The following is a 57,671-nucleotide window of genomic DNA, read 5'->3' on the forward strand; positions in this document are numbered from 1 at the left end:
GCGCGACCACGCCTGCGATAGCGTCATAATCGGCATCGGTGGCGGTATCGGGATCGGCGAGGATGTAGCGTGAATTGAAGATATTCAGGCTTTTATTTTCCATCGCACCGAAATTGAAATCATCGACCGCGACAATATTGAATTGGTCGAGGTCATATTCACGACCATAAACCTTTTCATCCCATGCCATGGCTATTTTTAAAGCCGCCATAGCGTGGTGGGTCTTGCTGACATCAGCAGGTCTGACCCAGATAGCCAGAGCAACCTTGCGGCCAGATTGGGTCGTGAATTCGTCACGATAAGCCGCCAGATTGCCGCCGACCAAAGCAAAGAGATAGCAAGGCTTCGGGAAAGGATCATTCCACATCGCGAAATGACGGCCATTTTCGCTTTTACCCGTCAGCGTCAGATTTCCGTTAGAAAGCAAAACTGGGAAAGCTTTCTCATCGGCTTCCATGCGGACGGTATAACGGCTTAAGATATCAGGGCGATCGGGGAAATAGGTAATCCGGCGGAAACCTTCGGCTTCGCATTGGGTGCAAAGCAGGCCAGAAGACGCATAAAGCCCCATAAGCTGGGAATTGCTCTCAGGGGAAATTTCGACCTCGGTTTCGACGAAATGGGAATCGCCTTCAAGAGCGATCTCTAGGCCTTCTTTTTCCCGTTTCACTATGGATATCGCATCTTTGCCATCAACCGAAAAAGCTAGAAGCGTTTGATTGTTACCATCCAGCTTTAACGGGAGGTTATGGTCACCGTTGCGCTTTACCTGAAGGCGTGCCTTTACCCGTGTTTTTTGGGGATCAAGTGAGAAATCAAGCGCGATAGTCGGCACCAGCCAATCAGGGGGTCTGTAGGCATGGCGTTGAATGACCACGGGCGTATCAGAGTGATTCTCTGACATATTTATCTCCTGACCTGAGTAGATAGATTTACAATAGTCGGTGCTGCGACTTTTATGGCTATTAGTCGATTTTCATTTTGACGGTAACTGATGGTGCTGATTTCTTTTGCGATTTCATCGCGAGCATCAAGCCCATAAAAACCATAACACTGCCTGCAATGGCTGAACCGCTCCAGATGTAATTTTCACAGACGGTCGAGATACTCATAGCGATAATAGGAATCAGCACATGAGCATAGGCGGCCATTTCGGGGCCGACGATCTGTAAAACGTAAAAATACATGATGAAGGCTAAAACAGAGCCGAAAAGACTGAGATATAAAAGGCTGCCGATATAGGCGCCGCCCCCGATAACGGGTGCGCCGTCCAGAAATAAAGCGACAAGGCCTATACCGATGCTGCCCCAGATCATTGACCATGCCAGAAAGACCGGCATCGGTTTTGATTTGCCCCGAGGGGTCGAGAGCAGAATTTCACCGAGCGAAGTGCTGAGCACGGCCAAAAGGGACATGACCAGTCCCAATTTCATTTCTGTACGATCGGGTAAATAGGCCAGTTGGCTTCGAAAGAGCAGGCCTAGACCGATACCGGCCAAGACCGCTCCCAGAATGAAATAGGGTGAGCTTTTTTTACCGAGAAAAACCCGTGCAAAAAAGCTGTTGGGGACAATGATAAGGGCAAAGACAACCGCGACCAGCCCCGAGGTGATATGCTTTTCTGCGGCATAGAGAAAACCGTAATCAACGGTAATCAATAACAACCCAACCGCCAAACAGAAGACTTGGTTGCTACGGTCAAGAGCCAGTTTATAGCCTTTGATCCGGCAAAAAAGCAGCATAAAGAGACCGGCGATAAAGAAGCGGTAACAGATTGACCAGTTTGCAGGAACAGAATGGATCTGATCCCGAATAACAATCCACGTTGTACTCCAGATCAAAATTACCAGCAAAAAAGGTATGAGAACCTTAGGGGAAGCCAGCTTTTCGTCTGGCTCTTCCCTTTCTGCTACGTCCATTCCGTCCCCTCTTCCGGATTATTATCCGAGTATCCTATAAAGCTTTTAAGGCTTTTTCTAATGCAACAATTTCATGCTCCGGTTGATCCCATGAAGCAACCAGACGGATTTTATCATGACCCCAATCATAAAAAACAAAACCCTGTTTCCGTAATTCGGCGCGTTCTTCTTTCGAGATGAAGAGGAACACTTCATTGGCCTTGATCGGATAGGCATGCCTTTTCGGCTCAACAGCATCAGCAATGCGTTTTGCCGTTTTGTTTGATGAGCGAGCAAGGTCAAGCCACAAATCATCTTTCAGCATGGCTTCGATCTGGGCAGAAACAAAGCGGCCTTTGGAAAGCAAATGGCCAGCCCGTTTACGGCGACGCTTGTTATCAACAGCGAGGTCACGGTTGAAGAAGACAATGGCTTCTGCGGCCATGGCACCATTTTTGGTGAAGCCAAAGCTCATCAGATCGACACCGGCTTTCCACGTTAATTCTGCGGGATCGCAGCCAAGAGCGGCAACCGCATTGGCAAAACGAGCGCCATCGAGATGGAAAGACCAACCTTTTTCACGGGCAACAGCCCCGATGGAAGCGGTTTCTTCCGGTGTATAAACCTGACCTAATTCGGTTGAATTGGTGATGGTCACCGCATGGGGTTGCACCATATGGACGCTGTCAGAAATCGCATCGGCTCTTGCCTTTAAAGCATCGGTCGTGATTTTTGCGCCTTCACCCGGAACGAGCAGCATTTTTGAGCCGCCCGTGTAAAATTCAGGTGCGCCCCCTTCGTCAGTTTGCACATGGGCATCCTGACTGCATAAAACACCACCGAAAGGTGGGCAGATAGCGGATAAGGACAGTGCATTCGAAGCCGTTCCGGTTACTGTCCAGTGCGCGGTTACTTCTGTTCCGAATAATTCGGAAAAAATATTGTCCAGCTTCAGACTCCATTTATCGGAATCGTAAGCCATATCGCTGTGATTGGCGGCTATAATAGCATCCATGACGGGGGCTGCCACTGTGGCGGCATTATCGGAAAAGAAACGGATACTCTGCATTATACTCACTATCCCCAAATTAAATATGTATGATATCTTATCACAAGATTTTGTTATAAAATAACATCATCACACCTTATAAGGAGGTGTATCTAATCCGGCTGCGCTTTTTGTAAAGATTTCGCAACCATTTTCCGTAATTCCGATGGAATGCTCGAACTGGGCAGAGAGCGACCGGTCGCGGGTGACAGACGTCCAACCATCGTCCAGAATTTTGACGTCAGGCTTACCGATATTGATCATCGGTTCAATGGTAAACAACATGCCCGGTTTTAATTCGGGGCCTTCACCCGGAACACCGACATGCACGACTTCGGGGCGATCGTGGAAAACCTTCCCCAGACCATGACCACAGAAGTCACGAACAACGCCATAGCGATGTTTGGCGGCCAATGTCTGAATGGCATAGCCGATATCGCCGATATGATTGCCTGGGCGTGCCTGTTCGATACCAACCATCAAGGCCTGATAGGTCACGTCGACCAGCTTTTTCGCTTTCAATGGAACATCACCGACCAAGAACATCCGGCTGGTATCGCCATGCCATCCGTCAACAATGACAGTGACATCAATATTGATGATATCGCCTGATTTAAGGGATTTGGGCCCCGGAATACCGTGGCAGATGACATGATTCGCGGAGATGCAAACCGATTTCGGATAACCGCGATAGTAACGGCAGGCAGAGACGCCGCCGCCCTGACGGATAAGATCATCGGCCAGAGTATCAAGCGCTTCGGTTGTTACACCCGGTTTGACATGCGGCACCAAGGCGTCAAGCACATCAGCGGCCAATCGACCCGCTTTACGCATTCCGGCGAAAGCTTTTTCATCGTAAAGTTTAATGGCATGCGTACGAATAGCCGCATCACCTTCTTTGACATGGATATATTCGGTCATAACTTCTGCTATAACCAATAAGCTTTCCCTTTGCGAGCCGCATTAACACATTAGGTTTTTCGCTTTTTCGGAGTCGAAATAGATGACCACGTTAGAGGAAAGAGAAAAGGACGGACTGAAAATTATGGCCAATAATCGTGTATGGACAGCCGCTTTACTCGTGATCGGTGACGAAATACTGTCAGGTCGCACCGAAGACCGGAATATCGCCCAGATTGCTTCATGGTTGAATATGCAAGGAATCAGGCTGACGGAAGTTCGGGTTGTCCCCGATGACAGTCAGGTGATAGGGGATGCGGTTCGAGCATTGAAAGACAATCATGACTATTTGTTCACCACCGGCGGCATTGGCCCGACGCATGATGATATTACCGTAGAGTCCATTAGTAACGCCTTAAACCTTCCCGTGGTCATTCATCCCGAAGCCGAAGAATGCCTAAAACAGTATTATGCCGATCGGGGTGGTGTGACCCCTGCCCGACTCCGTATGGCAAGAGCCCCCGAAGGCGCGAGTCTGATTAAAAATCCGGTTTCGGGTGCACCCGGCATTCGTATCGGCAATATTTTTATTATGGCCGGTGTTCCGAAAATTGTGACGGCGATGCTTGAGAGCTTGAACGGCACTTTATCGGGAGGAAAGCCGGTTTTATCCCGCACGGTTGGAACCTGGGATGGTGAAAGCCGCATCGCCAAAACTTTACAGCAAACCGAAAAAGATCATCCAGATTGCAAATTGGGTAGTTATCCTTTTTTCCGAAATGGTAGTGGCGGTGTCAATTTGGTTATCCGGTCGGTCGATCGCGAGGCTTTAAATCGTTGCGCCCAAGATTTGATAGGCCGTCTTTTGAAAGAAGATTTGTCGGCCATTGATGGCGCTATTTAGAAGAGGTTTTTCTATGGCTTTAAAAAGCCTTTTTCCCGAAATCATTTTATCCGACCATCACGGGATAAGCCGTCGTCGTCTAGGTAAAGCTATTCTGCAATTAGGGACGGCGACTCTGTTGTCGAATGGCTTGCTTCGGCAGGCGATGGCAGCAGAAGAGCCTGTGCCTGCCAAGAAACCGCCCTTCCCCGTTGATAAGGGCGACGATAATCCATTGTTGAATACCCAGCGAGTCAACTGGCGGGTGACAAATGGGGAATTGATGCATGGCTATATTGCGGTTCCGGCGGCGGCAAGGAATAAGCTACCGACGGTTCTGATTATCCATGACGAGCAAGGCCTTGATTTTGCAACGCGGGAATATACCCGTCAAATGGCGCTGAAAGGCTATATCGCTTTGGCACCCGACTTTCTGTCTGCATGGGGTGGAATGCCAGAAGATCTGGCTAAAACGAAGTCTATGTTGGCCGCTGTTGATTGGTCGTGGATCGTTAAAGATGCGGCGATGACGGTCGATTGGTTGAAGAACCAACGCTATTCTACCGGAAAAGTAGGTGTTATCGGCTTTGGATGGGGTGGTAAGCTGGCTCAATACACCGCAGCAAAGGCGCAGAATGCGCTGACAGCGGCGATTGCCTATTATAGTGACACGCCCCCTATTGCCGAGGCAGCCAATATCAAAGCGCCTTTACAGCTTCATTTCGGCACATCTGATTCTGGGGTTAATGCCTCTGCCTTGAACTGGATTTCAGCATTAAAAGCAGCATCGGTGCCGTTGGAATGCTATTTTTATCCGAATGTCGGGCATGGTTTTATGAATGAAAGCCAGCCAGCTTATAATGAAGCCGCAGCAAAAGAAGCGTGGCAGCGTAGTAACGAATTTTTGACCCGCAATCTGGCACCGAAAGAAAGCCTTGTGCGGAAAATTGATAAGGGTCAGCAAAAATTGACCAAGGAACAGACGGCAGGCACATCTGCGCCCATTTCTGGGAAAACGGGTAAGGCCGAAACGAAGAAGAAATAAGAAGGGCGCTAAAGCCTGCTAATCAGGATGCCGTTTTGGAATATCTTGAAAGGCAATAAAAAAGCCCGAAGAAGTTATCTTCGGGCTTTTCTTTTTAGGTTATGTCGAGAAATTAACGACGGTCACCCATAAAGTTCAACAGGAAGCTGAACATGTTGATGAAGTCGAGATAGAGGCTTAAAGCGCCCATCACGGCCATTTTACCAGCATATTCACCACCTGAAGTCATGAAATACATGCTTTTGATCTGCTGGGTATCGTAAGCGGTGAGACCAGCAAAGATCAGAACACCTAAAGCGCTGATACCGAATTGCAGCGATGAAGAATGGATGAACATGTTCAACAAAGAAGCTGCGATCAGGCCGAAAACAGCCATAATCAAAAACCGGCCAATGCTGGACAGGTCCCTCTTCGTCAGATAACCGAACACGCTTAATCCGGCAAAGGCCGCAGCCGTTGCGAAGAAAGTCTGGGCAATAGAAGTGCCAGTATAGACAAAGAAGATAACCGACATCGAAAGCCCCATGACACCGGCATAAGACCAGAAAAGCGCCCGAAGAGTCGAAAGGTTAAAGCGGTTTACCCCCGCGCTAAGCGCAAAGACAAAAGCCAGCGGTGCCAGCATCGCGACCCAACGCAGAGGTGAAAAAACGATGGCTTCGCCCAGCGCGGAATGTGCGACAAGATAGGCAACAATACCGGTGAGCAATACGCCGCCAGCCATGTAATTATAAACCGAAAGCATATAGGAGCGAAGACCGGCGTCCCGCTCCGAAGCTCCGTTACGGCCACGCGCAGCAGATTCCATCACGGTCGTCCGGGAATCATTCCAATTTGCCATAATAGATAATCTCCAATCAGGAAGATATTTGTTGTTATCTATATCAGTATGCGAACAGTTTGTTTCAAGCTGATGATAGACAGGTTTTTACAGAAAATAAGGTTTTTGGTCGTAAAAATGACGGCCATTTTTTCCTGTAAACGGAAATATATATCCAACAATTTATTACAACATATATGAACGATGTTATAATAAATTGTTAAATACATCAAATTTTATCACAGCCGATATAACGCAATGATTTCTTGGAGCGGAACCCCATTCATCGAGATTTTATCGGGTAAGATATTCGAGCGATGTTTTTTCAGGATCAAGGCCGATTTGAGCTGCCAAAGCCTGCACAACCAATTCATGGTCTTCTCTCTGATCTAGCCCTGAAACGGCAATATAACCAACAATGCCAGCTTTTTCCACTCTGATAGGAAAAGCGCCGCCATGGGTTGCATAATCTTTATCATCAAGACCGTAGCGGGAGAGAGAATTTTCGCCTTTTTTCTTGAGTTTTAAGCCGACGGCATAAGAGCTGGTAAAGTAATGAGCAACCGTAGCAGCCTTGCGACGAAGCCAGTTTTTATTGTCCGGCGAGCTATTGGGCATCGCACTGTAGAATAATGGCTGGTTGAAGCGGGCAACGGTAATCGCAATCGGATAGCTTTTATCCGCTGCAATATTTCTAATATAGGCGCCGAGCTTCCAAGCGATATCTTCATTGAATTCGGACAAAATAAGCCGTTTTTCCTGTTCTTTGACGGCAGCGATATCTTTATCGATTTTTTGCTGTTCAGTAGTCATGAGGGGCACCTTTTCCCTTTATTATAGAAAAGAGTTTAGTCCGATCATCGTTATAAAGACAGCCGATATCGATGTTTTGCGTCTTATCGAATGAAGAAAAAAACCGATGGCGTAAGCCTCAATTAGCACCCGCAAAAAAGACAAAAAAAAGGCCAGTCAAAATGACTGACCTTTTTTTGTTAAAGCCTAAAAGGCTGTGAAAATTACTGACCTGAACCTGGGCCGAAAGTGATTTCAACACGACGGTTCTGAGGTTCACGAACACCATCAGCGGTCTGAACCAGAAGATGCGTTTTACCGTAAGCTTCGGTAGCAAGCGCATCGTCAGGAACACCCTTGCCGACGAGATAAGCTTTAACAGAATCTGCACGGCGCTGTGACAGACCCATGTTATATTTAGCCGGACCTGCAGTATCGGTGTAACCCGCAACAACCACGCGAGCCTGCCCAGTCTGGGCATAGGACGACGCAACGTTGTCGAGAATAGATGCTGCTTCTGGCGTGATATTATACTTATCAAAGTCGAAGAACACCAAGAACGGACCCGGAATTGCCGGAGGCGGAGGCGTGACCGGTTCTTCTGGGGGCGGAGGTGCCGGAGGCGTCGGAGCCGGAGGTGCCGGCATTGGCGGCGGTGCGGGCTGAGCTGCCTTCGGTTCACCGAAGTTGAAGACCAGACCAGCCAAGACGCTATGCGAACGATAGCGACCGGACATGTTGCCCATGTCGGTGGTCCGGAAGTTCAAACCGTTCACATTGAAGAAACGGTATTTCAGTTCGAAGTCGATCATCTTGGTGACCGGCTTGCGGATACCAGCGATTACCTGCCATGCGAAATGGGCATCGTTATCGTTGGCAAAGCTGCTGCCGCCACCTAATGAGTAATGGTTAAGAGCGACGCGAGCGACACCGACACCGCCTCCGATAAAGCCGGAAACACCATCGTTTTTGCCGCCAAAGTCGAACATACCATTCAACATGAAGCTCAGGACATCAGTCGAACCGTGGCTTTTCGCCGTGGTGCCACCTGCCGTAAAGTTTCCATTATTGGAACTTTTATAGGCAGCTTCACCTTCAACACGGAACGGCCCGAAGTCATAACCAACATTGGCATCGACGTCATAGCCTGCTTTATTACCCATTCTTGCAGACTGAGCGTTCGGAAGTTTATAATGTATGTCTTCGACGAACAGCCCACCGCCGTCGACGCTGACATACCAAGCACCGTCGCGAGCGAGCGCCGGTGCAGCTATTGCGCTAGAGGCGAGCGCAGCCACAATGGCCAGCTTACGCATTGTCATCCCCTTTCAATCAAACCCTTACGGATTACTATGGTAACTAAACAAAGCAAGCGAGCGGTGCAAGCACACATATAGCTCAAAATGTTGCCAAAAAGCATCGCATATCAAACGAAAAGCGTGTTTTTGCTTAATTACACATAATCGAACCAGCGTTTTCTTTAAAAAATCTTAAAAGAAAATCTCAAGCTAGTTTATTTTGTCATAGTAGTAATAGTTAGAAACGCAAAAAAATAAAATAAAAAGCGACATCCTTTTATCGATTAGTGGATTTTGTCGATAATAGAGACTTTTATAACGCAGTTGATATATGAGACCTATGAGCGAATAGCTTTATTCGCCCGAAAGTCAGGCCACGTTTTTAAAAAAGAAGAACCCGTCAAAAGGCCTTGGCGGCGCTGTTTTGCTCAAGCTATTCAAGCATTTCGCTTTTTTCGACCCAGAGGGCTTCTTTTTTATTGAGTTCGTCTTCGATATCTGCCCGTGACTTCATTAACTGGGTTACGGTCAGCGATTTGTCCTTGGGAGAGGCTTGATTAGGATCAAATAAGGCTTGATCTATTTCACTTCTGCGAGCGGTGAGCTTGCTTATTTCGGTCTCAAGCTTTTTAATTTCATCCCGTAAGACTTTGTTTTGTTGACGCTTTTCGGCTCTTGCCCGTTTATCGGCTTTTTTATCCTGAGCCTTTACCGGAGTAGAGGAAGATTTGTCAGTCCGCCCCAGAATGAAATTGGTATAATCGTTGAGATCGCCTTCGAAGTCGGTGGCTTTCCCATTATCGACCAAGATAAGGCGGTCTGCCGTTAATTCGAGCATGTGGCGGTCATGCGAAACGATGATAACCGCGCCGCGATAATCAGCCAAGGCCTCGATCAAAGCTTGGCGGACATCGACATCAAGATGGTTGGTCGGTTCATCCAAGATCAGGAGATGCGGTGCATCACGGGTAATAAGCGCCAAAGCCAATCTTGCTCGTTCGCCCCCTGACATGCTGCCCACTTTTTGGGTTGCTTTTTCGCCAGAAAAACCAAATCGCCCAAGCTGTGACCGCACAGCGGTTGTCGAAGCACCCGGCATTAGCCTTGTCATATGGTCAAGCGGGCTATCGTCCACATCCAGTTCTTCCACCTGATATTGAGTGAAATAGCCGACTTTTATCTTGGAAGACGTGACCATTTGCCCGTCTAAGGTAGCAAGCTGTCCAACGATCAGCTTGGCCAAAGTGGTTTTACCGTTACCATTTCGTCCGATAAAGGCGATTCGGTCATCAGGATCTATACGCAGATTTAACTGGGTCAGAAGCGGGGTATCATTATAACCGACAGAGGCCTGATCCAAGGTGATCAACGGCGGTTTCAGATTGCCATCGGGACTCGGGAAAGCGAAACTGAGCGATGGATCTTCGACAGCGGCCGCAATCGGTTCCATTCTTTCAAGCGCTTTCATCCGGCTTTGTGCCTGACGAGCGGAATGGGCTTTCGTCCGCCAACGATTGACAAAGCTTTGCAGCTTTTCTCTTTCGGCTAGCTGCCGACTCCGCGCTGATTCGAGTTGCGACAGTCTTTCTGCCCGCTGTCTTTCGAAAGCATCATAGCCGCCCGGATATAAAGCGAGCGTGCCTTGCTGCAAATGGAGGATATGATCTGCGACTTTATTCAGAAAGTCACGTTCATGACTGATCAGAAGTAACGTGCCGCGATAACCACGCAGGAAGTTTTCAAGCCACAGCACGGCTTCCAAATCAAGATGGTTTGACGGTTCATCCAAAAGCAATAGGTCAGGTGCCGAGAATAACAGCGCGCCCAAGGCAACCCGCATCCGCCAACCACCAGAGAAAGAAGAGAGTGGTTTGTGCTGCATCTCTTCATCAAAGCCGAGCCCTGCCAAAATACGCGCTGCTCTTGCTGGGGCGGTATAGGCATCAATGGTATTCAGTCTTTCATGAATTTCAGCCAGCTTTTCGAGATCACTTTCGGTCTCGCTGGCATCCATCAGGCGAGAACGTTCCTCATCAGCTGCTAAAACGGTTTCATACGGGGTCGCTGAACCTTCTGGCGCTTCCTGAGCGATATAACCAATCCGCGTGCCGCGTGGCATCGACAATTCACCGCTATCGGCTTCAAGCAGACCCGCGACCACCTTCATCAGGGTAGACTTCCCTGCCCCATTGCGGCCGATAAGGCCAACATGGCTACCAGGCGGCAAGCTCGCGGTTGCCTGATCAAGGATGGTTTGGCCTCCAAGCCGGACAGTAATGGCCGAAAAACTAAGCATATTTCTCAATTCGGATGGTTGGTCGGGAACGGGAAAGAAGGTGATTCATAAAAATCACAGGCGAGGCATTCAACCCTTATTCTGAAAAAAGCCGTCAGCCTTCAAGTTGGCGCATCAGCAAACGGACATCCGAATCAACATCTTCATCGGTTATACGCAGCTTCTCTATCTGTCGAATGGCGTGAATAACCGTGGTATGATCGCGACCACCAAAACGCTGTCCGATTTCAGGTAAAGAGCGGGAAGTCAGCTGTTTGGAAAGATACATTGCGACTTGGCGCGGGCGGGCAATAACTCTGTCCCGTCTTTTGGAACTCATATCGGCTAATTTGAGACGATAATGATCGCAGACCCGTTTTTGAATATCTTCTACCGTGACTCGTTGTTGCGTTGTCCGAAGAAGATCAGCCAAAGTCTCCGTTACAAAATCCATATTGATGGGACGATTGGAAAGGGTCGCATAAGCAACGACCCGATTAAGTGCGCCTTCCAATTCCCGAACATTGGTGCAGATACGTTTTGCAAGGAAGAAAACGATTTCTTCAGGCATGGATACCTGAGGCATCGCTTCAAGTTTTTTGAGGATGATGTTTAAGCGAAGTTCAAAATCAGCCGGATTAACATCAGCGACCAAGCCCCATGATAAACGGGACAGGATGCGGCTTTCAATGCGTTCAAGATCTTGTGGGCTACGATCAGCAGAAATAACCAAACGACGCCCTGCGGTGATAACCTCGTTCATTGTGTGGAAGAATTCTTCCTGTGTAGAATCCTTTCCGGCAATAAACTGGACATCGTCGATCATTAGAAGATCGGCAGAACGCAAGCGGGCTTTAAAGCTATGGGTGTCTTTCGCCCGCATTGCTGCCACGAAGTCATACATGAATTTTTCAGCCGACATGTAAAGTGCCGTGCTGTTGGGATGCCGTTTTAGATATTCGATACCCACCGCATGCATGAGATGGGTTTTTCCAAGGCCGGTGCCGCCATAGAGAAAGAGCGGGTTGAAATCGAGTTTGCCGCCTTCTGCAAAGGTACAGGCAGCGCGATAAGCGAGATCATTGGCCTTACCGACAACAAAATTTTCAAAATTATAACGTTCTTCAAACTGGCTTTGATCGTCTTCAGCCGTTTTTTCTTCATTAGCGCTTTTTTTAGCGGTGGCAGGTAACGCTGATTTCTTTTTGGTGTTTTCTTTGGAGCGGTGCGCGGTTGATCCCCCAAAGGCAATTCAATTTCCGTCACATCAAGCAGCAGAGGCTGTGATTCAGGGTTACGGACGTTGACTTTTACCTCGGCGATGCCCGGCCAGACTGTTCGCCATGCCAGCAAAAGTTCGTCGGCCAGATGGGAAGATATCCAATTGGCCATAAATTCGCTGGGGCAAGCCAAGCGTATAATTCTGTTTTGGCTATCGAAATCGGCCAGCATCAGAGATTTGAGCCAGCTTTCAAAGGTACGGCTACCGCATTTTTTGCGTAATATCTGGCGCGCTTCGCTCCATGCAGCTGGCAGTAATGAAGCCCAGTCCTGTGTCGGGGGCTGAACATCTCCGCCTTCTTTTTGCACTGGATTCAGCACGCTATTTTACTACCCCGCTTTAGCTTTTCTGGTATCAATTGAGATTGTATTTTGTGGCAACCTTCACCTTTCAGGAAGGCAGGTTATGCCTTTCAGCCTTTTTGTCGCAGAGGCCTGACATATCTGATTCTTTGTATATTGAAGCCTTGATAACAGACTCAAATATGATCTGGTATGTTCTTGCTTTTTGGAAGAGCAATCCCGACCAATCAAGGGGTAAGCGACAAGAGTCTTAAAAATTTAAATCTTGACTCGATATATGCACATGAATCACTTCATAAGATACAATCACTTGAATAAACCATCACAAGATTCCGTAGGGCATCCTGTATTATAGCTGTGGTGCATAGGCCAGAGAAAACGACCAAGGCCATTGCATCAAGCGACGGTTCCAAATTGGGGCAATTTGCGCTTTCAAGAAAATTTATTTCTGGTCATCGCTATCTTCGCCAAAATGATCGGCCGAAATATATCAATAAAGCGGACACAGAAAAATATCTGTTTAGGACAAACAGACATATTCTTTACTTGATTAAGGCAAATCAAGCAGGGCTAAAATGAGCAGAAACGGAATTGAAGGGAATATGCCATCTTTCTAAATGAAAAGATCAACAGAGCGATGGCATCCCTTTCCCTGGCGTTTAGGCGAGCGCAGAAACGCTTTTTGCCAAACGAGAGAATTTCCGCGAAGCAGTGTTTTTATGCAAAACACCCTTAGAAACGCCACGGAATAATTCCGGCTGTGCGCTTGCTAAAGCGGTTTCGGCTTCGGTTTTGTCACCAGCAGCAATAGCAGATTCGACTTTTTTGATGAAAGTACGAATGCGGTTGATGCGGTTGCCGTTAATTTCAGCGCGACGGTCGTTACGACGGATGCGCTTTTTTGCCTGCGGCGTATTCGCCATGCTTGTCCTCGATGTAATCAGAAAAGAAATAGTAAAGGCACTGACTTCAATAATTCAGTCCTTACGAAGAAAAAGTCTTTATGGCTTTTCTTTTTATCGGTCAAGAGCCAGCCCATACGAAGGGGGAAAGCTGTAGAGTTTTGGGATAAAATTTAAACTAGTGAATGATGCGATTTTCAAAGAAATCATTTAGATGTTCTGAAAAAATAACAATAACCAATAGAAAAATCATACATTTTTTAAGAGAAACACAAAATACACCTATAAATAATAAGATATTTTTATATTATTATTTATTTTTATATTTTTAAAAATTATCAATATTTTTTATTATTTAAAATTATTTCAAAAAATTTAAAAAGTATTTTCGAAGTAAAGAAAATAGAACCTCTGGTATTTATGTTTCAGTTGATTGGCAAAATAAGGAAAATCAGACAGCAAGAAAGAAGATTATCAAACGACAACATAAAAATGAGTCGGCTGTTTTGGGATCAAATACATAGAAAAAGCCCGCCCGGTAAAACCGGACGGGCTTTTTGCCTCAAACTCTAAGTTTGTTAAAACTTAGCGCTTGCTAACAGGCTTGCGGCTGTTGGCAGTAGCGACGCGCTTACCCCATTTAACCAATTCTTCAGTGCAGTCTTCACGACCGATGAAGCATTCGATCAGGGTTGGGCCATCGGTGTTTGCCAGAGCAACCTTAATGGCTTCAGCAAGTTCACCACCGGTTTTGGCTTTCAGGCCTTTACCAGCACCGCTGTCATAACCACCGTTACCGTTGAACACTTCCATCAGACCGGCATAATCCCAGTTCTTGACGTTGTTGTACGGACCATCATGGATCATAACTTCAATGGTGTAACCATAGTTATTGATCAAGAAGATGATAACCGGCAGTTTCAGGCGAACCATCTGAGCGACTTCCTGAGCCGTCAGCTGGAAGGAACCATCACCAACCATGAGGATGTTGCGACGTTCCGGAGCACCAACGGCATAACCGAAGGCGGCAGGAACGGACCAACCAATGTGACCCCACTGCATTTCATATTCAACGCGAGCACCGTTCGGGAGCTTCATGCGCTGAGCATTGAACCAGGAGTCACCGGTTTCGGCGATAACCGTCGTGTTCGGGGTCAGAAGAGCTTCGACCTGACGGGCGATTTCTGCGTTGACCAACGGAGCCTTCGGATCAGCCGGAGCGGCTTTCTTCAGTGCACCTGCATTGAGGGATTTGAAGAAGTCCAAAGAAGCGGTTTTCTTGGAAACTTTCTGAGCCAGACGGGTCAGGTAGTCTTTCAGGTGAACGCTCGGGAAGCGCGTACCATTGACGACAACTGAACGTGGTTCGGCGAGAACCAGTTTCGCCTGATCAGGAAGGTCAGTCCAACCAGTGGTTGAATAGTCGTTGAAGATAGGAGCCAGAGCGATAACCGCATCGGCTTCTTTCATCGTCTTTTCAACACCCGGATAGCTGACTTCACCCCATGAGGTACCAATGTAATTGGCATTTTCTTCTGGGAAGAAACCTTTAGCAGCAGCCATAGTAGCAACTGCACCGCCCAAAGCGTCGGTGAACTTAACAGCAGCTTCTTCGGCACCAGCAGCACGCAGCTTGCTGCCGACGAGAACGGCTACTTTGTCACGGCTAGCGATGAATTTCAGGGTTTCGTCAACCGCTGCATTCAAAGAAGCTTCGTCGCTGGCTTCGTCATTGAACAATGCACTTGCCGGTCCAGGAGCGGCGCAGGGCATGGAAGCAATGTTGCAAGCGATTTCGAGGTAAACCGGCTTCTTCTCACGAAGAGCAGTTTTGATCACGTGATCGATTTTAGCCGGAGCTTCTTCCGGGGTGTAAATCGCTTCAGCTGCGGCCGTGATGTTCTTGGCCATTTCCAACTGATAGTGATAGTCGGTTTTACCAAGAGCATGATGCAGCACGTGGCCAGCAGCATGATCGTTGCTGTTCGGGGCACCTGAAATCAGGATGACCGGAAGGTTTTCAGCATAGGCGCCACCGATAGCATCAAATGCAGAAAGTGCACCAACGCTGTAGGTAACGATAGCAGCAGCTGCGCCTTTAGCGCGAGCATAACCTTCTGCACTGAAACCGCAGTTCAGTTCGTTACAGCAATAAACCTGCTCCATGTTTTTGTTCAAAAGCAGGTTGTCAAGAAGGACGAGGTTGTAGTCGCCCGCGACTGCGAAGTGATGCTTGAGACCAATCTGGACAAGCCGCTCCGCTAAATAGGTACCGACAGTATAACTCATTGCTTACTCCATATATTCAAAACACTATGTCTGAATCAGGATGACCCAGAAACCTCTAAAGTGTCGTTCCGGATTTAGCTATAGGCATTTTTAAAAATGCCCAAATTTTGTTCATGATGAACCTCTTGCGCAAAAGCGCAAAGAGTTTTTACAATTTTCAGAGAAAAAAGATCAGAACAAAACCTGCGAATGCGCCATGAAAGACTATAGCAGGAAAAGCTAAACGCCGATTTCTGGATTAAGTGATTATAGTGCATAACCAACCTCCAAGAATGGCAAGGGGGAACGGGACACCTTTAATTTAAAGGTTAACCGGGGATCAAAACCAGATGTGGAAACGTAGCCGAGACCTAAAGCAGCCAAAGACGTCTTTTTTAAAATTTTTGTGGCTGCCATAATAAACTGCCTAATTAATTCTAAGCAAGACAGGGCAGGATAACTCCAAAGCTGCCCGACCCGAGCGACCGGCTTTATCAATGAGCTGTTACAGATATTATACCGCAACACTGACAAAGCCTTTCCCTCCGTCTGAGCCATCAAAGCGGAAACGTTTCCGTAACCGGTCTGCACTCTCGTGATATTTTATTGTCGCCAAGTCAACCCAAAGTTGTGCATAAACAAAATTTGTTAAGCGGGTTTTATCCGTCAAAGGAGATCGAAAATCGGATAAAATATTGTATTCAAAGCGTTTATAAAGACAGAGAAGTCTAGGTCAAAACCGTTGTTTTCAGTATTTATTTTTCTTTTGGGAAAGAAGATTAAAGGGATGGTTTTTCGAGGAAAATTGAGCCCCCTGCCCCGATTAAAAGCTGACTCAATTTTTTTCGATTAAAGTTAATATTTTTTCGCGACCCAAAATATATCAACATCCGATATCGTGTTACATAATGTTGCAGAGAGTTTGGATAGAAAAGAAAAAAGGAACCGTGTGACTTTATGACAATCCAGTCGCCGTCTATTTTAAAACAAAATTTTATTGACCGTTATGCTGGGCGGAATGTGCCTCGCTATACGTCTTATCCGACGGCGGCTGATTTTCATAATAACCTGACTTCGGAAGATCATCGTCTCCGACTCAAAAATATTGCACCGAAAAGCCGGATATCGATTTATCTCCATGTGCCTTTCTGTCAGCAGCTTTGCCATTACTGCGGTTGTCATACAAAGGTAGTCCGTCGTCAGGAGGTCATTGACGGTTATGTCGGAAGTCTCGTCAAAGAGATCGAGACTATCGGAGAGTTAGTTCCGAGTGACTTGGAAATCGGACATTTGTCATGGGGTGGCGGAACCCCTTCTATTATCGGAGCCGCAGGCATTCGTCGGGTAATGGAAGCTTTGCAGCGTTATTTTCATGCCGCCGATGATATGGTGCATGCAATGGAGCTTGATCCCCGCCTGTTGGATGCCGCATTTTGTCGTGATCTATTTGATATAGGTGTAAACCGCACCAGCCTTGGGGTTCAAGATTTCAATCCACATATCCAAAAAGCGATCGGTCGCATTCAGCCGGTTGAACAGGTACAAAAGGCAATCGCAGATTTGCGCGCGGCGGGTATTGAACAGGTCAATTTCGATCTGCTCTACGGACTTCCCTATCAGGGTTTAAAAGAAATAGCCTTTAATTGCGAAGAAACGCTGCGTTTGTCGCCTGATCGGATTGCCTGTTTTGGTTATGCCCATTTGCCGGAACGAAAAGCCAATCAAAAACTGATCGATGAAAAGGCCTTACCTCAAACGCAGGAACGTTTTGAGCAAGCGGCCTTCATATCTGAAATATTGCAGCAGCAGGGATATCAGGCGATCGGTATTGACCATTTTGCAAAAGCTGATGACCAATTAGCGATTGCTGCCCGCGAAAAACGACTGCGCCGCAATTTCCAAGGCTACACAACCGATAATGAGCCCGTCTTAATTGGGCTGGGCGCATCAGCGATATCGACTTTTTCAGATGCCTATATCCAAAATATCGCCGATATCAAAAGTTACAGCCACGCGATTGAAGAACAAGGCTTGGCTTCTTTTCGAGGGATTGAAGTGACTGCAGAAGATCGGTTGCGGGGAGAGATTATCAGCGCCCTTATGTGCCATTTCTGTATCGATTTAACGCCTTATGAAAAAGACCTGTCTTTTGAAGCGGAAAAAGCCGAGCTGGATAATTTGGAAAAAGAAGGGCTGATTAGCTTTTATCATAACTACATAGAGATGACCGAGGCCGGACGGCCTTTCGTCCGTATCGTTGCGGCTATATTCGATATTTATCGGCGACAGAAAAAACAGGGATTTAGTCGAGCGATTTAAAACCTAACAAAAATTACAAAATTTAACAAAATAGAAAAAATCTATAAATCATATGCACCGAATAATTTTGACAAATTTTATTTTCATTTTTAGGAAAATAGGCTGTAAAACTATCAAATAAACCAATCGCCCTTTAACTATCTTTTGTTTTGAAAATTATTTTTTAAGACACTTAAAATAAATTTTACTATATAGAATATTACTTTGAAATTTGTAATTATTACATGACAATGTTTAACATGAGAATATCGGGCAAATTAAAAATGCCAAAACCCTATCGGTTTTCACTGCCGGCATTTTTATTGTGGCTTTTTTCTGTAATGCCGGTTCAGGCAATGCTTGCGAACGCCCGTCCGCTATTATCTCATTGGGAAGGTATATCTTCGCATCCGGCGAATGATGAAATAAAATGCCGCGCTGAAAAAACTTTTCATTTGCCCGGTGTTATTGACTCTATGCATGGCTGGCAAAATTTCCAGTCAGCCTTTTTTACCGATATGGGCGCGATACCGAATCTGCCTCAAGCCACAGTTAATGCGATTATGCAGGATTCCACAGGCTTGATGTGGATCAATATTGCCAATGGTTTATTCCGTTTCGATGGTTTGCATACCCAGCTTTTTAGGCCGCAAGCCAATATTCCTCATAGTTTGCCGGATAGCATTATCCGGACGATGCGCCCCCAGAATGGTGGCGGCTTTCTTTTGGGAACGGCGACTGCGGGTATTATTCGTTTTGACCCACAGACCAATTATTTTGACCCTATCCCGTCTGATGCCCCCGCCGGACGAGGATTATCAATTCAGGTTATTGCCTCCGATAATCACAATGGTTTTTGGATTATTTCGGATGCCGGCATAGGGCATTTAGAAGCCGATAAGAACGTCATACATTATGAGAAAAACCCACCCTCTTCTGATCAAAACATTATCCGCCACATCACGGATCTTTTGGTCACGAAAGATAACCGGTTATGGATTGCTAGCAGTGATGGTCTCTTTTTCCGTCGGAAAGCGAATGAAGCCTTTACCGCGCTCCATTCCTCCGAAAAAGAAATTGATACGCTGCTGACAAGTGAAATCACGGCGCTTTATCAAGATCGTGACGATCGGTTATGGGTAGGTTCGGCCTTTCATGGCGGCCTTTATATGACGGCGGATAACCGTTTCTATCAGCCAAAGCCCTTAAAAGCGTCATCCCCCTATTTGCATTATCGAAGTATTCACGGTTTTGCCGAATTGCCTGACAATCATATTTGGATTGCAACCATGGGCGGCGGCATCATTGACTATGCTTTCTGGACAGCAGGAACCAAAGGGAAATTATGCGCACCGCCCGGAGAAGAATATACAGGCTATGTCAGGACATGGACGCATAATCCGTTAAATGACCATTCGGTGAGCGGTAACAACATCTTATCCCTTATGGCGGATCGGGATGGCGGTATCTGGATTGCAACCGATCGAGGTGTTTCCAGATGGAACCCTCATCCGTCGATAGCGTTTAATCTGCCTGATATTCTGGTCGATAAAAATGGGATGATTAGCGATTCCATTGAAGCGCTGTTGGCTGATGAAAAAGGCCGAATATGGGTTGGTCTGCAAAATGGCATGATCAATATGATCGACCAGCAGAGAAGCAAGATCATCAAAATAAGCCTGAAAGGCTTGCAGATGGCGCAGCCTGTTAGAGCGTTTTTGCAGGCTAAAGATGGCGCTATTCTTGCAGGATCACTGGGGCTTGCGCGTATTGATCCCGAGAATTTTAGCACAACGACAATTATGGATGATATTTTGGGCAAGGAGACGATTACCGCCTTGGCCGAAACGAAATATAATCTGTTTATTGGAACGAATAGCGGTCTTTATGTCAAAGACAGAAGCACCGAAAAAGTAACCTATTTCACCCACAGTCTCGAAGACAAAAACAGCCTGATTGGCGATCATATTAAAGATATTGCGGTACATTCCGATGAAGAAGTCTGGATTTCAACGACCGATGGGATAAGTATTCATAATACCCGTCGAGCAGGGTTCAATAACCTATTAGGAAAGCCGGATAAGCGACTGCTTTTTTCCCATAGCTTTGTGACATCCCTTGCCACGGGTGATGACAACAGCATGTTGGTCGGAAGCTTCAATGGCATCAGTCGCCTTTACCCGACAGATAAAAGCTATAACTTCACCAATCTTTATCACAAAGATCGCCCGACATCTGATGAGATAAACCGTCTGATTGTTGATAAATTCGGCCATATTTGGGCATCCAGTCCGGACGGCATTTCTGTTTTTGATTCCGTTAACCGTCAAAGCCGTTTTTTAGGGCAACGTGACCATGTTTCCAGTGGCCATTTCAGCCAGCGGGCGGCTGTCCTGACGGAAGATGGGTCTATTCTGTTTGGGGGCACCAACGGATTGACCGTCATTGCGCCGGAACAAATTCTGTTTTCTCCTGCTCAACTTAGAGACGGCAGTAATGCGGCTGGGAAAATTCAGATAACGACGGTTGATCTGAACGAAAAGATGATGCCCTTCGGGCAGTTGCCGCATCCTGATCAGAAATTTGATATTCCGCCCGGCACCAGATCTCTTCGGGTGGGCTTTATATTGTCCGATTATAGTGCGCCGAATGACATTGTTTATAGCTACAAACTGGAAGGTATTGATTCCGAATGGATCATGATACCGGACAACACCCCCCCTGTTGCGATTTATACTAATTTACCGAGCGGACATTATACCCTTCGGATGCGAGCCGAAGTCCTGGGGCTGCATTCTTATCAGAGGGAAGTGCGTTTTCTGTTTAATGTCGCACCGCGTTGGTACGAACATTGGGAAATCGGGGTTGGAATTGCCCTTTTAATCTTGTTGGGTTTGTATCTCATTGTCTTGTTCAGAACTTTCTTGCTGAAAAGGCAGACCAAGCGGCTGCAAAATCTGGTGAATGATCGAACCTTTGAGTTGCAGCAAGCTAACCAGCAGTTAAGCGAGCTGGCGAATACGGATGTTTTAACAGGCTTGTTAAATCGACGGGCCTTGATGGCCAAATTGAGCGAATTACGCCAGACAGCGCCTTTGAACGAGAAAACAATCTCGATTGCGATGCTGGATGTTGACCATTTTAAAAAGATCAATGACCGCTATGGCCACCTAGTCGGTGATGAAGTGATGCGGAATGCAGCCTTTATTATCCGCAATAACATTCGTCAGGATGATTTCGCCGGCCGTTATGGTGGTGATGAATTCATTATCGCTATTTCTGCCCCGCTTGAGATATCGCGCAATATTGCCGAACGTATCCGGCAGGAATTTACGAGAATGGTCGTCAAGAATGGTGATACCGAATTAAAAATTACGGTCAGTATCGGTCTTTTTGAAATGACGACCGAAGATGCCGTTTCGGCTGCGCTCGATAAGGCCGATAATCTGCTTTACTGGGCAAAGAATAATGGCCGGAATAGAGTTGAATCCTAAGGCCTTAGGCTGATGCCTGTTTTCGAAATAAGGATGCTTAAGTCTTTTATGATCTGGTGGCGGCCTATTGGATTATTTATGATAAGATTGTTGGGATAATCATAAATTTTCTTGCCCGTTATCTTGACGGGTAAGCTTTCGGACGGCATAACGCATCCCGCAATTGGCTCCGCACTCCGGTGAAGCGGTGGCCCTGCCCGCCTAAGTAATTTACTTGGCAGCGCGGTTCCGGAATATCGTTTTCGGTTTTGCCGAATTTTATAACAACGCAATTGAAGGTTATATCTATGTCGAAACGTCATAGTGCAAAGTACAAAATTGACCGCCGTATGGGCGAAAATATCTGGGGCCGTCCTAAATCCCCAGTAAATCGTCGCGAATATGGCCCAGGTCAGCATGGTCAGCGTCGCCGTTCCAAGATTTCTGACTATGGTCTTCAGTTGAAAGCCAAGCAGAAGCTTAAAGGTTACTATGGTGATGTGACCGAAAAGCAGTTCCGTCGTTCTTACGATGATGCTTCTAAGATGAAAGGCGATACGTCACAGAATCTGATCGGTATTCTGGAACGTCGTTTGGATATGGTTGTATACCGTGCCAAATTCGCTCCGACGATCTTTGCTGCTCGCCAGTTGGTCAGCCATGGTCACATCCGCGTCAATGGTGTGAAGTGCAACATCGCTTCCCGTCGCGTTGATGCTGGCGATGAAATTTCTTTGGGCAGCAAAGCTCAGGAAATGGCATTGGTTATGGAAGCTCAGAGCCTCGCAGAACGTGACATTCCTGACTACGTCTTGCCTGATGGTAACACCAAAGTTTCTTTCGTTCGCGTCCCGACGCTGGACGAAGTACCTTATCCGGTCAAAATGGAACCGAATCTGGTCGTCGAATTCTATTCACGTTAATTTTCAGTTTCTCAAACAAGAAGGTCGGCAGAGACAACTCTGTCGGCCTTTTTTTGCGAAAAATAGGAAAAAGCGCGAAAAATATCGGCTTTTTGGCCTTAGTCATGGGTATGTTATCTGCCATAAACAATGCTTGGATAGAAACAGAGCGCTACAACCGATCGACAAGATTATACCCCAGCTTGTTTTGGTAATCTCTAACGAGAGTTTATCTTAAATGTTCGATAAGAGATGGCCTTCATATTAAAATTGCAGTGTCATTTTTTATTCAGATTATTTTTGTATATCATTTGATAAGCGGTATTCTCGCCTGACTGATTTAAAATCGGCTGCTATCCCAAAAATCAATGGATCGCGTGGAAAATCGATAGATTTTATTTTTCCTGTTTTTTATTTCTTCCGTTATTTTAAATCTATTTCCTTTGGATTTTATCGAGAAAGAATCCCTTTATGTCTTACCGTCAGCCTGCCGAATGGATGCCGCATGATGCGGTGTGGATTGGTTTCCCCAGTGATGAGTCTCTCTGGCTGGAAGATTTGGAACCAGCGCAGGCCGAAGTTGTTGCTTTTGCCAAGGCTGTTTCGGCAAAGGGCGCGGGAGAAAAAGTCTATTTAGTCGCAGCCCATCAAGAGGCGGTGGAAACCGCTAAAAAGATGGTTGATCCGGAAATTGAAGTTATCTGCCATCCTTTTGGCGATATCTGGTTGCGCGATAACGCCCCACTTTTTGTGAAAGAGGATGATAAGAAAGCGCTGGCATTGTTCCATTTTAACGGCTGGGGCGGGAAATATAATCTTGAAGGCGATCAAACGATTGGTCGCGATCTAGCAAAAGAGGCTAGATTACCTGTTTTAGAAAAAGATTGGGTGTTGGAAGGCGGTTCTATTGACGGAGACGGTCACGGATTGGTCGTCACGACGGAAGAATGTCTGTTAAATCCTAACCGAAATCCTGATTTGTCGCGTGAGGATATTGCCTACCGTTTAAATAATGATTTGGGTTATGATCGTATTTTGTGGCTTAAAAAAGGGCTGCATAATGATCATACCGATGGTCATGTTGACAACCTTGCCCGTTTCGTTGGCGAAAATCATTTGGTTTTACCCATTGCCACCGAACAAGATGACCCCAATCGGGAAGTCTATGATCAGGCAGCGCAGATCGCGGAAGATTTTGGAGTGAAGGTCACCCGCCTCCCCTCTACTGGGCGGATTATGATTGATGATGAGGTCGTTCCAGCGTCCTATATGAATTTTTATATCGGTAATAAGGTTGTCGTTGTGCCCGTTTACGGCGCAAAAAATGATGACGCGATTATCGAGGCCATACAGCCTTTATTCCCGGATCGGAAAGTTGTGGCCTTGCCAGCAGGACATATTTTGACCGGCGGTGGTAGCTTTCACTGCATTTCGCAGCAATGGCCTGCTTGATAAAAAGGAAGAGGACGGCAATCCCATGACAGAAATTACCGTAGCCGCGCTCCAATTGGCTTTGACGGACGATATCCAGACCAATATTGACCACGTTTCCGCTTTGGTTGAAGATGCCGCATCCCAAGGTGCCCAGATAATTTTGCCGCCTGAATTATTTGAAGGCCATTATTTCTGTGCAACGGAAGATGAGGGCTGTTTTGCACGCGCTAAGCCAACCGCAGAGCATCCCGCCATATTGGCGATGCAAAAGCTGGCCAAGCGTTTGAAAGTGACCATTCCGACCAGCTTTTTTGAAAAAGATGGCCCCCATTATTACAATAGTCTTGCGACCATCAATCCAGATGGTGAGATTATGGGCGTTTATCGGAAAAGTCATATTCCTGATGGCCCTGGATATGAGGAAAAATTCTATTTCCGTCCCGGTAATACCGGATTCAAAGTCTGGGATTGTTACGGCATCAAGATTGGTGTCGGGATCTGTTGGGATCAATGGTATCCTGAAACTGCGCGCGCCATGATGTTGATGGGGGCGGAATTGTTATTTTTCCCGACCGCCATCGGCAATGAGCCCCATGATCCCGATTTAGATACAAGTCGGTTATGGCGGCGGGCGATGATTGGACATGCGGTTTCCAATGTCGTGCCTGTCATCGCGTCTAACCGGATTGGTGCGGAAGGCGATTTATGTTTTTATGGGCATAGCTTTATTACCGATCAGCGGGGTGACTTGGTTCAAGCCTTTGGCAAAACGGAAAGCGGTGTTTTGGTTTCCCGTTTCGATATAGAACAAATTCGGAAGCATCGTGCGGCTTTTGGCTTTTTCCGTGATCGGCGGCCTGATCTCTATCAACGGATTAGCGAAGACAAATAGATTTCAAGAAACACCCTTTTTCTATCGTGATACGAGATAAGGTGGCAGCAGGCCTGTTTTGAAGAACGCAGGTTTGCCACCTTTTATTTTATGGAGGGAAAAGCCGTTAGGCTTTTGAAATGGATAGCTTTATTAAAAAATAACAAGAAAAGTCTTTCATCCCCTTCGGAGCCCCTCGTTAGAGATAAATTTTGGCTCTAATGTCATAATTTTGAATAATTTCTCTTGCGCCAACCAGAATAGTCTGGCATCGGGGTCTGGCAAAACGGTAGGGCGATTAGCTCAGTTGGTAGAGCGCCTCCTTTACACGGAGGATGTCGGCAGTTCGAGCCTGTCATCGCCCACCAGTCCTGCTTTTTTCCATAAAAATTTATCGGTTTTTGGCTTCCTGATTTTTACAATCAGGTCGTTTTTTTTGCGCTGTGTCTAAGGTATAAAAAAAAGACCCTGCAAGAGCAGGGCCTATTAAGAGAATTGAGAAAGCTACAACTATCTGCTTACAAAAGGGGGATTGTCTTTTGTAAGTTCAGATTACAAAAAGCATCAAATTTTGTAAAATAGAACTATATCCATAGTGCTTTATATTATATTTCTATTGCAATAATATATTATTTTAAACGATTCCATCTTAAGCGGCTGTCCCTGGTTTGATGTGATAAGCTTTTTTCACAAGGCTATCTTCTTCGCCACCCTTCGGATTATTTTGCGTTTTACCCCAAATATCATTGATCTGTTTTTCAGTGTCCTTTTGCATTTTTGCGGGCACCAGATTGCGATAACGGTTGGTTTTTCCGGTAAGCACCGTGATTGAGGTCGTAATCACCTCTTCCGGATCAAATTGCTCATGCGGAAAGGCAAGCTTTTTATAATCGAAGACCCTTGTACTGGGATCATCCAGCCAAGATTGCCATGTTTCAAACATCCGATCATTAAAGCCCGTTAAAAAAGGCCCCGGGTTAACGGTAGCGATTTGGATACCAAAAGATTTGAGTTCTTTATCCAAAGCAGCGGCAAAGGCCTCTATCGCGTGTTTTGAAGCTGAATATGCGCCTGTAAAAGGATCAACGGTTAAACCAGCGACAGAAGACATAAAAACAATCCGGCCTTTTTTGCTTTTTACCATTTTTTTAGCAAAGCCCTGCGTCAGCAGGATGGTTCCCATCACATTGACTTCGAATTGTTTTCGCAAATTTTCAGCCGGAATATCAACGACAGAGCCACCTTCTGAAATACCGGCGTTATTTAGAAGAATATCGACATCCCATTGCCATGCTTTTGCACGATCGCCTTCATCTGTAATATCAAGCTTTTCAATGGATAATTGGACGCCGCGTTTTTTTGCAGCTTGCTGTAAAGCAAATATCTGAGGCTGTATTTCTACCGCGGCAATGACGGGATGCCCCTGTTCCGCTAAACGTAAGGCGATTTCTCGCCCAAAGCCGCTACCGGCACCCGTGATCAGAATATGACCCATAATTATCATGTCCTTCGTTTACTTTATAAGAACACGAAAAAGGTCGTTTTGAGCCCAGCCACAAAGAGGCATGGTCATAAAAGTAAATCCATTTTCGATAAAAATAAGCGCGGATAGAAAAAATAGATAAAGCGAAGGTGGTTCGTATTTGGGTATCCGATAAAAATGGAATCGGTAGAAAATTTCACGTATTTATCTTTAAATAATAAAATTATTTATGTCGCCAAAGCGTGTTAAAAAATAGATATTTGACAATAAAAAATGATCTAAATTCTATGTGATGCGTTTAGCTGAATAGTAGATGTTGAGATGGTTTGGTCTTTTTAAAAAGATAATTTCATGTCTGTATTAAGAAATTCTGCATTTGAAGTTATCTGAGTATTTTAAAATAAAATAACCATTTTCATCATTGTCTATCAATGGAAGGATCAGGATTATGGTTAACCAGACCCCTGAAGCATCAGCCTATTCGGCCAATTGTAAGGCTGTCGCCAAGGTTTTTGTCCAAACCAGCTATCATGGCGGTGAATTTGATCAGCCCATTTCCATGGACGGATTAATTAAACGAACGGGATTATCAAAGGATGATGTCAAAAAAGGCATTGATGATCTGGGTTCGGAAATGGTGTTATTCCAAGGCGACACCCATTCGATAGCCCCTCATGCCAAGCTTTATGCCGTTTTTGACAGTTTCTGGATGTCGTGGAATCCCGCCGATGATGCATTGACCTTGGCGAAAGCTATGATCAATGAGGAAAATTTCCCGACAGATCCTTCGCAGATCAGTGACTTTATGGCTTGGGAACCACGCCGATTAAATCCGGCAATGACCTTTATGGCCTTTCACCATTTGGCGGATACTCATGACAGTGAAGATGGCTCGCCATGGATATACAATCTTTTGATGAAAAATGCGGAAACAAGCCGCTATATTCACAATATGGCGTAATGCTTTTTTGACGAAAAACCGGCAACTAACAGAGCAGGCTGTCTTATAAAAAGGCAGCCTGTTTTTATTAGATTGAAGATGAGGCACGCTCTGGAAAATAGCGCTTGTGCTTATCGGGTTTTGATAAAAGTAGAGTGTTCTATTGGCCTGAATTTCAGCAAGAACCGAAAAAACACGCTATTTTCAAGAATTGCCTGTTTCAAACAATTTTCATTTTGTTTTTAATAAATTTTGCCAATTTAGAGCAAAATTGATTTGAGAAGTGCTCTATCGCTTCTTTTTACTGTGCGAGCACGTCCAAAAGGGCTTTTGCTGCAGCGGTTTGGGCTTCCTGCTTTGATGAGCCTTCTGCACTCGCCTCACCAACACCAGCAATAGACACCTGAATGGTAAAGCATGGATTATGTTGGGGGCCTGTCCTGCTGACAATTTCGTAAGCAGGTGGGCGGCGGTTATGGGCAGCAGCCCATTCCTGTAAAGCGGATTTAGGATGTTTAGGGGCGGATTCCTGTCCGGTGACTAAAGGAGCCCAGTATTTGTGAATGAGCTTTCCAGCTGCATCAAGACCGGATTCCAGAAAAATCGCACCGATCATGGCTTCCATCACATCGCCCAGAACATTGTCGGACGCGGCAGCACCATCATCGCGTGCTTGTTTACCCAGACGAAGCCATTGAGGAAGTCCGACGACCCGTGCGATGCTGGCACAGCTAGCACCTGAGACCAGACTGTTCAGCCTGCGGGACAATTTGCCTTCTGGTTCACGAGGAAAAAGATCGTATAACCAGTTGGCAATGACCAATCCTAAAACACGGTCACCTAAAAACTCTAATCTTTGATAATCGCTGTTGCCATGACTTGGATGTGTCATGGCTCGTAAAAACAACGCCGGATCTTTAGGTTTGTGACCTAATGTTTTTTCAACCCAGCTTATGAAAGCATCATTATTCATAATCTTAGCTTTTAAAGCCTTTTATTAATTAAGAAACGTCTTTGTTCCAAAAAAGCGGTTATCGGCCAAAAAAGATGCCTCCTCTATCGAGGAAACTGGTTTTATTTTATGCTATTCGATGCAACAGTTTGAAAAGACGAAAAAATTTATAAAAAATCTGTTTTTTTATAAAGTAGCGATTCCCTTTTCTCAAAAAATGCTTTAGTGAAATCACGAATCACTGCCGGGTTGGCCGAATGGTTAGGCACCTACCTTGTAAGTAGCGACCATGTGGGTTCGAGTCCCTCACCCGGCACCATATATTTCCTAAAAATCCCCATATTTTTGCTGATAGAACAAAATCCAAGCGATAATTTTATTATCCGGCTTGTCGTCATTCTATGGATTATTCTGTTTTTTATGGCGGGGTAATGGGTCGTTCTTTCGATATTGCAGCCCTGTTTATTGGGAAATGGATATTTTAAGGCTGTCGATTTAATTTAGTTATTTTAAAGGCATAGGGCGCATGATTTCGCCGATGGATGGTTCACCAAAAATGTAGATGAGCTGTCAGATATTTAGATCAGGAGATGTGCGGTTTAAGGCTTTGGGACCTTATATATTGAGTGAAGAAAGCCCCTGCCCCATAATTGGGGCATTGGTCATTTAGGACTGAATATCTATCGGTTCTGTCCGATATCCTTATTCAGCCCCATGATCAAAGCGAACCAATTGGCCGCCGTGTGTGGATGAGCAAAATTTAGAAGCTCAAAACAGCGTCGCAACTGACCCAGAACATATTATGGCTTCCGTTGGTAACCACAGGATTCATGACAGAAGCGCTACGGTTAAAAGGACGTGTGCCATTTAGTGACTTATCCAACCGGAGCTCTGGTCTGAGAGTGAATGTCCCTTTACCGAGATGGTCGTTGATATAAGCCGGTTTCCATGAAACACCTGCAGTCAATTCGCCATAAGTGGTGGCCGGTGCGCTGTAATACACATAAGGACGGTTGCGGAGATAATTCCGATAAGACTCGCTACCGATGAATTGGGTGATAACGCCGCCGGTATTGTCGCGGAAGAGTTCGCCTCTGAAGTTTAAGGTCAGATCTTTCCGTAAATTCCATGCGACATAAGAGGTGAAGCCGAAAGCCGTATCGCGGATCGATTCATCACGATCGACAATGATATCTTCTGTAAAGGTCACCTTGTCCGAGAAGCGGTAGCTCATGCTGACTTCAACATTATACTGCATCAGTTTGTTCGCAGCCCGACCGAGACCAGCACTCGTCCAGCCTTCAGCCGAAGTCGTTGGTTGTCCAGAGTTACCCGCGGGCCCAATATGAGAAATCGCCCGAACGGTCATTCTGTTATCCATCAGGTTTTTAAAGACCACACCTGCATAGCCTTTAGGCTTTTTATTAAGCGTCGCATTGCCAAAGGTTGAGGCGTTACCTGAATCGATACCCAATATGACATCAATATCGCTGGTCGGATGCATGGTTGCAACGACCCCCACCGTTTCAAAGGGAACGATGTAATCAGAGCTGTAATTATAGCTGTAGAAAGGACGGGCGAGTGCCGGAATACCTTCGACACCCATCATTCCATATATTTGCCCAACCTGAAAATCGATACCATGCTTGAACAACCAAGGGGTATGAACATCAATATGTGCCTGTGTCGGCGCCCATTGATTAAGACCACGTAATGCACCATCGCCCATACCCAAGGTAGGATCGACACGAGCATCTGAACCGTAAAACGCTTCCATGACAAAACCGATGCCATAGCCTTTCCCAATCGGGGTTACCGGATGGGAAAGAGAGGCCATGATTTGGTTAAGGCTGCCGGTATTTGCCCGATCAGCAAAATACTGTCCGAAGTTGCGTCCTGAATGTGTCCCAGGGTTTCCGGTAGCGCCACCTTCTATCGTGATATGTCCGACAAGACCGTCCCAATAGGAAAGCGAACCATTGCCATGGAACAGATTTCCGGCTTCGAGAGCAGGCATGTCTGGATCTTGTGCATGTTCATAGTCTTCTTTGTCCGGTGCCGCTTTTTGTATGAGGGAAGCCGTTGATGGTGTGGCCTCCGTCTGGGTTTGGGCAAAGGCTGGCCATTCTGAGGCGACCAAGCTGCATACACAAAAGCTGAAACAAAAAGATAACTTGTAATAGCGCATATCGGATGCCCTTTTTTCACAAAAAGTGACCATGGAATTCTGGTGGTGGCTTATTCTTCGGCACCTTCCGCAGCCAAGACGGAAGAAGTCGCAAGCGTTGCCTTTGCTGCTTTTCTGTTTTGGTTTTGTTTGTAGGTATAAAGACAAAGCGGGCAAGCAATGCACATCAGGAGCGTATAAATCAGCGAGATTCCGACATTATAATAAATGACGGCAGCCAGAAGAAAGAAGGCTCCAATCAGAGCGATTGCAGGCAGAAAAGGATAAAAGGGCGCTTTATACGGGCGCGGCAGATCAGGCATTGTCTGACGCAACCGGAAAAGACTTACCATGCTTAACACATACATGGTCAAGGAGCCAAGAACCGACATCGTCACGAGGATAGCCGTCAAAGAGTGACCACCAAAAGAGATGACGTCATCGGCAAAAATTGCGGCAATACCGACTAAGCCACCCGCGATTGTCGCGGCGTAAGGCGTTTGAAGTCGAACATGCAATTTCCCAAGTGCGGCTGGCAAGAAGCCTGCCCGTGCCAAGGCAAAGATCTGACGACCATAGCCCATGATGATACCATGCAAGGAAGAAACCAGCCCGAAGAGGCCAAGGAACACCAGCATATGCAACCATCCGCTATGCGCACCAACCACATGTTTCATAGCCTGTGGCAGAGGATCGTTGAGATTGGCCAATTGATGCCAATCCATTGAACCACCGGCAAAGATCATTACACCGAATGCCAAAGAAACCAGTGTCAGAATACCGGCTGTGTAAGCGATCGGGATAGAACGACGGGGATTTTTGGCTTCTTCGGCGGCCATGGCGACCCCTTCGATAGCGAGAAAGAACCAGATCGCAAAAGGCACAGCAGCGAATATTCCGCCAACAGCCTCGATATTGAAATGGCTCGTTACGCCCCAACCATCATGGAAGAACTGGCTCCATGAAAAAGCCGGTGCGACAACGCCCATGAAAACCAGCAATTCAAAAATGGCTGCAATCGTAATGAACAATTCGAACGTTGCGGCAATCCTGACCCCGACAATATTCAAGGCCATGAAAACGATATAGGCGCAGGCCGCTGCCATTTTCGGGGAAAGCGCAGGAAACTGCACATTGAGATAGGAGCCGATTGCGAGGGCGATTGCGGGTGGTGCGAATAGAAATTCGACCAAGGTTGCCATTCCGGCGATAATTCCACCCCATTTTCCTAAGGCTCGAAAGCTATAGGCGAAAGGCCCCCCCGCCTGAGGGATGGAACAAGTTAACTCTGTAAAACTGAAAATGAAACTAGTGTAAATGGCGGCAACAATGACGGTTGCAATCAAGAAACCAGTGGTTCCTGCTGTTGCCCAACCATAGCTCCAACCGAAATACTCTCCTGAAATGACAAGGCCGACAGCAATGCCCCATAGATGAAAGGAACTGAGTGTTTTTGAAAGCTTCGGAGATTTTTCTTGCATCTCGGTGGACTCTCCTTTTACCGGATTTTCGATAATCACCCAAAAACCATATCGGTAATGAAAGCATATAAACTTGATCTTTGATGACAATTTGTTGTTTCTTGAAAATTAAATTTAATCTTTCATGATAATTGATTGTTCTTTTGTGAAAAATTCCGATTTTTAGTCCCAATTTAGCCGAAAAATTAAGGCATAGCAGAGGTAAGGGAGTAAGAAAGAACCAACTCAAAGGATGAAATAAACAGACTCACACGGCAAATTTTTAACTTTAGAAAATAACCGGGCTTTTTTGACTCAAAATATCGCTGCGGCTCTTGGGGGGAGGACAAATCAGAAGGCATAGGAAGCTGTGAGGGAGAAAGAATTACCCCGCACAGGAGCCTAGCCAGTGCAGGCGTAAGCCTTAGTTATTCTAGCTTCGTTTTTAGAGGCCGTTTTCCGGTATCCGTCTGTTTTCCAGATCGGAAGTTGTTTTTGCCGCATAGTTTTTACGCCATGTACGGGGACTTATTCCAAACCAGCGCCGGAATGCCCGAGAAAGAGCGCATACCTCGGAATAGCCCAGCATAAAGGTAATATCCGAAATAGTGAGATGCGGTTGCTTCATATAGTCGATAGCCATGTCCTGCCGAACGGAGTCGATCAGAGAAAGGAAGGTAACATTTTCGTCTTTGAGACGCCGTTGCAATGACCATGGTGTCATCGACATTTTTTCAGAAATTTTTTCGAGTGAGAAATCATCCTGTGGCAGCATGATGCGAATAATAGCCCTCACCCGTTCAGGGAAAGATTGCGGCACATTATGACGATTAAGACGGCGGATAGTTTCCCGCATTACGGTTAACAAAACCGGTTCATGTCCCGGCATCGGGCGCATCAAGTCTTTTTCAGAAAGCACGATCGAGTTGCAGGGTTGTTCAAACCAGACAGGCGCACCGAATACCTGCTCATGTTCATAGGCTTGTTCAGGGCGATAATGTTCAAAGTTAACTTCTAAAGGCGTCCATTTGGAGCCAAGGGCGCTGCGGATAATATTGAGAACCATGCCCATTGAGATTTCGGCATCCTGCCGTCTTCTGGTAATCGCACCATGTCTGATCTGATATTCAAAATGCCATTGGTTTTCCCGTTTGACGAAACGCGTCAGGGTATCATGCTGATGCCATTGAAAATCCTTTGCGACGTTCAAAAGGGCTTCCCCCAATGTCGGGGAGGCCAGACCAATATAACCAATCAATCCAAGATTTTGCGGTTGAAATTGCTTGCCGTAATGAAGGCCGAAATTACCATTTTGTGAGTTGGTTGCCGCCTCTTCCATCAAGCGACAATAATTGGTCAGGCTGAGGCTGTGGGTGGGGCGTTCCAAAATCAGGGGATCTACCCCACATGCGCCAAAAACACGGTCGGCATCGCCGCCGGTTTTACGGATAAAATCACCAAGACCACTTCCGGCAGCGGCCAGAACACCATGATGCACTTCCTCGAAAGAGGAAACTGTTTTAGAGAAAGCTGTATTTAGAAAAGATGTCATATTCTCAGACTTTCCGTGGATTCAGTTTCATCAGGATAATGAGTCTATGAACATGCCCAAAATTATATCCTAAATGGATATCATCATATTATGTCATCATATTGCAATATAAAATTTAAAAAAATCTCTTCCTTCCAAAATAAAGAAATTTTGTGAAGGAAGAGATAAAGCGGTAAAAAAGGAGTCTATTCGATGGGGGTTATTTCCTAAGCGCCAAGAGGGACTTCTCCGTCCAAATAGCGCTGACATAAACGCACCGTATGTGCCAACCAATCGCTACCCAGACTGCGCGCCATATCGGTGTCACCATGGGAGCCAACCCATGCAGTCATCTGGATTCTTCTTTGTGCGAAAAGCGCAGGAAGGATCTCCATTTCGTCTTGGGAAAGAGGACGGATTTTCTCATATCCTTTGAGCCAATTTTCTACCCATAAAGGGGCGGCAGGATGATGTTCTTCAAAGCTGATCGCGGCGGCCAGATCGTGGAGGAACCATCCGGTTCCACAATCATCAAAATCAATCGCTCGCGTATTTCCTTCGTGAATCAAGATGTTAGTCAATCTGAGATCAGCATGAATGAGTCCGTAGCGGTCAGAAGACTGTCCAAAATTTTCTAATGATTGGCTGATCCGGCCAGTAGCTTCATCCATGATCGCAATATCATTTTTATCAAGACCAGGGGTCACCCGCCAGTCACCCCAATAGCCATTGGAGCCGACCATATTTTCATGGCTCCAGACAAGCCGTCTGAAATCATTTGGCTTCTCCCAACGCTGGCTATGTTGGTGAAGATGGGCGGTAACTTCACCAAGTTGTTGAAACAACGTTGGATCAAGATCAGCGGTTGGCATTTCGCCATCAACCCAGTTGAAAAGCACGGCATAACGCAAGGCGCCATCGGGGGCTTCCAATGTCTGGATAACCTCATTCTGACGGTCAGGAATGGCTTGCGGCACGATCAATCCGATATCTTCTTGCAGGGCTTTTAACCATGCGAGTTCCCCAGAGATACTTTGTTTATCGTGATAATGGGGACGATGAAGGCGAAGTGCGTAAGACTGGCCTGAAGGAGTCGCAATATGGAACGTCGCATTTTCTGAACGCGTTAAAAGTCGGATTTGCCCCTGATATAAATCAGAATACGCTTCCATTGCCTGTGCCGCGAGTTGAGAAAGAACAGACGAACTGAGGTTATCGGCATGGCTGGAATTCATATGACAGACTCCTGAACGTTATTTGTTGGAGTCATGATAAAGAGAGGATGAGATTTATAACTTGGCTGGAGATGACCCTTTTTTGACCGCAAAGAAACAAAATACGAAACTGTTGACAGAAAAAAATCGAGAATGTCTTCTAACGTCAAGTTTATTTCAATTGTCACTGCCATAATTAGAACATTAATTTTCATTTTGATCCTGAAAAGGAGGATCCTGTGTCAAATCGTTCTACCATTATGGACACGAACAGTTTTCGGGATGAACACGCCGCTGCTTTAGATGAGGCCACGCGTTCCCTAACCGAACGCCGCAAGAATCTTCTGGGGGCGTCCTATCGTCTTTTCTATCGCCGCCCAGTTCATTTGGTGCGCGGAGAAGGCGCTTATTTATGGGATGCTGACGGTGAAAAATATCTGGATGTGTATAACAACGTTGCCAGCATCGGGCATTGCCATCCAGCCGTGATCGCGGCCGTTCATGAACAGATGGGACGGTTAAATACCCATACCCGTTATTTGCATGAAACCATTCTTGATTATTCGGAATCTATTTTGGCAACCATGCCAGAAGAGATCAACCGCGCCATGTATATGTGCACGGGTTCGGAAGCGAATGATTTGGCAATGCGGATTGCCTGTGAATGGTCAGGCGGCACCGGCATTATTGTGACGCAGGAATCCTATCATGGCACCAGTTTCCTGACATCAGGAGCATCCCCTGCCCTTGGTAGTGGTCAGAGCTTGTCTTCGAATACGCGCCTTGTTCCGGCACCTGATCATTACCGTTTGGCTGGAAAAGATGCGGGCGCGTGGTTTGCTGCCGAAATTCAAAAACAGATTGATGACATGGCCGCCCATGGCATCAAATTCGCCGGATTTATGGCGGATTCGATCTTTTCATCAGATGGTGTTTTGCCCGGTGAAGCGGGATTCATGAAACCGGCAATTGATGTTGTCCATAAAAACGGTGGTATTTTCATCGCGGATGAAGTTCAGCCCGGATTTGCCAGAACCGGCGAAGCTTTCTGGGGATTTGGACGGCATGGGTTAATTCCGGACGTCGTCACAACCGGTAAGCCGATGGGGAATGGTATTCCGGTTTCTGGTCTGTTTGCCCGCAAGGAAGTCATGGAAGCGTTCAGTAACCATGTCCCTTATTTTAACACATTTGGCGGAAATCCGGTATCAATGGCTGCCGCAACTGCCGTTCTGGATGTGATTAAAAAAGAAAAGCTACAGGAACATGCCCAGAAGATTGGATCACAGCTTTTGGGTGAATTGCGTAAATTGCAAGATACGCATGATTCTGTCGGAGATGTTCGCGGAGCAGGTCTGTTTATCGGTTTTGAATTAGTCAAAGACCGGACGACCAAAGAACCCGATAAAGAGCTGGCGCTTGATTTGATCGAAGCCCTTCGAGATGAGCATGTTTTAACCTCGGTTGCGGGGCCTTATGGCAATGTCTTGAAATTGCGGCCACCTTTGGCTTTCCAAGCAGGCGATATTGATTGGTTGACCGGCGCGCTTGACCGCAGCCTGACTAAATTAGGTCGATAAGCCTAAGCGCTATATGGGCTTGTTTTTAAAACGAGCCGGAAAAAGGCAGTGCTGCTTTCAGGTCATTTCGGCTGGAGGTAGGCTGCCTTTTTCTTTTAAGGCATTTCCTTTTGGTGAGCCTTTAAGCCTCTATCGGCGAGAAAAAGGGAATAGCGATAATGCCAGAAAAGAAGCAGTATTCCTTTCCGTCGATCTTCTCTCTATGAAGAGAGAATGAAAGATATGAATACGCCTCCTTTGAATACCCAACATTGTGGTCTGGTCGCTATTGTTGGCGCGCCAAATGCCGGAAAATCAACCTTGGTCAATGCTTTGGTCGGTCAGAAGATCGCCATTATTAGCCCCAAAGCACAGACAACGCGTTCCCGTTTAATGGGTATCGCCTTGCTGGATCAGACCCAGATATTGTTGGTTGATACGCCTGGTATTTTCACCCCGAAAAAACGCTTTGATCGCGCGATGGTAGCTGCGGCATGGGGCAGCGCCGAGGGGGCTAATCTGGTCGCTTTGGTTATAGATGCCTCTTCCGGTATTACGCGCCGGACTGAACCGTTAATTGAAGCGGTTGCCACCCGTAAAGAACCCAAAATCGTTATACTGAATAAAGTCGATATTACCCCGAAAGCTGAATTATTGGCTTTGGCACAGAAGCTTTATGAAGCCATCAAGCCAGAAGCTTTGTTCATGGTTTCGGCAGCGACCGGAGATGGCGTTGTCGATTTGAAGCGTTCTTTGGCAGATATGATGCCGGAAAGCCCATGGCATTTCCCAGAAGATCAAGTGTCCGATGTCACCGATCGTATGTTGGCTGCCGAAATTACCCGCGAACAGATCTTTTTACAGCTGCATGACGAATTACCCTATGCCGCCGCGGTTGAGACCGAAAAATATGAAGAACGGTCAGATGGTTCCGTTGCTATACATCAGCAAATTTTGATCGCGCGCGATTCACAAAAAGCCATTGTTGTTGGCCACCATGGTGCTCGACTGAAAGAAATCGGTAGCAAGGCACGCGCTGAATTATCCCAGATTTTAGGATGCAAAGTGCATTTATTTTTGCATGTTAAAGTGAACCCGAAATGGGATGAGGATCGTAGTGTCTATAATGAAATCGGTTTGGAATGGGTAAAATAAGCCTTTAATTTCTTTTTCTCCCTTGAAGAAAAGAAACAAAAGGCCAAATTTTACAAAAGGATAGTTGGGGAGTGAAGCGCAATGGTTACAGAGAATAACGCAGCCGGTCAGACGCCTGATGTTGATTTGAAGCTGACACCCCCCAGCCCTGTCCCCAATGTTTCGGCCGCCAAAGCCGATGGTCTTGTTCCGTTAAAAGAAGAACAAAAAAGCCAATTAGAAGCCAAAGTCAGCGGCTTTATTGATGATTTGGTGGCTGAGAATCCAAATAGCCCTGAATTTGGGAAGAAGGTTGATTCCATTATCAATCTTGGTCGCAATGAAATTCGGGAAGCCGCCAACCAATCCAATCGCTTTCTGGATCGTCCGGTAAAAGCGATGGATGGAGATGGTCATGTTGGTTCTGACCTTGCCCAGCTACGGCGCGTTATCGAAGATCTTGACCCCGGTAAGCGTGGAGATTTAACCGCGCCCAAGAAGATTTTTGGTATTATTCCTTTTGGTAATAAACTGCGCGATTATTTCGACAGCTATAAATCTGCCCAGTCGCATATCACCACCATTCTTGCCCGACTTGAGAGTGGCAAAGATGAATTATTAAAAGATAACGCCGCGATTGATGTTGAGCGCCAGACTTTATGGGCAACGCTCGAACGGCTTGAGCAAATGATTTACATGGCGAAAACACTGGATAGCCAGTTAGAAGCCAAAAGCCATGATCTGGATATCAGCGATCCGGCCAAAGCTAAAACCTTGCGGGAAAGCGCGCTTTTCTATGTCCGGCAGCGGGTTACCGATTTATTGACCCAGTTGGCGGTGAGCGTCCAAGGCTATCTGGCATTGGATTTGGTACGCAAGAATAATGTCGAATTGGTCAAAGGGGTCGACCGTGCTTCAACGACGACGGTCGCGGCATTAAAGACGGCGGTTACCGTCGCGCAAGCCTTGACGAACCAGAAGTTGGTTTTGGAACAGATCAATGCTTTGAACAGCACCACCGCCAATATCATTGATGCCACCGGCGAAATGTTGAAAAATCAGACGGGTGAAATTCAAAAGCAGGCAGCCTCCGCGACTATTCCGCTGGATACTTTGAAGCGGGCATTCAGCAATATCTATGCGACCATGGATTCCATTGACCAATATAAAGTGCAGGCATTGTCTTCGATGAAACAGACGGTCGAAGCTTTGTCAGACGAAGTTGAAAAATCACGCGGCTATATTGCGCGGGCGCAAGGTTCAAGCCAAAGCCAAGACCAGACGATGCAGCAAATGTTGGGAAATGAAGGCAACAAATCGCCAGAAACGCCTGCGGCATCGGGCAGAGACCCGTTCAAGCCTTTATAAGGGAAATATATGGCCAGTAATCAACAAGGAATTCAGGACGCGTATCGTCTTTTAGCGCGGCTTCGAGATAGTCGGGCAGTTAGCCGTGAATTTGCCAAGAAAAGCCTGTTGGGGCGGCGGCTGAAACGGCTATGCGTGACCGATGCGGTGATTTTACTGGCCGCCTTTGTTATTGGTTTTATTCATCCTTTAGGTATTTCCGGTATTATCCTGACGCTGGCGGCTTTGGTTTTGGGGAGTATTTTGGCACCCCTTACCCTGCCCTTGCCGCGTCCGGTTAAAGTAGAAAATTTACAAAAACAGCCGCTTAAACAATTACCGCAGCAGGCAGCCTCTTGGCTATCGGCGCAGAAGAACGCGTTGCCAGCGCCTGCCCGTAATTTTGCGGATTCTATTCTTGATAAATTATCTCATTTATCGTCTGTAGCGGAAAAGCTGCCTGAAAATGATCCGACTGCGGTTCAAATGCGGAAATTGGTCAGCGAAGAAATGCCGGAATTGGTCAACGGCTATGTAGAGATACCGGTTAATCTAAGAAAACAAGGGCGTGCAGGTCTGGAGAGTCCGGATTCACAACTTACCACTGGTCTAGATGTGATCAATCAGGCACTAGGGCGGATAGAACAAGACCTTGCCAATGATGATCTTGATAAATTGGCTACTCAGCAGCGTTTTTTAGAGTTAAAATATAAAACAGAATCTTGATCATAATTATTAAAGATGTTGGTGCTCTTCTTTTTGATAAGACAATAAAAATTCATAGAGTGCTGACATCATTTCTTTTTCATCAAAGATACGGAGATATCTACGAAAAAGATAGTTGATAACATGGGGCATGTTTAATTTATCAACTATATAATATTATGACGGCTATAACGGGGAATGGAGAATGCGTGTTTTACTGATTGAAGATGAGCCAACAACGGCGAAATCTATAGAATTGATGCTGACGAAAAAGCGCTTCAATGTCTATACAACAGACCTTGGAGAAGAAGGCATCGATCTGGGCAAGCTTTATGATTACGACATCATTTGTCTGGATCTGAATTTGCCTGATATGCATGGCTATGAAGTTTTAAAAACATTAAGAACCGCACAGGTCAAAACGCCGATTATCGTCTTATCAGGCGATGCGGAAATGGAATCGAAGGTCACTGCCTTAGGCTTTGGTGCAGATGATTATCTGACCAAGCCATTTCATCAAGATGAATTGATTGCACGCATTCAAGCCGTTGTGCGTCGTTCTCAAGGCCATTCCCAGTCTATTATCAAAACAGGGCGTTTGACGGTTAATCTTGATAGTAAAACGGTCGAGATTGATAAAAAGCCTGTCCATCTGACCGGCAAGGAATATGCTATCCTCGAATTGCTTTCTTTGAGGAAAGGCACCACCATTACAAAAGAGATGTTCCTTAATCATCTTTATGGTGGGATGGATGAGCCGGAATTGAAGATTATTGATGTCTTCGTCTGTAAGCTTCGGAAAAAATTGAACAAAGCCTATAGCGAAGAAAACTATATCGAGACGGTTTGGGGACGTGGTTATATTCTGCGTGAACCCAATAATGCATCATTGGAAGAACAAAGCGCCTAGCTTTTTCTATCGCAGAATTGTCCATTCGGTTTTGCGATAGAGCCGTCAACATATCCCGACAAGAATAGAATAACGTCATTCTATCTGTCTTGAAAATATCCCTGTAACCGGATGGCTAAACTTCCGATTACAGGGTATATTTTTATGGATTAGAAGCCGACAGCGGTACCTTCCCGTCGGACATCGGCGCCCCCTTCATAATAATTGCCACGCTTGATGATGGCATGAAGGCCGGATTCTTCATGTCCTGCCGGTTGTAAGGTTACGCCCAAATCTTTCAGGCCTTGGGATATTTTGGCAGGGAAAGGATCGGAATAAAAAGTGGTGCCATGAGCCACCAGATTAGGCAGTGCCAAGGCTTTATCAACCGGCATATGCCAATCAAGAAGTGCCACGATAGCTTTCAGATTATAGGCTTGAATAGAGCTACCACCGGGAGAACCCAAGGCGGCAACAAATTGGCCTTTTTTATCGAAAATAATAGTCGGTGCCATCGTTGAACGCGGGCGTTTATCGCCGGAAACGGCATTGGCCGCCGGTGTTTGGTCATAGGCCTGTGGCGAGAACGAGAAATCGGTCAACTGATTATTCAGGAAGAAACCACCGACCATGCGCCCCGTACCAAAAATATTTTCAACGGTTGTCGTCATGGATACCGCGTTGCCTTTGCTATCGACAATAACGATATGAGTTGTTCCCCCCGGTTCAAGGGTGGCATCCGTGGTGTAGCTGGGTGCGCCTTTCGGATTACCATGAAGAGGTGCATCAGCCATGGCCTTGTCACCGATTAATTTTGCCCGCTCGGTAAGATAACCGGCATCGAGTAAGCCCATAACCGGCACTTTGACAAAATCGGGATCGCCCACAAAATAATCGCGATCGGCATAAGCCAAACGGCTGGCCTCGGCAAATTCGAGCCATGCTTTGGGATCATCGGCGTTACGCTTGGCGATATCGGTATGTGATAATAAGCCCAAGGCTTCTTGAAGGCCGACGCCGCCGGAAGGGGCATCCGGCGTGCAGACAACATAAAGATGATAGCCTTTACATAAGGCTGCCCCCGATTTGGGGTGATAGCCCGCAAGGTCAGCCATGGTCATGCTGCCCGGCAAGGGGCCTTGATGCACCTTATCAACGATTTCTTGTGCGATAGCGCCTGTCAGTATCGCAGATGAACCCTGTGCGGCAATAGCTTTTAAGCTATTCGCATAAGCGGGGTTTTTAAGGACATCACCAGCCTGATAGCGTTGGCCGTTTTCTTTGACAAAATAGCGAATGGCGTCTTCGGTATAGGCTTCGGGAGAATGGCCGTTAATCATACCGGCAAGACGCGGCGAAACGGCAAAGCCCTGCTCTGCCAATGTGATCGCAGAGTTGAACAATTGATTCCATGGCAGATAGCCATGTTCTTTTTGTGCCATTTCCAGCATGGCAACAGCACCCGGAACGCCAGTTGCACGCCCTGAGACAACCGCTTTTTTAAAAGGAATAGGGTTTTTGTTTTCGTCCAGAAACATATCGGGCGTTGCATCAGCGGGTGCCGTTTCGCGACCATTATAAGCCGTTACTTTATGCGTTTTGGCGTCATAATAGGTCATAAAAGCACCGCCGCCGATGCCAGAGCTTTGCGGTTCGACCAATCCCAAAACAGCTTGAATAGCGACCGCCGCATCAACCGCGCTACCACCTGCCTTTAAAACTTCGTAACCGGCCTTCACCGCCAAAGGATTGGCGGCAGCCACCATGGCATGGGCAGCGATTGTCTTTTTAGGAAGATTGGCAACATCAGACCAATTGATTTCTTTTGAAGTCGTGGTGGCTGGTTGCGTTTGACGAGCCAAGGCCAAATGGCTGGTAGAAAAAGCAATGAGTGCAGAAAAGGCAGTCAAGAAACGACGATGCCGGAGAGAAATCATTTTTTTGATCTTTCTGTCTTGGGATATGGCCTTGAAAAACGCCGATATAAAAATTCTACAAGAAAGATTCCGATACGACCAGCCTTTAATAAACTTGCGATAGAGACATCATAAACTTGTTCTTTCTTGCTTTCATAAAAAGAAATGTTACCTTTGCCGATATGACGATATTGGCCTCCGTTTACCGCGCCTTTGGCTGCCTTTTTTGCTGGGCTTTAGCCCTTTTTCTATTTCCTCTTTCAGCAGCGACATTATCCGATAGTGACAGTGACCTTCATATCGAGCCGCAATTTATTGCGGAAAGCTCGACCCCGATGGCGGGTGGCAAGGTGACTATAGCTTTGGAAATGAAGCCGCATAATGGCTGGCACGGCTATTGGAAAAACGGAGGTGATGCTGGACAAGAAACCGAAATCATCTGGCATTTTCCACGAAAGATAACAGCGGGGGCTATCCAATATCCTATACCGGAAAAGATGAAAGTCGCCGGTTTGATGAGCTATGTCTATCGCCATGATTACAGATTATTGGTTGACCTTAATATTCCAGCGGGTCTGCCGATTGGGACAGAGTTACCCATATCCGCACAGTTAAATTGGCTGGCCTGCACCGATACCAGTTGTGTGCCGGAAACCGCAGAACGCCATTTCTTGTTGCGCATCGGCAAAGGGGAAGTGTCGCCGGAGAACCAAAGTCTGTTTCAGACTTTCCGTCGTGCATTACCCGAAACCAGCGGAATACCGGCTTTATTCGCAGAAAAAGAGAATAACATTGTTCTGAAGCTGGATTATCCGGAACAGGAAAAGGTTAATACCGCCAGCGATGGTTTGTGGTTTTTCCCATCTCAAGATGGCGTTTTTGACTATAGCGCCAATCAGCAGCTTTTCAGACAGGGGGATACCCTTTTCCTTGTTTTGCCGCTTCGCAATAAAGCGCAGATACCATCGAATATCGAAGGTGTTTTGCGTCTGAAAGATAATCAGGGTTTCTGGATCAATGCCCGAAAGGATAGCATTAGTTTACCGGATAAAGCACCCGTTATTCTTTCGTCGAATAGTGAAGAAGGCCAAGCGAAAACGGTAGCAGCGAACCCTGCCAATCAAGAAGAGGCGCCACCGCGCCATAGTGGTAAGCTGTTATGGCTGGCTTTGGGGGGCGCATTCATCGGTGGCTTGATTTTAAATATCATGCCCTGCGTTTTCCCGATTTTGAGTTTGAAAGCGTTAAGCCTCGCCCGCACCCATGCTCCCGAAAAAGCACATCGTCTGGAAGCATCGGCCTATAGTGCAGGTGTGATTATGGTCTGTTTAGGATTGGGAGGCAGCTTGCTGCTGTTCCGTGCTGGCGGCCATGCGGTCGGATGGGCATTTCAGTTGCAATATCCCCATATTGTTTTGGCCTTGATGGTTCTAACCGCGATGATCGGCTTTAACCTTGCCGGATTATTTGAGCTCCCCAGCTTTAACGGTGGAACGAACCCGAAGCAGGATAGCCTTTTGGGTGCCTTTACGACCGGTGCTTTGGCAGCCTTTATCGCCACGCCTTGCACGGGGCCGTTCATGGCAGCCGCAATTGGGGTTGCATTGGTGTTATCCCCGATTGAATCTTTAATGGTATTTGCTGGATTAGGCTTTGGGATGGCTTTGCCATTTTTGGCCATTGGTTTTATTCCGTCAGTGCGCCGTTTGTTACCAAGACCCGGAGCATGGATGGCAACCATGCGGCATATTCTGGCCATACCAATGTTTATCACTTCTTTGTGGTTAGGATGGACATTAGGGCATCAGATCGGAAGCGATGGTTTAATCGTTGCCTTGGGTATCTGTCTGTTGTCGGCATCAGGTCTTTGGTGGACGGGCAAAAGACAGCAAAAAGGTAAAGATTACAGTTTCTTGCCAGCGTTGATTGCGATCATCTTTTCGGTGATTATTGGGGCATTCACCCCTTCTCGACCGATTGCCCAAGAGGCTTCGCCAAAGACAGAAACGGCGGCGGATGCCCCAGAGGTGCAGCGTTTTAGTGAAAATGCGGTAGAAGAACTGCATCGTCAGAAAAAGCCGCTCTTTATCTATTTCTCGGCTGATTGGTGCCTCACCTGTAAAGTAAACGAAAAAATGGCGATTGATCGGGACAGCACGCGTCAGGCTTTTCGACAAAAAGGGATTGTGACCTTGCATGGCGACTGGACGAATGGTGATCCTGAAATTACCCGTTTTCTAGGCAAGGTGCATCGTTCGGGTATTCCGCTTTATCTTTATTATCCAGCGGAAGGTGAAATCCAAATATTACCGCAAATTTTGACAACAGGGTTATTGCAGAATTTGGGCTAGAAACAAAAGAACCGGCGGAAAGGCCGGTTCTTTTTTATTGTCGTGAATGGCGCGTGGTTACCGCACGGTACCTTTTGCCAGCAAGCGAGGTAACAGGGTTAATGCCCCGATAATGGGGAAACGGCGTTGCCACGGCTTGATGATAATTTGCGTACCGGCATGGCGGTTTATTTTCCAAGCCAGATAATCAAGACCACCCGCAAAGGTGAAGCTGGCCTTAGCAAGACGAAAGAGGCTTAGCCATTTTCCACGCCGTCTTCTTTTTGCCCATAGGCGCAAGGCCTGTTTTCGGCTGGGCAAATTGCGGCTGAGATGCGCGACCACGGCTTGGGTAATATGGCGATAATAATCGGCATTACTGTCAACGATCAGATCCGCACGCCCATCCGATTTTTCAACCCGCAATTCTGCCTGATATGTCAGTCGGAAGGCTTCCCTCCAACGATCAAGCGGGTCTTGCGAACCAGAAAATAACGGTGCTGCTGCTTCCAATAAAGTAGGTGCCGCGCAAGCAACAACCGCGGTTGTTGCCTTGATCGCTTCATTATCCTTTGCCCAGACAAGACGCGTCGGTTGCGCAAAGCGCGCCCAGACCGAAACCGAAAGCGTTTCAAGTGACGCCAATCGCCGGAAATCAGAAAGGGTCAAAACCGCATATTTGGCGACCATGTCTTTATAGCGGAAAAGAAAAACATTAGGTGGCAGGCATTTATTCGCCCAGACGAGCCAACGGCACGAATAGGCCTGATGATAGTCATCAACAATCAGATAAAAATCCAGCATTAAGCCATCAAGATCGGTTGCCCGTAATGCCGATCCGTAAAAAAGCACGGCCTTTGCAGAACCATGCTTGGCCGCGATGGCCGCCGCCATGTCGGATATATCTGGTATAACTGGCTTCGTTAATTCTTCTCCAATGATGCTTTTCAGGCCATGCACATCCGTATTCTTCCATTTCATTTGCATCATATATTTATAGCATATCATAACTGCGAGAAACGCGGTTAGCCCCCTGCTTTTATAAGATTAGTGCAACAGAATTAGACCGCAAGCTTCACAAAAGAAATAGGCTCTGTATGCCGTAAAGTAACCGGATGCTCGTCATCGGCAAAGAAAACCTCCCCATCAAGGATAAGATGGGAGCGTTCGCCCGCAATGATGATTTCATCATCCTGCTTCAGATAGACGCCTTTGATATCGCTTTTTCCTAAGCGGCCAACGATCCCCACCGCGACCGCATGCATCAGATGGAACGGATTTTGGTCGACCATCATCAGCTTCATTGACCCTTGATCTTGTGGGCTTTGCTGGAACACATGCGTGCCGACCAAAAGGCGTTCCAAAGTGGTAACCACCATGAGCGAGAAATTACCTTTAATCTCGCCTTGATGGAGCAAAGAAAGCCTAATCGGGCGCGCAGAACGCGGCAAGAAAGATAATGGTGCGCGGAAAAACAGAGAGATCAGCAAGGCAAAAGCGGCGATCACATGGCTGATACCATTAGGTAGCCCGAGCGGATAAATCGTATCACGGCAATAGATGATAAGATCGGCCAGTCCTGCCCCACCGAGAAACATCCCGAGGACTGGTGGTTTATCGCTATCATCCGATAAGGCGATCAATTCGCGTTTGACAATATGTTCATCAACACCGCCACGGGCAATGTTCATGATTTTTTGCAAGGCCACAACAGGATCACCTTCCGCCCCTAGATCCAAAGCGATCAGGTTTGTTTTCCCGTTGGGTAGCACTGCAACCGGCGGCACCCTGTCTTTTTCAAAGAAATTGCCGGTGTAAAGAGCAGTCAAAACAGTTTGGACAGTACCATCCCCGCCATTCACGACCAAAATAGATGGCCGCGTTTTAGCAATACTGGATAACGCCTCCCCTATCTGTTCCACGGCTTCGACTTCGTAATGGAAGACATCATCTTCCTGAATACAGAAATGCCTGATGTCAGGTAATTTTGCGCGATTGCCGGTAGATTGTGGATTAGATAGCAAGGCAACCGAAGTCATCGCGTGACCTCGCTTTTCTTGTTATCCTGACCGGCAGACGCGATCGGTTTAAAACTGAGACCCTGAATATATTTCATAATAATTTTAATATCTAAAACACTGTTGCTGACGGTAATAGTAGAGGCTTTTAGAGGGGGTTTATGCTTTAACGCAACATCCATTAACGACATGGATGGATTACCCGAAAAACCGCCGCCGTCTTCACGGTCGCTATCGCCGTTTTTATGACGCACCAAAACGGTGTAATCACCGGCTTTTGGCACGGTCAGGCAGACATCAATAGTGCCTTCCGAAGGAAGAGGCATTTCCACGCGATTGAGATATTTTCCTTTTTCAAAATAGACTTTTTGATCGGCTTCATAAGCCTGAACCCGCAGGGTTCCGTTGCGATTTTTCAGGCCTTCGACATGCACCAGAATAGCCGGTGTCTGGCTTCCTTTTTGGCAGGAAGCGGCATACGGCCCCAAAATCGCGGCGTTTGCCGCATTTACGCCTATTATCAAAGGGATGGATGCGATAAAGGCTGTCAATTTCAACATGACCTATTTACTCCGGAAAGCTATAGCCCGAAAATAACGACGCACGGTCATAAAGATTCGGCGTCTCCGTGGATCGTTACTTCTGACTGGTGATTGCGGCCATAAAATGGTGAGGAGCGCATAAAGCTTGAGAATTTTTAATGCTATTGATCGTTATCTGATCCGTCTGATCACAGTACCTATGGTCACAACCTTGATTGTGTCGGCCATGTTAATGGTGCTGGACAAGATGTTAAAGCTTTTTGACTTCGTTGCCAATCAGGGCGGCCCCGTTAGTGTTGTCTGGCGGATGCTGGCGAATATGTTGCCGGAATATATGTCGCTAGGTATCCCAATCGGATTGATGTTAGGTATTTTATTAGCCTTTCGCAAATTAGCACTTCAGTCAGAGTTGGACGTTCTTCGGGCAGTCGGGATTAGCTATGGCCGTTTATTGCGTATTCCTTATATTTTTGCCTTTTTCTTTGCGCTTATTAACCTCGCCATTGTCGGTTATATTGAGCCTTATTCCCATTATGCCTATGAAGATTTGCGCTACGAATTGCGGTCGGGTGCCTTGGGCGCGGCCATCCGAGTGGGTGAATTTACCAAATTAGGCACCCATATGACGCTACGGGTTGAAGGCAGTCAGGATAGCGGGCGTAACCTGTCTGGTATTTTTGGCACCAGCGAAGATCCAGATAACGGGCAAAAGTTGACAGTGACGGCTGATAATGGGCGTTTTATGCCGTCCGATGATCCGAATGTTATTCTTTTGCGTTTAAATCACGGATTGTTAATCCATAATCGGCCTGATTTTACGACGCCTCGTGTGCTGACTTTTGAAAATCATGATTTACCCATTAAGTTACCAGCCGTTGAGAATTTTCGTGGGCGAGATGGTAACCAACAGGAAATGACCCTGACAGAACTTTTCTATGTTCTGCATCAAAAACACCTACCCAAAAAGCTGAGAAACCAACTACGCGCCAATCTGCATTTTCGTCTGGTTGAAGTGGCGACGATGTTTCTTTTACCGATGTTGGCCTTGACCTTGGCTATTCCACCAAAGCGTTCTACGTCGTCTTTAGGTGTGTTTCTGTCGATCCTGATTTTGGTCACGGATCATAAGCTGAATCAATATTGTCAGGCGATCGGGGGATTGGGCAAAATCGACCCGATGATTATGATGTGGGTACCGTTTATTCTGTTTAGCCTGCTGGTTTGGCGGATGTATCATACCTTGACCTATGTACCAGGCGGTCAGCCGATTGGGGCATTGGAATGGTTTTTTGCCCGCATTTCTTCGCGGATTGTCCAATTCTTTAAACGATTTTCATCAGGAGGGGTTAAGGCATGATAAGAAGAATTTTCGCATCACGCCAGATTGCCCTTTATCTGTCGAAGCTTTTCGTTTTCAGATGTTTTGCTGTTTTGGCGGCATTGATTTTTATTCTGCAAACCCTCGATATGTTAGGGGAATCAGGCCGAATTTTAGCAGTTAAAGGCAACGGGCAAGCCGAATTATTCCATTATGTTCTATTACGAACACCACAATTAACCGCGCGGTTTTTACCCTTTGCCGTTCTGTTGGGAGTGCTGATTACGCTCAGCACTTTAAACCAGAATAGTGAAATCATCTCGATGAAAGCAGCGGGTATTTCGGCACATCAGATATTGATGCCGCTTATTGCCAGTTGTTTTGTAATCGCCTGCGTCAGCTTTGTTTTCAATGATCGGATTGTAACCCGCGCCACAGCAAGGTTAGATGCATGGCAAGCCGTTGATTATGGTCACCCGCCACCCGCCGCGACAAGTGGGGTCAATATTTGGGTTCGGGATGGAGATCGGTTGATTCATGTCTCCAATGTTCAAGGCTATGGCGATAAAATCCGTCTGTCGGATATTACGGTTTATCATCGTATCAATAAAACTCTGGTCAGCATTTTATCCGCAGATGATGGCGTATGGACGGGGCATGGATGGCATTTGAACCACGTCAAATATTTTGACGTTGCCAAGGATTCAGTCACCGAAAAAGCGGTTTACGATATCAATACGGATTTGCCGCCGGAACGCTTTACGCTGGCGGATGTCAAAGCAGAGGAAAAGGAAGTTATTCCTTTATATCAGGCCATCCGATCTTTGGATGCCGCAGGACGGCCAACGGACGAATTAAAGGCGGGTTTACTGCATCGTTTCACTGGTGCGTTTGCCGTTATTTTGATGCCTATTTTGGGTTCGGTCGCGGGTTTCGGATTGGCGCGGTCAGGTAAACTGTTTGTTCGTATCGTTATTGGTATGTCTTTGGGTTTTGCTTATTTTGTCGCGGATAACTTTGCCTTGGCCATGGGTAATTTGGGGACATATCCGCCATTATTAGCAGCATGTGCGCCGTTTGTTTTGTTTTTCCTGATCGGGGAAGCGGTACTGGTAAGAACCGAAGAGTAGCTTTTTATCTGTTAGTTTGATGCTTCGATATAATGGGTCATCGTTTCAGCCATATCATGGACAAGATGCCTGATGGCTGAAACAGCATCGGATGGATGGTAAAGATTGTCATCAAGATAAAGAGCGCGGTTTATTTCGATCTGTAAAGCATGGCGTGACGAGGATGGTTTACCATGCCTGTCCAAAGTATAGCCGCCTGCATAAGGTTTATTAAAAACCGGATTTAAGCCGTGTTTTTTGATAATTTCAGCCGCGAGAAAAGCGACTTCTGAAGATGCACTGTGACCGTAAGCGGTTCCGATAACAATATCGGCAGCAGCCCCCGCCCCATCCGGTATCAAGGGCGGCATCGAATGGATATCCAGCAAAACAGCCGCCCCATAATGGGATTTAATATCGCCTAACGCCTTGGCGATAAGGCTGTGCCATGGAAGGTGATAGTTTTCGATGCGATGCTGTGCTTCGCTTAAAGCTATGGGATGGTGATATAAAGCGCCAAAGCCCGATAGATAATTGGGAAATAACCCCAGCCCATTACGAGAACGATAGGTTAAAATCACGCTGTCTAAAGATAAAGGGGGATCAATCATCATTGGGTCAATTTCCAGATGATGTCGGTTTAAATCTATCAGGACACGGGGAGAACAGGCAACCAAAGCCGAAAAACCGGAAGCGACCGCTGTATCGACAAGAAGATCGGCAAAGCGATCTTCGAAGATAATCAGCTTTTCCGGTTCACAACGCAGTTTTTGCAGCAAATCTTCAGGATAAAAGCGGCCAGCATGGGGAACAGTAAGTAAAACCGGCTTTCGGGAAGGCCATTCCCCCAAAGGAAGAATGGCCGGCCTGTCTTTCACTTTCAGCCAGCCTGACATTTACGGCTGAGGCGATTTTTATCCCAACATTCGCTATTGAAGGGTGGCAAAGGGGGTTCAGAGGTCAATTTTACCTGTGGTGCCAGAATATCTTTGACTGGAACAAGGCTGTTTCTGAATTCCTGCATCCGTTTTTCAGCCAGAGTAAACAGGCTTCCACGCGGATGAATCATCGCTTCATGACCGATAGACGCCGCCGTGTCACAAAAGCCCAACTGTGCCTGCATCGTTGAAAAATGATTGTAGGTCTGTGTGGAATGCTGGTCGAATTTGACCTGACCGAAACGGCCACCCGTCCGGCGGAAATAGCCCCCGAGCAAAGTATAAGCAGAAGCCAATTCACGTTTATGGGTGGCAAGGATTTCGTTATAGCTATGTGCCGTTTCAAGGATGGGTGAAAATTGGCATTGCAGAGCCGCAACATTCAATCCTGACCGTAACGTCCAGACCAAGTTGGCGCGCTGTTCAGCCGGAGTGGCGCCAGCAAGGGGTAGAACGACCGATGGATCATTGTCTTTAACCGGTTTACCGGAAAAATCATGCGGAGACCAAAACAGGTATCCGGTGTTTGCAGCCGCCGGTGCCGAAGACAGCAATCCAGCTGAAACAAACCCTGCCGTCAGAACAGAGGCTATCCGACGACCGAAAGAAATGATCATAATATAAGCTCTCCCGATGTAATAACTTGGCAGCCGATCCTGAAACATATTGATAGAAGAAAAGGAAGGCTGGAATAAAAAAGGCTGCTTAGACAGTCCAACTTAATCTGTGATTTATAACGCTTTTTAAAAGCTGTCTGTTTATAAACCATCTGGAATCGAAAAAACATATTTTAGCCGGATTGGCTATCCAATTTTTATCTATCAAAAGAAAAAGCCAAAGCAACCGGCCAAGAAAATAAGACTTCCTTATACCTTTTTTAGAAGGAGTCTGTCTTTTCTTTCCGAAGAAAAACATCCATCATCAAGGTAACGGGGTGGTCGATTTTATCTTTAATTTACCGGCAGACTGGTTGCCTGTATGCTGTTTTCACCATCTTGTTCAAAGATGCTTTCGCTGGCCATCTCATCATTAATTGTACCCAAAGCGATATCTGTATCGGGATGGGCGGTGGCATTCACGCTATCGCGGGAACCATCCTTGCAACCGGATAGGGCGACACCCCCGATCAAAAGGCCAGCAGATAAACAATTAAAAAGAACCGTTTTTGAAAGTGCAGACATGCAACGGTTAATTTTCATAATGATACCTTTTGGAAACTTTCGGGTTTTTATTGTTTAATTTTGCCTCAAAAAGGCCTTATTGCGCCTTAATAACCACAAAAACTTTCTGACTTCGGTTTCGATTGAAACCTGCTTTTGCAAGTGTCTTTCGGATCGACGAGGATTATGACGATGAATACAACTGATGCCAAGACATTAAACACAGCTGTATGCTTATGGAAAAAGCCGCATCATCTTGGACGAATGTCGTTTAAAGAATGGGTGAGTGTCTATTTCCATGATGGCCTGCCCGTGGCCTATATGGCATTGGCTACTGCCCTGCTTGGTTATTTAATCGGTGGTTTCAGTGGTGCCTGTATAGGGTATATGGCGGGTTTATTAGGCAGTTATATTTATCTATTTGAAACCGGTTATATTCGTCATGGTCAGTCGGAAGAAAGTCCGACCTTCTTCAATTCGGGATATGCTCTTGAAATTACCAAGGAATATCCACGAGTTGAGCTGTATTCGGAGGGTGAAATTTTATCTAGCCCCAAAGAAAAAGACCATTATAAAAGCTTTTTTGAAGGAGTGGATCAAACATCCGCTAATTTTGCGTAATTCTGTGTCAGGATGCTATCCGTAGCCCAAGGACATAGCATCCGTTCCTGATTGTCTTTCTACCGCTTGAACTAAGGCCATGCCTTATGTCGTAAAGCGTCTTTTGAAAATGAAGAGGCCTGATATTATCCTTATGGCTGATCTAAAAATATACCCTATTGGGACAACCCAAAGCCGTAATTTAAACCGCTTTATTGAAGTTGCTTATCAATTGAACAAAGACAATCCAAATTGGATTGCCCCTTTGCGGAGTGAATTGAGAGAGCAGTTAAACAGCGAGAAAAATCCGTGGTTTGAACATGCTACGGCAGAATATTTTCTGGCTGAAAGAAATGGCGAACTGGTTGGGCGGATATCGGCACAGATTGACCAACTGGTTCAGCAATCACCACCAGAACAGGGCGGTGGTAAAGATGTTGGCATGTGGGGTATGTTCGAAGCCGTAGATGAAGAAGTGGCGCATGCCCTTCTGAAGACGGTTGAAAAATGGCATGAAAAACGGGGCGTCAAAAAACTGATAGGCCCAATCAGCCTTTCTATCTGGGAAGAACCCGGATTACTTATCAAAGGCCATGATCATTCCCCGACCATTATGATGGGACATCAGCGTCCCGAATATCGGGGTTGGATCGAAGATTATGGGCATCAGGGTATCAAAGACCTGTTTACCTATGAGCTGGATATCACCAAGCCGTTTCCTGAAATTATCCAGAAAATTGTAGCCTCTGGCGAAAAAAATCATCGGATTACGATCAGGCCTGCCCGCAAAAAAGACTTCATTAGTGAAGCCAAAATTTTGATGGATATCCTGAATGATGCGTGGTCGAAAAACTGGGGCTATATTCCGTTAACCGATCACGAAATCGAACATGCGCGTCACAATCTGGAACCGATTGTCTATGACGAGCTGATTATGATCGCCGAAATTGATGGCGAACCTGCCGCTTTTATGATGACTTTGCCGGATGTGAATGAAAAGCTGGCAGAGTTTAAAGGGAAGCTATTCCCCTTTAACTTCATCAAAATGCTGTGGTGGCTACGGCATCCCAAAGTAAGAACCATGCGGGTGCCTTTGATGGGTGTTCGGAAAAAATTCCAAGCTTCCCGCCTTGCCGGTCAAATGGCCTTTATGATGATCGAATATATTCGGCGTAATTCGGTGAAGGACTTTGGTGCGACCAGAGGTGAAATCGGCTGGATTTTGGACAACAATCAAGGCATGCGCTCGATTGCAACAGCGATCAAAAGCGAAGTAAACCGTATCTATCGGATATATCAAAAGGATATCTAAAAGCCGTTTTAAGGGTAATTACGCTGGCATCTGATCCGGTGATAATTTGATTGCGGCTATCCTTTGAAGATGAGGCTGAGAGCTCGGTAGTCGAAGCCCATCTGCAAAGTCGAGTGAATGTGTCGGAGCATCCGATCAAAGTCTAATCCAAAAGTTTGAACGGTGACTGAGTTTATAGACAGCTCAGTTACCGTATAATATACTCTCTGGTACAGAGTCTTATAGGATGCCTCGCATGAAGATACCAACATTGCCCTTTACTGTTACCGATTGGGGTGCCGTGCCTGTCACCGAGCATCCAGGGGAAAGCGGAAAAGCCTTGTGGCGCACCCTCAATATTGGTGATCTGCGCGTTCGTATGGTTGAATATACGGCTGGTTATCTGGCCGACCATTGGTGTGATCGTAGACATGTTCTTTTTGTACTTGAAGGCGAATTAGACAGCGAGCTACGGGATGGTCGCAAGTTTAAACTTACGGCAGGCATGGGTTATCAGGTGTCTGATTTTGGTGATGCTGCCCATCGTTCATCGACGCAGACGGGTGCCAAGCTGTTTATCGTTGATTAGAGTTGTAACGCGGTTAACCGTCATGATCGTTGATTTTGGCGGCTAACATAACCTTTCTCATAAGATAATCAGGCATAGCGATAGCTAGCTGATGTGACTAATTGGTTCATCCAGCCGATGGCAGATCACAGAAATCGCCCAAGAAGCAATCTGGCAGGTTTAATTCTGAATAGGCGTCTTTCTTATCTGTCCAATGAGAGGAAAAGATAAGAAAGATTTTGGAGTAAGCCGTTTTCTGCGGATAATAATTACTTTTGATCTTCGAGTTTTATCCAGACAGGGGCGTGGTCGCTGGCCTTTTCTTGTCCCCTGACTTGACGGTCGACACCCGCATCTATCAGACGATCGGCCAAGGATGGCGTCAGCAAGATATGGTCGATGCGCATACCTTCATCGCGTGGCCAGCTTTGCGCTTGGTAATCCCAGAAGCTATAAAGCGGTTCGGAAGGATGTCTGACCCGCAAGCTGTCCGTCCATCCGGTTGCCAATAATCGTCGCCAATAAGAAAGGCTTTCGGGCGCGAGTAAAGCATTATCTACCAATACCGCAGCATTTCGAATGTCTTTTACATCAAAAGACGGCACGACATTATAATCACCGGCTAGAATAACTGGCTTTTCGGCGTTCCATAATGATTGGGCATGTGCCAGAAAAGCGTTAAACCATGCCAGCTTATAGTCGTATTTCGGGCTATTTAGAGGATTGCCATTCGGTAGATAAAGACTGGCAATCGTTAGGTTATTAACCTCAACCTCGATATAGCGGGATTGGTCGAGATCAGGATCATTCAGCAGATGTGTTCTAATGAGCTTTGGCTTTTCTTTTGAAAGAATAGCCACGCCATTATAGGCTTTTTGCCCGTGAAACAGGCAATGATATCCTGTTTTTTCGATTTCTTCTTTGGGAAAACGCGTATCATCTGCTTTCAATTCCTGTAAGCAGACGATATCAGGCTGAAATTTTTCTAGCCATTCGACCAATCGGGGTAAACGGGCATTGATGCCGTTTACGTTAAAACTAGCAATTTTAAGCATTAGATAGAGAAGCTGGAACCGCAACCACAGCCAGAAACCGCATTCGGGTTATCAATCTGGAAAGCGGAGCCGTTGATAGATTTTACAAAATTGACGGTAGCGCCGGCTAAAAGGTCTAGGCTGACTGGATCAACAATCAAGACAGCATCGCCTTGCTGCACTTGGCAGTCGTCAGCTTCGGCTTGGTCAGCCAAAGCATATTGATAGCGAAAGCCGGAACAGCCGCCGCCTTCAACTGATAAGCGCAAGATAGCAGGCTTTTTTTGCTGATGCGCGATTTCAGTTACGCGCTCGGCAGCAGCCTGACTAAAGGTAACCGGTGGTTTTGCAGATGGGTCATTTGTCATTTTTTTAAAATAAGCCGGAAATCATGACAGACAAGCTGTCATGACCAACCTATTGAAACCGATTTTCGATTATAGCGATGTCAGTTTTCGATTATTTGTTATGCTGAACTCTGACATCTTTGATATCTTTTTCAGGCCCGCCCTGTGCACCGGCAGAAACATTATCCAGCATCGCCATGTGATAGGAATCAACCGCCAAGAAGGGCACCGGATTAACGGCTTCGCCTTGGATACGGACTTCGTAATGCAAATGGCTGCCTGTTGAACGACCCGTTGAACCCATAAGCGCGATCAGATCGCCCCGTTTGATAGCCTGACCTTCATGCACCATAATGCGGGATAAATGGCCGTAGCGGGTCTGGATCATGTGACCATGGTCGATTTCAACCAGATTACCATAACCGGAAGCCCCACCTGCCCGATCAACCACGCCATCGGCGCTGGCATAAACGGGGGTGCCATAGGGGGCAGCCAGATCAACACCGGCATGCATAGCAGAATGACGACGGAAAGGATCAGAGCGCACGCCAAAGGGGCTGGTCAGCAAGAAGCGGGAATTCAGAGGCGTTGCAGAAGGCACAACTGCCGATTTTTCAGTTTCAGCCGCATCGGCTTTTGCCCAAGAGACGAAAAGCTTGTGATATTGATTGTCGCGGTTAACAGGTTCATCGTGAGAGGCGTTTACCATTTCAGGCGACGGGTCAATCGAAATTGGCTGGAAGCCATGATAGAAGCTTCTATGAGCAACGGCAAAATGGGAAGCGCTGCGCGACATAGCGTAATGACTGCCATAACGGCTGCCCTGATAATGCGCCAAAGAAAAGTGGCCGGACTTGGAATGCCCTACCTTTCCCGAAGAATAGGAATGGCTGGAGACAGAATGAAAGGCGGCACTCTTTTTCTGATGAAGCGTGACTGCATGAGAAGAAGAGTGAGAAGCGCTGCTTTTGCTGGAGGAATGATGTTTGGAAGCCAGCGCGGGCGTAGAAATCATAACCGCGAGTAAACTTATTTTTAACCAAAGACGATTATGTTCGAATTTCATACCTTGCTTATCCTGCGCAACGACATTTGTCGCTCTATTTTGTATAGAGTCTTTAGCGATCATTACCTTCTCCCATCAGCATCTTCATTGATACTGTTATAAAAAAAATGGGCAAGGGCATGAGGGTGAAGATACGCTGAATAGAAGGCCTGATGCGTTCAAATCATTTGAAATAAACAGGCGCAGCTTTTTCCAAGAAAAAAGCAGAGAGAAAGCCGCGTTTTTGAATAAAAATGCCCGCCGTTTCGGGCAATTTTATTTCAAAAAGCAACGTATCAATGGCCGTGGCTGAGGTCGCTTACCTCATCCATAATCATATCGAGAGCTGAACGCTGAGAGTTTTCGGAATTGTGACGGGAAGCCAGATTTTCACCATCAACGAGTTTTTCCAATGCAACCCGTCCGCGAGCGACCCGACTTTTGATCGTACCAACCGCACATTCGCAAATTTCAGCGGCCTCTTCATAAGAAAAGCCCCCTGCCCCGATCAGGATCAAGGCTTCACGCTGTGCCGTGGGTAATTGCCCCAAAGCACGCTGGATATCGCCGAGCATCAAATTCTGATCTTGTCCGGCAGAAACGACCAATTGCTTGGCAGCGGCTTCTTCGTTCCATTCGCTTTTGAAACGAGAACGACGCATCTGCGAAAGAAACAGGTTGCGCAAGATGATAAAAGTCCAAGCCCGCATACTGGTACCAGCCTGAAAGCGCAGTCTTGCGCCCCATGCTTTTAACAGTGTTTCTTGCACCAGATCATCGGCCACATCGCGATTGCCCGATAAGGATCGGCCAAAAGCACGAAGATGAGGAATAACTTCAGCAAGTTGAATCCTAAAATCTTCGTCAGATAAAGAAATATGTTCTGGTTTATCGCCCGTATCGTCAGTAATTTTGGAAGAATCCTTTTTGTCTTTTACCAATTTGGAAAGATTATACGCCGGAGAATTTGCCTCTTTTTCATGATTGTTGATCATGCCGTCCTCCGTCAAAATTTCAGATACGGGCGAATGAATAAGCCTGCTTTGTATCTGGCCTGAAAATCAGGCTGCGAGACTTAGGGGATTACAAAATAAAGCCTGTGCAATAGTAGCCTTAATTGTGTCCACTTGAAATGGTTTGGTAATCAGAAAAGTCGGCTCCGGACGTTCTCCGGTGAGTAGACGTTCCGGAAAAGCGGTAATGAAAATAACCGGAACATCGATCTCTTTCAGAATGTCCTGAACAGCATCGATGCCGGAGCTATCATCTGCCAGTTGAATATCGGACAAGATTAGGCCAGGCGGGTTGGCTTTTGCCATGGAAACCGCTTCACTGCGCGTGGTCGCAATACCAATCACGTCATGCCCCAAATCACGGACAAGC

The 57,671-nt window shown here is 46.5% G+C and carries 47 protein-coding genes, 2 tRNA genes and 1 pseudogene (2 of these 50 only partly in view); 21 read left to right on the forward strand and 29 right to left on the reverse strand.

The annotated features are described in order from the left end of the window. The 4 genes from pepN to map form a co-directional block, all read right to left on the reverse strand. Positions 1–904, reverse strand: the beginning of a protein-coding gene (pepN, locus tag FBY58_RS06370; protein WP_141920014.1) for an aminopeptidase N. 1,700 nt of this gene lie to the left of the window's left edge; only the first 904 of its 2,604 coding nucleotides appear in the window; it begins with the start codon at positions 902–904; the stop codon falls past the left edge of the window. A 61-nt stretch (positions 905–965) separates the two neighbouring features. Then, entirely contained in the window at positions 966–1,919 is a 954-nt protein-coding gene (locus tag FBY58_RS06375) for a DMT family transporter (protein WP_141920016.1), read from the reverse strand. Between the two features lie 34 nt (positions 1,920–1,953). Continuing rightward, complete coding sequence (locus tag FBY58_RS06380) at positions 1,954–2,967, reverse strand: low specificity L-threonine aldolase (RefSeq protein WP_141920018.1); 1,014 nt, start codon at positions 2,965–2,967, stop codon at positions 1,954–1,956. 69 nt (positions 2,968–3,036) lie between these two features. Then, on the reverse strand, positions 3,037–3,867 hold the full coding sequence (map, locus tag FBY58_RS06385) for a type I methionyl aminopeptidase (protein WP_141920642.1): 831 nt from the start codon (positions 3,865–3,867) through the stop codon (positions 3,037–3,039). Positions 3,868–3,988: 121 nt separating this feature from the next. Between map and FBY58_RS06390 the strand changes: the two genes are divergently transcribed. Together FBY58_RS06390 and FBY58_RS06395 are read left to right on the forward strand one after the other, a co-directional pair. Then, complete coding sequence (locus FBY58_RS06390) at positions 3,989–4,750, forward strand: competence/damage-inducible protein A (RefSeq protein ID WP_141920643.1); 762 nt, start codon at positions 3,989–3,991, stop codon at positions 4,748–4,750. Positions 4,751–4,763: 13 nt separating this feature from the next. Further along, complete coding sequence (locus FBY58_RS06395; protein WP_141920020.1) at positions 4,764–5,774, forward strand: dienelactone hydrolase family protein; 1,011 nt, start codon at positions 4,764–4,766, stop codon at positions 5,772–5,774. Positions 5,775–5,886: 112 nt separating this feature from the next. On the opposite strand, the gene FBY58_RS06400 is transcribed toward FBY58_RS06395, so the two are convergent. The 7 genes and pseudogenes from FBY58_RS06400 to FBY58_RS06430 all read right to left on the reverse strand — a co-directional run bounded on the left by FBY58_RS06400 (position 5,887) and on the right by FBY58_RS06430 (position 15,734). Further along, positions 5,887–6,615, reverse strand: a complete 729-nt coding sequence (locus tag FBY58_RS06400) for a Bax inhibitor-1/YccA family protein (RefSeq protein WP_141920022.1) — start codon at positions 6,613–6,615, stop codon at positions 5,887–5,889. 273 nt (positions 6,616–6,888) lie between these two features. Continuing rightward, on the reverse strand, positions 6,889–7,407 hold the full coding sequence (locus FBY58_RS06405) for a heme-degrading domain-containing protein (protein WP_141920023.1): 519 nt from the start codon (positions 7,405–7,407) through the stop codon (positions 6,889–6,891). Positions 7,408–7,610: 203 nt separating this feature from the next. Next, positions 7,611–8,702: an OmpA family protein gene (locus FBY58_RS06410; protein ID WP_141920025.1), complete on the reverse strand. Its 1,092-nt coding sequence runs from the start codon at positions 8,700–8,702 to the stop codon at positions 7,611–7,613. Positions 8,703–9,117: 415 nt separating this feature from the next. Further along, positions 9,118–10,980 (reverse strand): ABC-F family ATP-binding cassette domain-containing protein, encoded by a 1,863-nt coding sequence (locus FBY58_RS06415; protein ID WP_141920026.1) that lies wholly within the window; start codon positions 10,978–10,980, stop codon positions 9,118–9,120. 94 nt (positions 10,981–11,074) lie between these two features. After that, a pseudogene (gene dnaA / locus FBY58_RS06420) lies at positions 11,075–12,549 on the reverse strand (chromosomal replication initiator protein DnaA). Positions 12,550–13,202: 653 nt separating this feature from the next. Next, positions 13,203–13,466, reverse strand: a complete 264-nt coding sequence (gene rpsT / locus FBY58_RS06425; RefSeq protein WP_141920028.1) for a 30S ribosomal protein S20 — start codon at positions 13,464–13,466, stop codon at positions 13,203–13,205. A gap of 564 nt (positions 13,467–14,030) precedes the next feature. After that, entirely contained in the window at positions 14,031–15,734 is a 1,704-nt protein-coding gene (locus FBY58_RS06430; protein ID WP_141920030.1) for an alpha-keto acid decarboxylase family protein, read from the reverse strand. 936 nt (positions 15,735–16,670) lie between these two features. Here FBY58_RS06430 and hemN point away from each other — a divergent pair. The 6 genes from hemN to FBY58_RS06475 all read left to right on the forward strand — a co-directional run bounded on the left by hemN (position 16,671) and on the right by FBY58_RS06475 (position 25,059). Continuing rightward, complete coding sequence (gene hemN, locus FBY58_RS06450; protein WP_141920035.1) at positions 16,671–18,032, forward strand: oxygen-independent coproporphyrinogen III oxidase; 1,362 nt, start codon at positions 16,671–16,673, stop codon at positions 18,030–18,032. A gap of 302 nt (positions 18,033–18,334) precedes the next feature. Next, complete coding sequence (locus tag FBY58_RS06455) at positions 18,335–21,505, forward strand: diguanylate cyclase (RefSeq protein WP_260432129.1); 3,171 nt, start codon at positions 18,335–18,337, stop codon at positions 21,503–21,505. Positions 21,506–21,792: 287 nt separating this feature from the next. Beyond that, positions 21,793–22,407: a 30S ribosomal protein S4 gene (gene rpsD, locus FBY58_RS06460; protein WP_141920037.1), complete on the forward strand. Its 615-nt coding sequence runs from the start codon at positions 21,793–21,795 to the stop codon at positions 22,405–22,407. A gap of 450 nt (positions 22,408–22,857) precedes the next feature. Continuing rightward, positions 22,858–23,838, forward strand: coding sequence for an agmatine deiminase family protein (locus tag FBY58_RS06465; RefSeq protein ID WP_141920039.1), 981 nt, complete (start codon positions 22,858–22,860; stop codon positions 23,836–23,838). Positions 23,839–23,863: 25 nt separating this feature from the next. Then, positions 23,864–24,712, forward strand: coding sequence for an N-carbamoylputrescine amidase (gene aguB / locus FBY58_RS06470; protein ID WP_141920040.1), 849 nt, complete (start codon positions 23,864–23,866; stop codon positions 24,710–24,712). A gap of 271 nt (positions 24,713–24,983) precedes the next feature. Beyond that, positions 24,984–25,059 (forward strand) — tRNA-Val (locus FBY58_RS06475). A 281-nt stretch (positions 25,060–25,340) separates the two neighbouring features. Here the strand turns inward: FBY58_RS06475 and FBY58_RS06480 are convergent. After that, positions 25,341–26,186 (reverse strand): SDR family oxidoreductase, encoded by an 846-nt coding sequence (locus tag FBY58_RS06480; protein WP_141920042.1) that lies wholly within the window; start codon positions 26,184–26,186, stop codon positions 25,341–25,343. Between the two features lie 436 nt (positions 26,187–26,622). On the opposite strand from FBY58_RS06480, the gene FBY58_RS06485 reads away from it, so the two are divergent. Further along, positions 26,623–27,135, forward strand: coding sequence for a molecular chaperone Tir (locus FBY58_RS06485; protein WP_141920044.1), 513 nt, complete (start codon positions 26,623–26,625; stop codon positions 27,133–27,135). Positions 27,136–27,415: 280 nt separating this feature from the next. Here FBY58_RS06485 and rnc read toward each other — a convergent pair whose 3' ends face one another. Continuing rightward, positions 27,416–28,087 carry a ribonuclease III gene (gene rnc / locus FBY58_RS06490; protein WP_141920046.1) on the reverse strand — a complete coding sequence of 224 codons (672 nt, stop codon included), beginning with the start codon at positions 28,085–28,087 and terminating at the stop codon, positions 27,416–27,418. A gap of 222 nt (positions 28,088–28,309) precedes the next feature. On the opposite strand from rnc, the gene FBY58_RS06495 reads away from it, so the two are divergent. After that, positions 28,310–28,385: transfer RNA gene (locus FBY58_RS06495), tRNA-Thr, on the forward strand. 441 nt (positions 28,386–28,826) lie between these two features. Here the strand turns inward: FBY58_RS06495 and FBY58_RS06500 are convergent. The 4 genes from FBY58_RS06500 to FBY58_RS06515 all read right to left on the reverse strand — a co-directional run bounded on the left by FBY58_RS06500 (position 28,827) and on the right by FBY58_RS06515 (position 34,459). Next, a complete protein-coding gene (locus FBY58_RS06500; protein WP_141920048.1) occupies positions 28,827–30,254 on the reverse strand; it encodes an outer membrane beta-barrel protein in 1,428 nt (475 codons plus the stop codon). Positions 30,255–30,304: 50 nt separating this feature from the next. Continuing rightward, complete coding sequence (eat, locus tag FBY58_RS06505) at positions 30,305–31,714, reverse strand: ethanolamine permease (protein WP_141920049.1); 1,410 nt, start codon at positions 31,712–31,714, stop codon at positions 30,305–30,307. A 424-nt stretch (positions 31,715–32,138) separates the two neighbouring features. After that, a complete protein-coding gene (locus FBY58_RS06510) occupies positions 32,139–33,245 on the reverse strand; it encodes an AraC family transcriptional regulator (RefSeq protein WP_141920051.1) in 1,107 nt (368 codons plus the stop codon). A gap of 206 nt (positions 33,246–33,451) precedes the next feature. Then, entirely contained in the window at positions 33,452–34,459 is a 1,008-nt protein-coding gene (locus FBY58_RS06515) for a phosphotransferase enzyme family protein (protein WP_141920052.1), read from the reverse strand. A 218-nt stretch (positions 34,460–34,677) separates the two neighbouring features. On the opposite strand from FBY58_RS06515, the gene FBY58_RS06520 reads away from it, so the two are divergent. From FBY58_RS06520 to ctrA, 5 genes are all read left to right on the forward strand, one after another. Then, a complete protein-coding gene (locus tag FBY58_RS06520) occupies positions 34,678–36,018 on the forward strand; it encodes an aspartate aminotransferase family protein (RefSeq protein WP_141920054.1) in 1,341 nt (446 codons plus the stop codon). Positions 36,019–36,231: 213 nt separating this feature from the next. Further along, positions 36,232–37,152, forward strand: a complete 921-nt coding sequence (era, locus tag FBY58_RS06530) for a GTPase Era (RefSeq protein WP_141920058.1) — start codon at positions 36,232–36,234, stop codon at positions 37,150–37,152. Between the two features lie 81 nt (positions 37,153–37,233). Beyond that, positions 37,234–38,499 (forward strand): toxic anion resistance protein, encoded by a 1,266-nt coding sequence (locus FBY58_RS06535; RefSeq protein WP_260432131.1) that lies wholly within the window; start codon positions 37,234–37,236, stop codon positions 38,497–38,499. Positions 38,500–38,508: 9 nt separating this feature from the next. After that, complete coding sequence (locus FBY58_RS06540; RefSeq protein WP_141920060.1) at positions 38,509–39,204, forward strand: hypothetical protein; 696 nt, start codon at positions 38,509–38,511, stop codon at positions 39,202–39,204. Between the two features lie 184 nt (positions 39,205–39,388). Then, positions 39,389–40,093, forward strand: a complete 705-nt coding sequence (gene ctrA, locus FBY58_RS06545; protein ID WP_141920062.1) for a response regulator transcription factor CtrA — start codon at positions 39,389–39,391, stop codon at positions 40,091–40,093. A 149-nt stretch (positions 40,094–40,242) separates the two neighbouring features. On the opposite strand, the gene ggt is transcribed toward ctrA, so the two are convergent. Continuing rightward, the gene (gene ggt / locus FBY58_RS06550) at positions 40,243–42,009 is read right to left on the reverse strand and encodes a gamma-glutamyltransferase (RefSeq protein ID WP_141920065.1); all 1,767 of its coding nucleotides are present in this window, start codon (positions 42,007–42,009) and stop codon (positions 40,243–40,245) included. A 161-nt stretch (positions 42,010–42,170) separates the two neighbouring features. Between ggt and FBY58_RS06555 the strand changes: the two genes are divergently transcribed. After that, positions 42,171–44,339 (forward strand): protein-disulfide reductase DsbD, encoded by a 2,169-nt coding sequence (locus tag FBY58_RS06555; protein WP_141920067.1) that lies wholly within the window; start codon positions 42,171–42,173, stop codon positions 44,337–44,339. Positions 44,340–44,396: 57 nt separating this feature from the next. Here the strand turns inward: FBY58_RS06555 and FBY58_RS06560 are convergent, their stop codons facing one another. The 3 genes from FBY58_RS06560 to FBY58_RS06570 form a co-directional block, all read right to left on the reverse strand. Beyond that, positions 44,397–45,305 (reverse strand): hypothetical protein, encoded by a 909-nt coding sequence (locus FBY58_RS06560; RefSeq protein ID WP_141920645.1) that lies wholly within the window; start codon positions 45,303–45,305, stop codon positions 44,397–44,399. Positions 45,306–45,379: 74 nt separating this feature from the next. After that, entirely contained in the window at positions 45,380–46,357 is a 978-nt protein-coding gene (locus tag FBY58_RS06565) for a diacylglycerol kinase family protein (RefSeq protein ID WP_141920069.1), read from the reverse strand. Beyond that, the gene (locus FBY58_RS06570) at positions 46,354–46,896 is read right to left on the reverse strand and encodes a DUF2141 domain-containing protein (RefSeq protein ID WP_141920071.1); all 543 of its coding nucleotides are present in this window, start codon (positions 46,894–46,896) and stop codon (positions 46,354–46,356) included. The genes FBY58_RS06565 and FBY58_RS06570 overlap by 4 nt, the downstream gene beginning before the upstream one ends. Positions 46,897–47,023: 127 nt before the next feature. Here FBY58_RS06570 and lptF point away from each other — a divergent pair, with 127 nt between their 5' ends. Then, positions 47,024–48,235, forward strand: a complete 1,212-nt coding sequence (gene lptF, locus FBY58_RS06575) for an LPS export ABC transporter permease LptF (RefSeq protein ID WP_141920073.1) — start codon at positions 47,024–47,026, stop codon at positions 48,233–48,235. After that, complete coding sequence (gene lptG / locus FBY58_RS06580) at positions 48,232–49,326, forward strand: LPS export ABC transporter permease LptG (protein ID WP_141920075.1); 1,095 nt, start codon at positions 48,232–48,234, stop codon at positions 49,324–49,326. The genes lptF and lptG overlap by 4 nt, the downstream gene beginning before the upstream one ends. 11 nt (positions 49,327–49,337) lie before the next feature. On the opposite strand, the gene FBY58_RS06585 is transcribed toward lptG, so the two are convergent. The 3 genes from FBY58_RS06585 to FBY58_RS06595 all read right to left on the reverse strand — a co-directional run bounded on the left by FBY58_RS06585 (position 49,338) and on the right by FBY58_RS06595 (position 51,442). Next, positions 49,338–50,183 carry an N-formylglutamate amidohydrolase gene (locus tag FBY58_RS06585; RefSeq protein ID WP_141920077.1) on the reverse strand — a complete coding sequence of 282 codons (846 nt, stop codon included), beginning with the start codon at positions 50,181–50,183 and terminating at the stop codon, positions 49,338–49,340. 2 nt (positions 50,184–50,185) lie between these two features. Further along, entirely contained in the window at positions 50,186–50,860 is a 675-nt protein-coding gene (locus FBY58_RS06590; protein ID WP_141920079.1) for a hypothetical protein, read from the reverse strand. A gap of 333 nt (positions 50,861–51,193) precedes the next feature. Continuing rightward, positions 51,194–51,442, reverse strand: a complete 249-nt coding sequence (locus FBY58_RS06595) for a hypothetical protein (protein ID WP_141920081.1) — start codon at positions 51,440–51,442, stop codon at positions 51,194–51,196. A gap of 147 nt (positions 51,443–51,589) precedes the next feature. Between FBY58_RS06595 and FBY58_RS06600 the strand changes: the two genes are divergently transcribed. The 3 genes from FBY58_RS06600 to FBY58_RS06610 all read left to right on the forward strand — a co-directional run bounded on the left by FBY58_RS06600 (position 51,590) and on the right by FBY58_RS06610 (position 53,883). Further along, the gene (locus FBY58_RS06600) at positions 51,590–52,024 is read left to right on the forward strand and encodes a hypothetical protein (protein WP_260432132.1); all 435 of its coding nucleotides are present in this window, start codon (positions 51,590–51,592) and stop codon (positions 52,022–52,024) included. 133 nt (positions 52,025–52,157) lie between these two features. Then, positions 52,158–53,315, forward strand: coding sequence for a GNAT family N-acetyltransferase (locus FBY58_RS06605; RefSeq protein ID WP_141920647.1), 1,158 nt, complete (start codon positions 52,158–52,160; stop codon positions 53,313–53,315). A gap of 235 nt (positions 53,316–53,550) precedes the next feature. Beyond that, positions 53,551–53,883 (forward strand): DHCW motif cupin fold protein, encoded by a 333-nt coding sequence (locus FBY58_RS06610; protein WP_141920083.1) that lies wholly within the window; start codon positions 53,551–53,553, stop codon positions 53,881–53,883. Between the two features lie 248 nt (positions 53,884–54,131). Here FBY58_RS06610 and xth read toward each other — a convergent pair whose 3' ends face one another. The 5 genes from xth to FBY58_RS06635 all read right to left on the reverse strand — a co-directional run. Next, positions 54,132–54,917 carry an exodeoxyribonuclease III gene (xth, locus tag FBY58_RS06615; RefSeq protein ID WP_141920085.1) on the reverse strand — a complete coding sequence of 262 codons (786 nt, stop codon included), beginning with the start codon at positions 54,915–54,917 and terminating at the stop codon, positions 54,132–54,134. Further along, the gene (gene erpA, locus FBY58_RS06620; RefSeq protein ID WP_141920087.1) at positions 54,917–55,264 is read right to left on the reverse strand and encodes an iron-sulfur cluster insertion protein ErpA; all 348 of its coding nucleotides are present in this window, start codon (positions 55,262–55,264) and stop codon (positions 54,917–54,919) included. The genes xth and erpA overlap by 1 nt, the downstream gene beginning before the upstream one ends. Positions 55,265–55,355: 91 nt before the next feature. Next, positions 55,356–56,372: a M23 family metallopeptidase gene (locus FBY58_RS06625; protein WP_141920089.1), complete on the reverse strand. Its 1,017-nt coding sequence runs from the start codon at positions 56,370–56,372 to the stop codon at positions 55,356–55,358. Positions 56,373–56,584: 212 nt separating this feature from the next. Next, positions 56,585–57,283: a sigma-70 family RNA polymerase sigma factor gene (locus FBY58_RS06630; protein WP_141920092.1), complete on the reverse strand. Its 699-nt coding sequence runs from the start codon at positions 57,281–57,283 to the stop codon at positions 56,585–56,587. Between the two features lie 66 nt (positions 57,284–57,349). After that, positions 57,350–57,671 carry the 3' portion of a response regulator gene (locus tag FBY58_RS06635; RefSeq protein ID WP_141920094.1) on the reverse strand. The gene runs 473 nt beyond the window's last position, so 322 of the gene's 795 nt are visible here — the last part of the coding sequence; its start codon lies off the right edge, out of view; its stop codon occupies positions 57,350–57,352.

The organism is Zymomonas mobilis, assembly GCF_006715975.1.
GTDB classification, from domain to species: domain Bacteria; phylum Pseudomonadota; class Alphaproteobacteria; order Sphingomonadales; family Sphingomonadaceae; genus Zymomonas; species Zymomonas mobilis_B.

What these genes read in the sequence shown, in the direction of transcription:
- FBY58_RS06375 (WP_141920016.1), bottom strand. Translation starts at nt 1,919, where the DNA reads ATGGACGTAGCAGAAAGGGAAGAGCCAGACGAAAAGCTGGCTTCCCCT.
- FBY58_RS06380 (WP_141920018.1), bottom strand. Translation starts at nt 2,967, where the DNA reads ATGCAGAGTATCCGTTTCTTTTCCGATAATGCCGCCACAGTGGCAGCC.
- map (WP_141920642.1), bottom strand. Translation starts at nt 3,867, where the DNA reads ATGACCGAATATATCCATGTCAAAGAAGGTGATGCGGCTATTCGTACG.
- FBY58_RS06395 (WP_141920020.1), top strand. Translation starts at nt 4,764, where the DNA reads ATGGCTTTAAAAAGCCTTTTTCCCGAAATCATTTTATCCGACCATCAC.
- FBY58_RS06400 (WP_141920022.1), bottom strand. Translation starts at nt 6,615, where the DNA reads ATGGCAAATTGGAATGATTCCCGGACGACCGTGATGGAATCTGCTGCG.
- FBY58_RS06405 (WP_141920023.1), bottom strand. Translation starts at nt 7,407, where the DNA reads ATGACTACTGAACAGCAAAAAATCGATAAAGATATCGCTGCCGTCAAA.
- FBY58_RS06410 (WP_141920025.1), bottom strand. Translation starts at nt 8,702, where the DNA reads ATGCGTAAGCTGGCCATTGTGGCTGCGCTCGCCTCTAGCGCAATAGCT.
- FBY58_RS06415 (WP_141920026.1), bottom strand. Translation starts at nt 10,980, where the DNA reads ATGCTTAGTTTTTCGGCCATTACTGTCCGGCTTGGAGGCCAAACCATC.
- rpsT (WP_141920028.1), bottom strand. Translation starts at nt 13,466, where the DNA reads ATGGCGAATACGCCGCAGGCAAAAAAGCGCATCCGTCGTAACGACCGT.
- FBY58_RS06430 (WP_141920030.1), bottom strand. Translation starts at nt 15,734, where the DNA reads ATGAGTTATACTGTCGGTACCTATTTAGCGGAGCGGCTTGTCCAGATT.
- hemN (WP_141920035.1), top strand. Translation starts at nt 16,671, where the DNA reads ATGACAATCCAGTCGCCGTCTATTTTAAAACAAAATTTTATTGACCGT.
- rpsD (WP_141920037.1), top strand. Translation starts at nt 21,793, where the DNA reads ATGTCGAAACGTCATAGTGCAAAGTACAAAATTGACCGCCGTATGGGC.
- FBY58_RS06465 (WP_141920039.1), top strand. Translation starts at nt 22,858, where the DNA reads ATGTCTTACCGTCAGCCTGCCGAATGGATGCCGCATGATGCGGTGTGG.
- aguB (WP_141920040.1), top strand. Translation starts at nt 23,864, where the DNA reads ATGACAGAAATTACCGTAGCCGCGCTCCAATTGGCTTTGACGGACGAT.
- FBY58_RS06480 (WP_141920042.1), bottom strand. Translation starts at nt 26,186, where the DNA reads ATGGGTCATATTCTGATCACGGGTGCCGGTAGCGGCTTTGGGCGAGAA.
- FBY58_RS06485 (WP_141920044.1), top strand. Translation starts at nt 26,623, where the DNA reads ATGGTTAACCAGACCCCTGAAGCATCAGCCTATTCGGCCAATTGTAAG.
- rnc (WP_141920046.1), bottom strand. Translation starts at nt 28,087, where the DNA reads ATGAATAATGATGCTTTCATAAGCTGGGTTGAAAAAACATTAGGTCAC.
- FBY58_RS06500 (WP_141920048.1), bottom strand. Translation starts at nt 30,254, where the DNA reads ATGCGCTATTACAAGTTATCTTTTTGTTTCAGCTTTTGTGTATGCAGC.
- eat (WP_141920049.1), bottom strand. Translation starts at nt 31,714, where the DNA reads ATGCAAGAAAAATCTCCGAAGCTTTCAAAAACACTCAGTTCCTTTCAT.
- FBY58_RS06510 (WP_141920051.1), bottom strand. Translation starts at nt 33,245, where the DNA reads ATGACATCTTTTCTAAATACAGCTTTCTCTAAAACAGTTTCCTCTTTC.
- FBY58_RS06515 (WP_141920052.1), bottom strand. Translation starts at nt 34,459, where the DNA reads ATGAATTCCAGCCATGCCGATAACCTCAGTTCGTCTGTTCTTTCTCAA.
- era (WP_141920058.1), top strand. Translation starts at nt 36,232, where the DNA reads ATGAAAGATATGAATACGCCTCCTTTGAATACCCAACATTGTGGTCTG.
- FBY58_RS06535 (WP_260432131.1), top strand. Translation starts at nt 37,234, where the DNA reads ATGGTTACAGAGAATAACGCAGCCGGTCAGACGCCTGATGTTGATTTG.
- FBY58_RS06540 (WP_141920060.1), top strand. Translation starts at nt 38,509, where the DNA reads ATGGCCAGTAATCAACAAGGAATTCAGGACGCGTATCGTCTTTTAGCG.
- ctrA (WP_141920062.1), top strand. Translation starts at nt 39,389, where the DNA reads ATGCGTGTTTTACTGATTGAAGATGAGCCAACAACGGCGAAATCTATA.
- ggt (WP_141920065.1), bottom strand. Translation starts at nt 42,009, where the DNA reads ATGATTTCTCTCCGGCATCGTCGTTTCTTGACTGCCTTTTCTGCACTC.
- FBY58_RS06555 (WP_141920067.1), top strand. Translation starts at nt 42,171, where the DNA reads ATGACGATATTGGCCTCCGTTTACCGCGCCTTTGGCTGCCTTTTTTGC.
- FBY58_RS06560 (WP_141920645.1), bottom strand. Translation starts at nt 45,305, where the DNA reads ATGCAAATGAAATGGAAGAATACGGATGTGCATGGCCTGAAAAGCATC.
- FBY58_RS06565 (WP_141920069.1), bottom strand. Translation starts at nt 46,357, where the DNA reads ATGACTTCGGTTGCCTTGCTATCTAATCCACAATCTACCGGCAATCGC.
- FBY58_RS06570 (WP_141920071.1), bottom strand. Translation starts at nt 46,896, where the DNA reads ATGTTGAAATTGACAGCCTTTATCGCATCCATCCCTTTGATAATAGGC.
- lptG (WP_141920075.1), top strand. Translation starts at nt 48,232, where the DNA reads ATGATAAGAAGAATTTTCGCATCACGCCAGATTGCCCTTTATCTGTCG.
- FBY58_RS06590 (WP_141920079.1), bottom strand. Translation starts at nt 50,860, where the DNA reads ATGATCATTTCTTTCGGTCGTCGGATAGCCTCTGTTCTGACGGCAGGG.
- FBY58_RS06595 (WP_141920081.1), bottom strand. Translation starts at nt 51,442, where the DNA reads ATGAAAATTAACCGTTGCATGTCTGCACTTTCAAAAACGGTTCTTTTT.
- FBY58_RS06600 (WP_260432132.1), top strand. Translation starts at nt 51,590, where the DNA reads ATGACGATGAATACAACTGATGCCAAGACATTAAACACAGCTGTATGC.
- FBY58_RS06605 (WP_141920647.1), top strand. Translation starts at nt 52,158, where the DNA reads ATGGCTGATCTAAAAATATACCCTATTGGGACAACCCAAAGCCGTAAT.
- FBY58_RS06610 (WP_141920083.1), top strand. Translation starts at nt 53,551, where the DNA reads ATGAAGATACCAACATTGCCCTTTACTGTTACCGATTGGGGTGCCGTG.
- xth (WP_141920085.1), bottom strand. Translation starts at nt 54,917, where the DNA reads ATGCTTAAAATTGCTAGTTTTAACGTAAACGGCATCAATGCCCGTTTA.
- erpA (WP_141920087.1), bottom strand. Translation starts at nt 55,264, where the DNA reads ATGACAAATGACCCATCTGCAAAACCACCGGTTACCTTTAGTCAGGCT.
- FBY58_RS06625 (WP_141920089.1), bottom strand. Translation starts at nt 56,372, where the DNA reads ATGATCGCTAAAGACTCTATACAAAATAGAGCGACAAATGTCGTTGCG.
- FBY58_RS06630 (WP_141920092.1), bottom strand. Translation starts at nt 57,283, where the DNA reads ATGATCAACAATCATGAAAAAGAGGCAAATTCTCCGGCGTATAATCTT.